Consider the following 55,857-nt stretch of genomic DNA (forward strand, 5'->3'; position numbering starts at 1 on the left):
CGCTTCCAGGTCAAGCGTATTGTAGTTAAGCCGGGACAGCAGTTGTCCTTGCAGATGCACCACCACCGCGCCGAGCATTGGATCGTAGTGCGGGGTACCGCCAAGGTAACTCGTGGTGAAGAAGAGCTGTTGATCACAGAAAATCAGTCCACTTATATCCCCTTGGGGGTGGTGCACAGATTGGAAAACCCTGGAACCATTCCCCTGGAATTAATTGAAGTCCAATCCGGCAGTTATCTTGGAGAAGACGATATAGTCCGCTTTGATGATGACTATGGTCGCGGTTAGAAAAGCCCGAAAGTTGTACGCCTTCCACTACAGCCTGGCGGCTGCTCGCTGTACAATGCGCGCCCAATTTAACGCTGTTCCGGGAACTGCATGAATTCCACTGAGCGCCGGGCCCTGGGCGGGCTGGCTTCCCTTTATGTCTTTCGCATGCTCGGCCTGTTTATGGTATTGCCGGTTCTCACAATTTACGGTGAGGGTTATCGCGATAGCACACCGATGCTATTGGGATTGGCGATGGGTGCCTATGGGCTGAGCCAGGCACTGTTACAGATTCCTTTGGGCCTTCTGTCCGACCGCTGGGGACGTAAGCCGGTTATTTATACTGGCCTCGCAGTTTTTGCCTTAGGCAGTGTTATTGCCGCGCAGACAGACTCTGTTTATGGCCTGATTGTGGGTAGGATTCTACAGGGATGTGGAGCGATTGCCGCAGCAGTGATGGCGCTGGTTGCTGATCTCACCCGGGATGAGAAGCGAGGCATTGCCATGGCTATCATAGGGGCCTCTATAGGGGTGGCATTTATGCTGGCGGTAATATTGGGCCCTGCTCTCGCGGGAGCAGGGGGACTCCCGGTTATCTTCTGGGTGACAGCAGGGCTGGCAATTCTGGGGATGTTGCTGGTCTGGCGAGTGGTGCCCACTCCCCAGGTGGCAAGGCGCCCAGCGGTTTTCAGCGGTGGTTTTCGTAAGGTTTTGGTTAGTGGCCTTACCTGGAGATTGGTTTCAGGAGCGTTTTTTTCTCATCTCTTATTAACAGCTATGTTTGTCGCCCTTCCATTGGTGTTGGTCGACAGGCTTGGCTGGCCGGCGGGAGAGCATTGGAAACTATATGGCCCGCTGATGCTGGGTACTTTTATCCTGATGCTGCCTCTGATGCGGGCGGCAGAGCGCAGCGATAGAGTGGGGCTCGCTTTGAATTTTGCCTGTGTTGCCCTGGTGGGGGGGAGCGCGGCATTGCTGCCTATAAATGGCCCCGTAGCTGTTGTGCTACTGCTAGGTATTTTCTTTACTGGTTTTAACCTGCTTGAAGCTCTGTTGCCAGCCCAGCTGACTCGCAAAGCACCTGAGAATGCCCGTGGCGCAGCTTCAGGGCTCTATGCCACACTGCAGTTTTTCGGCACTTTTGTAGGCGGTAGTCTGGGGGGATACCTTTTTGGCCTTGGGGGTGCCAGTGCCGTAGCATGGCTCGGTTTTTCCGTTCTGTCTGTTTGGATTCTGCTTTGGTGGTTGTTGCGGGAGCGGGAGGCAAAAGCTCGAGAGGGTAGTGCTTACTAACTGGTAGTGTCTGTTGTATGCTGCTGGATAAAAATACACTGGTCGCCAATCTGGGCGGTCGCGCATTGTTGGTGTGAGTCACCTCACATCTTAAATATTGAATGATTATTGCCTGGGTAGGACCTGGGTCGAAGAGAGGAGAGGGCCATGGCCAGGGGGATCAACAAAGTAATTCTGATTGGTAATTTGGGTAATGATCCAGAGACCAAATATATGCCGAGTGGCGGTGCGGTCACTAATGTGAGCTTGGCAACCAGTGAGAGCTGGAAGGACAAGCAGACCGGTCAGCAGCAGGAGCGCACTGAGTGGCACCGGGTGGTATTCTTTAACCGCCTGGCCGAGATTGCCGGTGAGTACCTGCGCAAAGGCTCTAAGGTGTACATTGAGGGCTCTCTGCGCACCCGCAAATGGCAAGATAAGAATACTGGTCAGGACCGTTACACTACCGAGATTGTTGCCAGTGAAATGCAGATGCTCGACGGCCGTGGGGAGCAAGGAGGTTTCGGACAGGGTATGGGTGGTGCCGGAATGGGTGCTGCTGGCATGAGCGGCCAATCTATGGGCGGTAGCCAGGGTGGCTACGAGCAACAACAGAGTGGTTTCCAGGGCGGTTATCAGCAGGGAGGTCAGGATTCCTTTGCTCAGGGGCGCACGGCGCCATCACCAATGGCACCGTCCAGCAAACCGCAGCCGCAGCCTAACCAGGGGCCAGCGGGTGGTTTCGATAACAGCTTTGACGACGATATTCCCTTCTAAGCCCATCCAGTGTCTGATCTACATACCGGTTATAAGCCGGACACGGTAGCGGTCATTACTGCTGGTAACGATATCGACAGCGCTCTGCAGAAACGCCTGCAGCGCGCTGGCTTTCGTGTTCAACAGCTTTTACCCGCAGAGCTCGACCAGCTGCGACCAAGCTCGATTGTTATCAATGCCTCGGCCTGCGCAGACAGCCAGGGCATGCCAGAGTCTCTGCAGGTGGCTAAGCAGCTCGCGAGAGGACTCTGTCAACATGTTATTCACCTTTCCTCTTATCAGGTATTCGCTGGAGGTGAACAGCGGAGATATGATGAGGATGAAGTGGCGGATCCACAGGCTCGAAGTGGTCGCCAGTGGTTGGCTTGTGAGCGTGCCCTGAGTGGATTAGAAAACCTGACTATCCTGCGATTTGGCTGGATGGTGGATAGCAACCTGGAAGCCCTGCTTGCGCGGGTATTACGGGGCTTTATAACTGGTGAACCGCTCGAACTGGATGGTATCAATAACGGTAATCCGGTTACTGTTCTCGATTTGTCTCGTGTGACGGTAGCGATAGCACAACAGCTAGCCAGTGGTGCCTTTGCTCCAGGGGTTTATCATTACGGAAGTTCAGACAGCTGCACCGCTATAGAGTTTGCGTTAGAGGTTGTGGAGCGGGCACAGTCATTTCACGATGAAGAGCGGTTTGTGCAACTCAGTGCATTAGAGGATTCTGGTCAAAAGGATCGCAGTGTTGTGCTGGCCTGTGGAAAATTGAGGGATGTGTTTGGCATTCAGCAGCACAGCTGGCGCCAGGGGCTCACCCGACAGGTAGAGCTTTGGTTAGAACGTTTGGGTGCAGAAAAGTCTGGTTAGGTTTCTATCAGCAAAGATAAAAAAGGCGCCTATATGGCGCCTTTTTTTGTTTAGATCTTGTCGAATACTAGGCAGGCGTTAGTACCACCAAATCCAAAACTATTAGACATGGCCCGCTTGATCTCACTGTCGCGAACTTCGGTCACCAGATCCATACCCACAGCTGCAGGGTCCAGATTCTCTACATTGGCAGATGCAGCGATAAAGTTGTTTTGCATCATCAGTAGACTGTAAATCGCCTCTTGTACGCCAGCGGCGCCGAGGGAGTGGCCTGTAAGGGACTTGGTAGAGGCAAATGCTGGAACTGTGTCACCAAAGACTTCACGCATAGCCTTCAATTCAGCCACGTCTCCAACTGGGGTTGAGGTGCCGTGGGTATTAATGTAATCCACGTTACCTCTCAGTCCTTTGCCGTCCATTCCCGCTAACGCTTGTTGCATACAGCGGGTTGCACCCTCACCACTGGGGGCGACCATATCGTAACCATCAGAGGTTGCGCCGTAGCCGGTCAGCTCGGCATAGATGGTGGCTCCACGGGCTACAGCGTGCTCCATTTCTTCCAATATCAGGCAGCCGCCGCCACCGGCGATAACGAAGCCATCCCGGTCGGCATCGTAGGGACGTGAGGCCTTCGTTGGGGTATCGTTATATTTGCTCGATAGGGCGCCCATTGCATCAAAAAGGTGAGTCAAACTCCAGGCTAGCTCCTCACCACCACCTGCAAAGACAATGTCCTGCTTACCCATCTGGATCAGCTCGGCTCCATTCCCTATACAGTGCGCACTGGTGGCACAAGCGGAAGAAATGCTGTAGTTCACTCCCTTGATCTTGAATGGGGTGGCTAAACAAGCGGAAACGGTACTGTTCATTACCTGAGGCACCCGGTAGGCGCCCACGCGCCTTACGCCCTTTTCCTTGAGGGTATGGGCCGCATCAATAATTTGCTGGGTGGATGTGCCGCCTGAGCCCATCACAATACCTGTGCGCGGGTTGGATATCTGATCCTCCTGCAGGCCTGACATATCAATGGCCTCTTGCATGGCTATATATGCGTAGGCGGCTGCATCACCCATAAAGCGGAGCTGCTTTCTATCGATATGTTCCTTGAAGTCGATATCGACCTGGCCCGCTACCTGGCTGCGCAGGCCGAGCTCCCGGTACTCCTCCTGAAAGCGGATTCCGCTGCGTCCTTCTCTCAACGAGGCGGTGACTTCTTTTGTATTGGTGCCGATACAGGATGTAATACCCATTCCGGTAATGACTACCCGACGCATAGTGGTCTCCAGCATAGCTTGTCGGTAGAGGACTACATGATTTCTACCGACAATGGTTTACGGTGTGTTTAAAAATTATCGGTACGGGTAAATAAGCCTACGCGAAGATCCTTAGCTGTGTAAATTTCACGGCCGTCTACAGCAACGGTACCATCGCCAATTCCCATAACAAGCCTGCGCTCAACAATACGGCTCATCTGGATGTGATAGGTGACTTTCTTGCTGGTGGGCAAAATCTGACCGGTAAATTTGACCTCGCCACAGCCGAGTGCGCGACCGCGCCCGGGGTTACCTTTCCAGGCCAAAAAGTAGCCGAGTAGCTGCCACATTGCATCTAACCCGAGACAACCGGGCATTACCGGATCGCCTGGAAAGTGACAATCGAAAAACCAAAGGTCGGGGTGAATGTCCAGTTCCGCAATCAGTTCTCCCTTACCGAAGGCTCCGCCTTCCTTTGAGATATGTGTGATGCGATCCAGCATCAGCATATTGGGAGCGGGCAGTTGTGCATTGCCAGGGCCAAACATCTCGCCCCGGGAGCAGGTCAGTAGCTCCTCTCTGCTATAGGTGCTTTTTTGAACAAAATTACTCATTTTTTCCCCGTTGGTGGGTGGTTACGCAATCCATACTGGGCGTTTTTGTAAGAGCGGGCATTCTAAGGGCTCTGTGTCGCTTGTCTAGTCGGTCAGGGCTGTTTTTGTGACTGGCGCTGGAATTGCTTTCACAATCTTAGAGCATTCAGTAGTAGATTTTATGGTCCAATAAGGGATTTTAGCGTCATTATCTGTAAGTGAATGACCCTAACAACTATGATAAGTTGCCGGCCAAGCACTGGGTGCGCTCGTTTCAAAATTATGGGGGAGCATAATGCTCAAGAAATGTTTATTCCCGGTTGCCGGTTACGGCACCCGCTTCTTACCTGCTACGAAAGCCATGCCCAAAGAGATGCTGCCTCTGGTGAATAAGCCACTGGTGCAGTATGGCGTAGAGGAAGCGATAGAAGCCGGGCTGACGGAAATCGGCTTTGTCACTGGTCGGGGCAAGCGCGCCATCGAAGATCATTTCGACACCAATTTTGAGTTGGAACACCAGATAGCGGGTACTGGTAAGGAACGATACCTTGATTCCGTTCGCAAAGTCATTGATAGCGCCAGTTTTTCCTATACGCGCCAGGGAGAAATGCGCGGTTTGGGGGACGCAATTCTTCAGGGGCGCCGCTTGGTAGGGGACGAACCATTCGCTGTAGTGCTGGCAGATGACCTGTGCCTGAATGAGGAGTTAGGCGTACTTGCGCAGATGGTGCAGTTATACAAGCAGTTTCGCTGCAGTATTGTTGCTGTCGAAGAGGTGCCTACTGAACATATCCACAAATTTGGTGTGATTGCGGGCAATGAGATCAAGCCCGGTTTGTACCAGGTTACCGATATGGTGGAAAAGCCGACGGCCGAAGAGGCGCCAAGCAATAATGCGATTATTGGTCGCTATATTCTGACTCCAGATATCTTTGACCTGATACGCGATACTCCTCCCGGCAAGAATGGAGAGGTACAGATTACCGATGCGCTGCTAGCCCAGGCCCGTCAGGGCTGCGTTTTGGCCTACGCATTTAAGGGGCGCCGATTTGATTGTGGTTCGGTTGAAGGCTTTATCGAAGCTACGAACCATGTCTATGAGAATGTTTACCTGCCCAAGCAGGCTGCCCAGGAGAAGAAGTAAGTGGCTGAGCTTACCTGTTTTAAGGCCTATGATTTACGCGGTCGTGTGCCGGAAGAGTTAAATCCAGATGTTGCGTATCGTGTGGGGCGTGCTTTTGCCCAATTCCTCGGAGCGCGACGGGTTGTAGTTGGGCATGATATTCGTTTGACCAGCCCTGAACTGACCGATGCTCTGGCGAATGGTTTACGCGATACCGGTGCTGACGTATTTCATATTGGCGAGTGTGGCACTGAAGAAGTTTATTTTGCCACTTCCCATGGGGATTTTGATGGCGGCATCTGTGTAACCGCGAGTCATAACCCTATGGATTACAATGGTATGAAATTTGTCCGTGCAGGAAGTAGTCCAATTAGTGGCGATACTGGTCTGTTGGATATCAAGCGATTGGCAGAGCAAAATAACTTTGCCTCAGCACCAAGGCGAGGTGATCTATATCGCTTTGAACACCGTGTCGATTTTGTAAAACATTTGCTGTCTTATATCGATAGCACGGCTTTGAAGCCACTCAAGCTAGTGGTAAATGCTGGTAATGGCGGCGCTGGTGCAGTGGTTGATGCCTTGGCACCGCATCTGCCATTTGAATTTGTACGAGTACACCATCAGCCGGATGGTAACTTCCCCAATGGTATTCCCAATCCAATTTTGCCGGAAAACCGTGCAGCGACTGCGGAAGCTGTGAGAGAGTGTGGTGCCGATTTCGGGATTGCCTGGGATGGCGATTTCGACCGCTGTTTCTTCTTCGATGAAAAAGGTGAATTTATCGAAGGTTATTATGTGGTAGGCCTGCTTGCAGAGGCATTTTTGCTCAAAAATGATGGTGCGAAAATTGTTCATGATCCACGCCTGCTGTGGAATACCGAGGACATTGTCCATGCAGCTGGCGGGGAGCCCGTGCAGAGCAAGACCGGTCATGCATTTATCAAAGAGCGCATGCGTAAAGAAGACGCTATCTATGGCGGTGAAATGAGTGCGCACCACTATTTCCGTGACTTTGCTTACTGTGACAGCGGTATGATCCCCTGGCTTTTAGTGGCAGAGCTGGTAAGTCGCAGTGGTAAATCTTTGTCTCAGTTGGTGAGTGAGCGTATGGCTGCTTTCCCCTGTTCTGGGGAAATTAATTCTAAGGTGAAGGATGCCGCTGAATTACTAAAAATGGCCGAAGCAAAGTATGCTCCGGGAGCTGAGAGCGTTGAGCATGTAGATGGCTTGAGTGTGGCTTATCCCGATTGGCGCTTTAACTTGCGTATGTCCAATACCGAGCCCGTAGTACGCTTAAATGTTGAGTCCCGTGGGAATGAGGCGCTAATGCGTGAAAAAACTCAAGAGCTTCTTGATTTAATTCGCGCTTGAAAAAGATAGAGTAAATACAGTAGTTAAAATTTAAGAGACCTGTTTAAGGTCAGTCAAAAATTTGGCTGGCCTTCCCTGCCTAAATTAATAATATAATTACTAGTAAATAAAATTTCATATTTTAATCTGTTGTCCCGTAAGTCTAAAGCGGGCGGATATTTCTGGTAATAGAGTTTTGCATGGTATTTAAATATTGTGCATAAATTTTCCACCGTTCATGGACGCATGCAACAATTGCTGTCGCATAGACCAAATATTCATACTGATGCCTGTTCAATTTGAACCGTCCAAATGACCTTCTGACTTTACCAAAAAACCAAAGCTTCCTTTGTTGATTACAACTGTATCCAGTATTTTTTTGCAGCTATAGGGTCCTTAGTATACATAGAGGAATATTGTGTATTTGCAAAATTAAAAATTCCAGCTTATTGCTGCAAGGATTGTTGTCATGCAGGAATTTGTAATCCACTACGTATGATGAAGTTAATTCACCTCTAGTGATCACAAGGTTATTTTGTGGGAATATTTCAGGTGCTAATCTAAATTGATATAGGGCAGTGGATGGCCTCATAATTTTTCTTCTGGGTATTTTCCATTGGAGGAAACTTTGAAGCTGTTTTCCTTCAAACTGATGGTGCTAAAGTTTCGTTTGGTATTTATGGGCCAAAAATAATAAATGCCTAAATCTTTGATATGGCTAAGTTTTTGGTCCTGCTTATTTAATTTTTCGGATAAGTAGTGCAATAGCTTGGCTACAAATGGCGGTGTTGCATTTATAGGGAAGTAACCTGGCTCGATTTTTGTAAAACTGTGATTAAGAGTTATAGAGGCTGCAATTTGGAGGATGACTCTTTAATTCGCAACGTATTGTTACAAATATTGCCCACCTTGTAAGTGAGGGGAGTGCACTCAGGTATGGGGAGTACTTATGTTCCTGGAGGCGTATTTGAGTGATAGGGCCACTAACTAATATAGTTGGTGGCCCGGCTGCTGTGGCTAAAAGTGCTATACGCTTCTCTCTACGGCAAAGCTGGCCAGTTGTTGCAGAGCCAGCTTTTGTTCGCAGTTGGGTAGGAACTCCAGCTGCTCTTTAGCGTTGTTAACAGCGGCACGTGCACGCTCCATGGTGTAGTCCAGGGCGCCGCAGGCTTCAATCGCGTCGACTATCTCGGATAGTTTTTCCGCGCTGCGTTGCTCTATCGCTTCTTTTACCAATTGGGCCTGATCTTTGCTGCCATTGGCCATGGTATAGATTAGTGGCAGGGTTGGTTTGCCCTCCGCCAGGTCGTCACCTACATTTTTCCCAAGTTCTTCTGGGTTGCCACGATAGTCGAGAGCATCATCCACAAGTTGGAAGGCAAGGCCCAAGTGGCGGCCATAGAGTTTCAGGGCCGTTTGTTCCCCGTTGGTGCAGTTAGCCATTACGGCGGCAGTTTCACAGGCGGCTTCAAACAGGGCGCCGGTCTTTTTGTGGATAACCGTAAAGTAATTGTCCTCGCCCACCGCGGGATCACCAGCATTTACCAGCTGCTGAACCTCACCCTCAGCAATAGTATTGGTGGTGTCGGAGAGGATTGCCATGATATCCATATCCCTGAGGGCTACCATCATCTGGAAGGCGCGGGAATAGAGGAAGTCCCCCACTAGCACGCTAGGAGCATTGCCCCATTTTGCGTTAGCTGTGAGGCGGCCACGACGCATGTCGGATGTGTCCACCACATCATCGTGCAGTAATGTGGCGGTATGGATGAACTCGATGATAGTCGCGAGGTCAATGTGGCTCTCCCCCTTATAACCACAGGCACGTGCACAGAGAAGCACCAGAAGAGGGCGCAAGCGCTTGCCGCCGGCTTCGACCAGATAGTGCCCTATGTTTTCCACCAGAGGAACGTCCGAGTGCAGTTGATCGAGAATGCGCTGGTTGACCGCGGCAAAGTCTTCGGCGGCGACCCGGTGAAAAGGCAGCATGTGAGAGTTCCTTATACGACTAGACTGGCGCCCCCCGGGGCCCGGGCAGCAAAGGGGCGCTATTGTATCAACCCGACGAATTGATTAGAATCTGCGCCCCGTCAATTGCGGGCTTCATGTGGCTATTCAGCTGCTTTGGGGTCGTTTGGCGAATATAGATGTTAAACAACACGGCGCAAGCTCCCGAAATGCGGAGCAGTGACTCAATAGTCCTCCCGCTGCTTCGTGTCGTCCATATCGGAGCATAGAAATATGTACGCTGTTTTTGAGAGCGGTGGTAAGCAACACCGTGTAGAAGAGGGCGAAGTTCTTCGCCTGGAAAAGCTGGAAGTAGCTACCGGCGAAACCATTGATTTCGACAAAGTGCTGATGGTCGTTAATGGCGACAAGATTAACATCGGCGCTCCCGTTGTAGATGGCGCTAAAGTATCGGCTGAAGTAGTGAGCCACGGCCGCGGCGAGAAGGTGAAAATCATCAAATTCCGTCGTCGCAAGCACTCCATGAAGCGCCAAGGCCACCGTCAGTGGTATACCGAAGTCAAAATCACTGGCATTAAGGCATAACAGAGGAGTAACGACTCATGGCACATAAGAAAGCTGGCGGTAGTACGCGAAATGGTCGCGATTCCGAGAGTAAACGCCTGGGCGTGAAGCGCTTTGGCGGCCAGTCTGTAGCAGCAGGCAATATCATCGTTCGTCAGCGTGGCACCAAATTCCACGCAGGTATTAACGTTGGTATGGGCAAAGACCACACCCTGTTCGCCACTGCGGACGGCGTTGTGAAGTTTGAAGTTAAGGGTCCCAACAACCGCAAGTTTGTTTCTATCGAAACTGCTTAAGCGGTCATTAGCCCAAGCTTCATAAAAAGCCCCGCTATTGCGGGGCTTTTTTGTTGGAAAAGTCGCAGAAAAGCGGCGACGGGAAGTTAGGGTGGCAGGTGCCCACAGGGGGCGGCTTGTCGGCTGGTATGATGATAGGGGTGCGCGGATGCGCGTACCGGATAAGGCAACCGCTATAGCGGTGGAGAGATTATGAAGTTTGTCGATGAGGCGCCCATCGTTGTCCAGGCAGGTAAAGGCGGTAACGGTTGCTTGAGCTTCCGTCGGGAGAAGTTTGTAGAAAAAGGAGGCCCGGATGGCGGTGATGGCGGCGATGGCGGTTCCGTTTACCTGGAAGCCGATGATTCCCTCAATACCCTGGTAGATTACCGCTATCAACCTCGCTATGCAGCTGAAAGTGGACAGCCGGGCCGCGGGCGCAACTGTACGGGGGCCAAGGGAGAAGACCTGGTGCTGAAAGTCCCCGTGGGAACCACTGTGATTGATGTGGATAGTGGCGAAGCGGTCGGCGACATGACTGAGGCCGGCGAGCGCCTTCTGGTTGCCCAGGGCGGCTTTCACGGTCTGGGTAATACTCGCTTTAAGTCCAGTACCAACCGCGCTCCCAGGCAGACAACAAATGGTACTGAGGGGGAGGTGCGCAGTCTCAAGCTGGAGCTGAAGGTTCTCGCCGATGTAGGCATGCTTGGACTCCCCAATGCGGGTAAATCCACCTTTATTCGTGCAGTTTCCGCAGCCAAGCCCAAAGTGGCCAACTATCCCTTTACTACCCTGGTACCTAACCTCGGTGTGGTACAGGTGCAGAAGCACCGAAGCTTCGTGATTGCCGATATTCCCGGCCTGATTGAGGGGGCAGCAGAGGGGGCGGGTCTTGGGATTCGCTTCCTCAAGCACTTGACCCGCTGTCGTGTGCTGTTGCACTTGGTGGATTTGGCACCATTTGATGGTTCTGATCCGGTGGAAAATGCCCGAGCTATTGAGCATGAGCTCTCCAGCTTCAGTAAGACACTGGCTGGACGTGAACGCTGGTTAGTACTGAACAAAACTGACTTGGTACCGGCGATAGAACTGGAGGAGCGTTGCCAGGCAATTGTAGATGCGCTGGGTTGGACCGGTCCTGTTTTCCGTGTGGCAGCAATCCGCAAAGAGGGCACTGATATCCTCAGTGGTCGTCTAATGGATTACCTCGAGGAACGCCAGGAAGATGAGGACCGTGACCCTGAGTTGGCGCAGGCAGAACTGGAGTCTCAGCGCCAGATGCAGCGTGAGGCCCGTGAGCGTATTGAGGAGTTGCGTGAGAGCCATAGGGCTAAGCGCAAGGCAGCCAGGGAGCATGTGGATGATGATGAGGATTGGGATGACGATGAACACGATGTCGATATTGAGTATCGCCCTTGAGTTATCTCATTTGGCAAAGTCCCTCCTGAGCTGCCCCAGGTTCTAATTATTGTGGGCTTCTGAATAATAAAAATGGTTTAAATGACCCTTAGGGGCGATATTCAGGAGGGAGCATGGGCTCTAATTCAGATTCCCGTCGTGAGCTGGCGAATAGCCAGCGCTGGGTTGTCAAGATTGGTAGTGCCCTTTTGACCGATAACGGTCGAGGTGTCAATAGCGTGGCTATCTCTGCCTGGGTTGAGCAGATAGCCGAACTGCGACAGCGTGGTATTGAGGTGGTACTTGTATCTTCTGGCGCCGTCGCTGCAGGTATGGATCGTTTAGGTTGGGGGCGAAGACCGGAGTCTATTCATCAGTTGCAGGCCGCTGCGGCGGTGGGGCAAAGCCATTTGGTGCAGGTTTATGAGCAGGCTTTTGGGCGCTTTGATTTACGCAGTGCACAGATTCTGCTGGACCATGATGACCTTTCCAACCGTACCCGCTACCTCAATGCACGTAGCACCCTGAAAACCCTGCTTTCTTTGGGTGCCGTGCCCATTGTCAACGAAAACGATACGGTCGTCACCGATGAGATTCGTTTTGGTGATAACGATACGCTTGCTGCACTAGTCGCCAATCTAGTGGAGGCTGATACGCTGCTGATTCTGACGGATGCGGATGGGCTGTTTACTGAGGACCCCCGTGATAATCCCCAGGCGGAATTAATCGAGAAGGCCTCTGCCCTGGATCCTAGCTTGCTGGCTATGGCGGGGGATTCGCGCAGTGGGCTTGGGCGCGGTGGCATGACTACCAAGGTGCGCGCTGCGCAATTGGCGGCTCGCTCCGGTGCCTGTACCGTGATAGCTGGTGGGGCACAGGAAAAAGTAATCATGCGCACATGGGCAGGGGAGTCTCTGGGTACCTTATTGTTGCCAGACGCTGATCCTTTAACAGCTCGCAAACGCTGGCTCGCCGGCCAGCTGCAGGTGCGCGGTACCCTGGTGCTTGACAGCGGGGCGGAAAAAGCTCTTTGTGAGAGTGGCGGCAGCTTACTGGCGGTGGGGGTGACTGAAGTGGAAGGGCGTTTCCAGCGGGGGGATCTGGTTTCCTGTCGCAGTGGTGAAGGGCGGGAAGTTGCCCGCGGGCTGGTCAATTACGATAGCAGTGAGAGTGCCAGGATTCTTGGCCGGGCATCGGAGAAGTTTGTTGAGTTGCTCGGTTACCGCGATGATGATGAGTTAATTCACCGGGATAATCTGATCTTGCTTTAGAGTTAAATGACAGACACAAAAAAGCCCCGCAACGCGGGGCTTTTTTGTGTCTGTTGCCTAAAGAATTAGGCTGCCAGAGCTTTAACCTGTGCGTTCAGGCGGCTCTTATGGCGAGCGGCTTTATTCTTGTGAATAATGCCTTTGTCTGCCATGCGGTCGATAACAGGTACCGCTTCTGCATATGCAGTTTTTGCTTTTTCAGCGTCGCCTGCATCGATGGCCGCAACTACCTTCTTGATGTAGGTGCGCACCATGGAGCGCAGACTGGCGTTATGCATGCGGCGCTTGTCGTTTTGGCGCGCGCGTTTCTTCGCTTGAGGTGAGTTGGCCACCGGTTGCTCCTGTCTGGAATCTGTAAATCTGTAACTAACAGGCCCTGGGGCCCGATCGGGACGCGACATTATCCCCACAGTTGGTTGTTTGTCAACCATAGCCGGTTGCGTCTTGTGGATATGGCTAGAAACTCTGGCATGTGTCAGCGGTTTGGTAGCTTAAGGCTGAACTCTACGCCGCTGTTATCGGTGCGGTTGCGAGCCTGCAAGCGACCGCAATGATAGTCAGCGATTAGCTTGGCGATATGTAATCCGAGACCAAGGTGGCCTGCATTATCACCATCCTTGCGCACAGACACGAGGGAATCGAATAGTTTGTGCGCATAGCCGCTGGGTAGCAGTGGGCCATCATTGCTCACCGTGATCAGATAACTGTCATCATATGTGTGAGCGGACAAGTGGATATCACTGCCTTCCGGGGCGAAGCTACAGGCATTGTCTACCAGTTTGTCCAGTAGTTGCGCAAGTAACTCCGGGGCGCCGTGACAGTGTAACTCTCCCGGGGGCTTATCCAGCGTGAAGTGGTGTTTAGGGTGAGCATCGCCATAACACTGGACCATAACTTCAAGGAGGTCGGCGAGATCAAACGTTTCGCGCTCAGCTTGATGGATACTGGCCTCGAGGTTGCTCGCGGCAGAGAGGCTGTTGAGGATGCTGGAAAGGCGTTCACTGCCGTCTAATGCGCGCTCAGCGTAGCGGCGGCTGTGGGAATCCAGTTCGCCAGCAGAAAGGTTATCCAGGGAAGAGCGAACTACAGCCAGGGGTGTGCGCAGCTCATGTGAGAGCTTGCTGGCTAATGTGCGCAGGTACTGATGATATTGGTCCAGTTCACCGAGCAGGCTGGCAAAGGCGCGATTTAGGGCGCCCAGCTCATCGCTGGCCTTTGAATGAGGGAAGTTACCGCGCAACTTGCCGCTTGCGTCTACGGCGTGGCGTGCGGCGCGGTTCAGTTTGCGTATACGCCAGGATAGCCAGCTGGCATAGCCAAGTAGAAACATCAATGCAGTGGCTGCGGCAGCACAGCTAATCAGCCAAAGCCGGTGGGCAGCGCCCTCTGTCATGGACTGTATGGCTTCGCCGGATTGAAGCACCAATACCCGACCTAGCATTGGTCGCTCGATTACTTCGTCGGCTCGAGTGACAACCGGGACGCTGACAACACCAATGCGTGACTGTAGGGGACCGCCAAACCACTGCTCTTCGGTATCGCGGTTAGGTGCATGACTCAATGGCAACCTATCCACAGGTAGTGGCGGTAAAGTTTCCCGCGCCAATAACTTGCGGTAAATCCAGCTGCGCAACCAGGGAGTGGTGGTTACCTTCTCGGAGGGCTCTGGCTGCAGCTGCCCGCTGCTTGCGAGAAGGAATCCTTCGTTATCCACTACGGCTAGGCGCAGACTCGGGCGGGCAAAATGATCCAGCTCGGCCTGTAGTTGAGGCAGGGGGGCTGTCAGGCGACCGGGCTGTCCATCGGAGGGCAATGTGCTGGAACTGCGAACAGGCGCTACACCGTCACTGCGGTTGCGATCCAGGATGCGAATTGAAAGGCCTCCCTGAGTTAGATCGTAGGGAAGGGTTAATTCGAGCTGGTAGCCATCAGGAGAGGAGGTCCAGCGTCCGCGCAGGCGCAGTTCACGTTCGTATCGCCCCTCTCTTGGATTATGCCACATGGCGCTTGTGGTGCCCCGGCTTGCCACTGGCAATATGTAATGCCGGCCACCAGTGAATAGTTCGACAGTATCACCACCGGCCAGCAGGCCGGTTCGGGGGTCGCGGTAAGCCGGCGTGGAGTCACTGACAGTCAGAAGCATGAAAACCTGTTCGCTATATTGCCCGAAGGTTACCTGTGCCAGCGGGTTAAGCTTTTCGTCGAGTAGCTCTCTGGGTTTCAGGCCCAAGGGGCGCCAGTCATCGCCATAGCCATCGACCATAGGGGGCTGTGAAAGCGGGTTTAGGTAGAGTTGAGCGCCAGGAGGGCGAGCGTGGCGCAGGGGATCAGGGGCAATCAACTGCGGTGCACTGGCTAAACGGGCGGCAATTGCCGCGGCGGTCGCTTCTAGTGCCTGTAACTGTCCCTGCGCCAGGGCCGCATCCACTTGGCGCAGATACTGGCAGCCGGCCCATGGAAGGGCCAGGGCGACAAGGCTGACAAGCAGGAGTTGGCGGCGAAGCTTCATGGGCGGTGCTCTTTAAATCTTATGCGCCGAGGCCAAAATTATTAAAGTTGCCAGCGATAACCCATACCGTAGGCAGTGCCAATGGAGTTGAACTCTCCGTCCAGGGTCTGGAACTTGCGGCGAATACGCTTCACATGAGACGTGATGGTGTTGTCATCCAGAACCACTCGCGCAGCTTCCATAAGTTGGTTGCGCGACTTGACGTGCCCGGGTCTCTTAGCCAGTGCATGGACTATCCAGAATTCAGTAACGGTCAGGTCTACTGGCTGTCCATCCCAGTGGCAGTGAAGCCTGGATATATCCAGATCCAATTTACCTTGGGTCAGGCTCTCCCCTTGATCACCTTGGTCTCGCAGAACACTCACCCGGCGTAGCAGCGCGTTGATGCGTGCCTGCATGTGCGGCAGAGAAATATCCTTGGTCAGGTAATCGTCGGCACCGAGGCGCAGCCCGGAGATAATATCCAGCTCCGAATCTCTGGCTGTAAGAAACAGGATTGGCAGGCTAGGTGCCATGGCTCGTAACTCGCGGCACAGTTCGAACCCACCCTCCACTTCGCTGCCTAGGCCGACATCGATCACAGCGAGGTCCGGCAAACGCTGGCGAAAGGCATCCATAGCCTCAGCTCTCGCACTATAGAGATCGACCCGATAACCGCTGCGGCGCAGAGCGTCGCGATAATTTTCGGCGATAACGCGTTCGTCTTCGACAATGGCGATAGTTGCACTCATGGCTGATTCCGGCTGCTTCCTTTTTATGGTTGAGAATCATGCACGAAATTGCGGGTTATTGGCAAAAAGGCGGGCGCAGATCGCCCGCAAACACAACAGGGTTTCTTTGGAGGGGGGGGCAGGTGAGCGTATTTGTAATCCGCCCACCTGATACCAGTGCATTTTATATCTTGACTTACGATAGCGGATTTACAGTCCGCTAGGGCCCGCCGATGCAGGTTCAGAAACTGCCGGCAACAGATTCCGGCATAGAGAAACGGATGTCTACCCGGCGTTCCATCGCATAGGCATCTACATCGCCGCGAGTCGCCTGGGAATAAGTGGAACCCATAGCGCGGCGATTTATACGGGAGGCGTCGATACCCAGAGATACCAGAGCCTGTTCCACACTCAGGGCGCGCTGGTCTGACAGCACGTTGTTGTAGCCATCACTACCCCGAGGGTCGGCATGGCCCTCCAGTTGAATTTGCAGGTGCGGGTGGCGCTTGAGGAAATCGGCCATGGCACCCAATTGTTGGAGTTGGCCCTCCTGAAGCTCGTCTTCTCCGGTGGTAAACAGCATTTGGAATTGGAGGGAATCCAGTGCCAGTTGGCTGGCATCGTTCGCGGACAGTCGAGCCGCATCCAATTGCTGTGCCAGGTTGCTGAGCCCTGCACGGCTCTCTGTCAGTTGTGTTGCCAGCATATCTGCCTCGTCTGCTTGCTTGATCTGCTCGCCGAGCCAAGCCCCGCCGAGTGCTCCAGCGATAAATCCAACCGGTCCACCAACGGCTGCGCCGGCAACCGCTGCTGAAGTAAAGACCGTGGCCTGTTTGGCCGGGGTCAGATTTGATTCATTGTGTTCCTTTGCCTGGGCACCGGAAGCGATCAGGGAAGTCAGGGCTGCTACCAATAACGCTTTTTTCATTGCTTTTCTCCTTGGGGGCTTTTTTTCTTACTCGTTGGGGTCGGGGTGTTCCCGGCCCGTTTGAGTGTTATTAAAAAGCCTCATGGAGGCGCTGGCGTGGCGCTGCAGTGGCAAACTGCAGAGCAAATATGGCGAAATGTGGCAGGTGGCCAAATGGCCAGTTACAGCAGGCGACGGTAGCGCCGGTCGCGAGGTGAATCCACTCGAACTCGGACTCGCCGGGGACGGGGACCGCGCATCACTGCTATATAGAGCACAATCGCCAGTGCCAGAGCAATAATTAAAGCGTTAATGGTCATCCTTTATCTCCCCGCGCCACCTGATCCGTGGGACGCGTGACTAGCTCATTGCTAGTATAGGCTCGCAGGCACTATGTCGTAGGGCCGCGGACTCCTCCTGATCTTCCAAAGTTACTGTTGAATTGCGGTAGACTTGCCGTCCAAATGATCCTACCTATTGCCAGGAGTTGAAGTTTTGTCCCAGCAGCCCCCTGTTCAGCAGCAACCCGTTGAAAAATCTGGCGCCTCGCGGCTGCTGCGTGGTAGCTCAGTGGTTGGCGCTGCGACAATGCTGTCACGGATTGCCGGTCTGGCGCGGGATATGGCTCTGGCCCGCTTTGCTGGGGCGGGAGATGCCGCCGATGCCTTCTTTGTCGCTTTCAAAATTCCCAACTTCTTTCGTCGCCTGTTTGCTGAGGGGGCATTTGCCCAGGCGTTTGTGCCAGTACTAGCTGAATACCGCCAAAAAGGGGGAGTAGCGGCGGCAAGGGAGCTGAACGACAGGGTTGCCGGTGCTCTGGGTGGAGTGCTGCTGCTAGTGACCCTGTTTGGGGTGCTGTTCGCGCCAATAGTGACGGGTATTTTTGCTTTTGGTTGGTGGTGGGACGGCAGTGAGCGGGAGAAGTTCGATCTAGCTGCAGATATGTTACAGATTACTTTTCCCTACCTGATGCTGATTTCCCTCGCCGGATTTACCGGCGCAATCCTGAATACCTTTGACCGTTTTGCGATTCCAGCACTGACTCCGGTAATGTTGAATTTGGTATTGATCGGGGCTGCGACGGTGGCCACTTCCTGGTTTGATCCGCAAATCTTGGCGCTTGCCTGGGGGGTGTTTGTGGCTGGAGTTGTGCAACTACTGTTCCAGTTGCCTTTCCTGGCCCGAGAGGGTTTGCTGCCAAGACCCAAATGGGATTGGAGTCATCCCGGGGTGCGCAAGGTCCTGCGCCTAATGGCTCCGGCCATATTTGGGGTTTCGGTTACCCAGATCAGTTTGGTTTTGGATACACTGCTCGCGTCATTCCTTCCCAGCGGCAGTGTATCCTGGTTGTACTTTTCTGACCGCCTTACAGAATTGCCTCTGGGAGTATTTGGGGTTGCCGTGGCCACGGTGATACTGCCGAATCTCTCGCGCCAGCACAGTGATGGGGACCCTCGCCGTTTTCGACACACCCTCGACTGGGCATTACGCAGCGTCACTCTGATCTCCCTGCCTGCGGCAGTGGCCCTGATTGTACTGGCTGAGCCCTTGCTGACCACGCTGTTCCAATACGGAGAGATGCAACCGCGAGATATGCAGATGGCGGCTTGGTCCCTGCGCGCCTATGCCATGGGGCTCTTGGCCTTTATGTTGATCAAAGTTTTGGCACCCGGCTACTTTGCACGCCAGGATACTTATACTCCAGTTCGTTTTGGGTTAATTGCGATTTCGGCCAAGATGGTTTTGAGCCTCTTATTTGTCATTCCGCTGAATCACTATTTCAAGCTGGGTCATATGGGGCTGGCCCTTGCCACTGCCTGCCAGGCGGCTATTAATGCTTGGCTATTGTACAAGGGGCTGCGCAGGGATGACGTCTATACCCCTGAAGCCGGTTGGGTGGGTTATTTGTTGCGCCTTGTAGTAGCGAATCTGCTCATGGTGGCAGTATTGCTCGGGGTGCTGCATTTCTGGAGCGGTTGGAGTGAGTGGGGTTGGTTTACTAGGGCTTGGCGTATGGGCCTGTTGGTTGCGGCTGGAGGCCTGACTTACCTCCTGGTGCTGCTTGCATCGGGCTTGCGCCCGCGCCATTTCCGCGCGACGAGTTAAGGTCTTCAGGCGTAGATGTCTTTGTCCGGCGGTAAATATGAGCGACCACTGGCCGCCCAGTGGGAATCCGCTATACTGTGCGGCTCGATTTTGTGAGGATGGGAAGATCGTTTTGGCCCAGGAGCGCGAACTAATCCGCGGGTTGCACAACCTGCGCCCCCGCCACCGGGGAAGCGTGGCGACGATCGGCTCGTTCGACGGTGTGCATCTCGGTCACCAGGCAATAATTTCGCAGTTAGGGCAGCGTGCGCTGGAACAAGGTCTGCCCTCAGTGGCGATTATTTTCGAGCCTCAACCCCACGAATTTTTTTCTAGCGATAAAGCCCCCGCGCGACTGATGCGTTTTAAGGAAAAAGTGCTGGCGCTATTCGAGGCTGGTGTCGACCGAGTTCTGTGTCTTCAGTTTAATGAAACCCTGCGCAACCTCAGCGCCGAGGCATTTGTCCGGCGTATACTGCTCGACGGACTGGACATTCGCCACCTGGTAGTTGGCGATGATTTCCGTTTTGGCTGCGATCGCAGTGGCGATTATGTTCTGTTACAAAAAATGGGGGAGCAGCACGGGTTTACCGTTGAAGATACGGCAACCTTGGAAATACGTGGGGCCCGGGTTAGCAGCACCCGCATCCGTGAGGCCCTGCAGCGGGGGGATTTTGAGCTGGCACAGGCACTACTGGGCAAACCCTACCGGATTACCGGCCGGGTTGCCCCAGGTCGCGCCCTGGGACGTCAGTTGGGCGCGCCTACAGCCAATGTCCGCTTGCGCCGCTACCGCTCCCCATTGGTGGGAGTTTATACGGTTCGTACCACTGCCACTGACGGTAGAGATATGGCTTGTGGATATGCGGAACTGGATGGCGTAGCGAACGTAGGCTTCCGCCCGACAGTCGAAGGTGAAGGTGCCAGGCCGCTACTGGAGGTTAACCTGTTCGACTTTAGTGGCGATCTATATGGTCGTGAATTGGCGGTAGAGTTCTGCCATAAATTGCGCGATGAGGAAAAATTTGCCTCTCTGGATATCCTCAAGGCCCGCATTGCCGAGGATATTGATAATGCCAAGTGTTGGTTCGAGCAAAACCCCCGAAAAACTGACAAGAAATAATTTATTTTCTACTAGAGCTGAAGTAGACACCCAATGACTGATTATAAAGCGACCCTGAATTTGCCTGAGACCGACTTTCCCATGCGTGGCAACCTGCCGCAGCGTGAGCCGGCAATTCTGAAAAAATGGCAGGACAATAAGCTCTATGAAAAAATTCGCGAGGCACGTGCCGGGCGTGAACAGTTTATTCTGCACGATGGCCCTCCCTATGCGAATGGTGACATCCATATTGGTCACTCAGTCAACAAAATTCTCAAAGACATTATTATCAAGTCGAAAACCTTGAGTGGTTTTGATGCTCCCTATGTTCCGGGGTGGGATTGTCACGGCCTGCCGATCGAGCACAGGGTAGAGAAAAAAATTGGTAAGGCCGGCACCAAGGTAGACTTTAAGACTTTCCGCCAAAAGTGCCGCGAGTACGCTGCCAAACAGGTGGAAGGGCAGAGGAAAGATTTCATTCGCCTGGGGGTGTTCGGCGAGTGGGATAACCCCTACCGCACTATGGATTTTCAATTTGAGGGCGATATTATCCGCGCCCTCGGACGTGTGGTGAAGAACGGCCATCTGGCACGCGGCTTCAAACCTGTCTACTGGAGTGTTGTGGGTGGCTCAGCCCTGGCAGAAGCGGAAGTGGAATACCAGGATAAAACTTCCTACTCCATTGATGTTTGCTACCCAGTGAGTGAAGAGGCCGCCCTGGCTATTGCGGACGCCGCCGGTGGCCATGCCGGTGACGGTCCATTATCTGTGGTTATCTGGACAACGACACCTTGGACCCTGCCTTCGAGCCAGGCTGTTTCTGTGAATGGTGAGCTGGAATACGTGGTTGTTCAGACTGGCGATCGCCGTCTGCTGGTTGCTGAAGCCCTTCAGGAAACTGTACTGAGCCGTGCCGGTTTGAAGGGTGAGGTGGTTGGTCGTATCCGCGGTGCGGCTCTGGAGCACTTGAAAGTACATCACCCCTTTTACGATAAGTTACTGCCGATCGTCCTTGGTGATCATGTTACAACGGATGCCGGTACCGGCTGTGTACACACGGCACCGGATCACGGGCCGGACGACTTCCAGGTGGGTAAGCGCTATGGTATCGAGACTCTCAATTACATCGATAATAACGGTGTATATCGCGATAGTGTGCCGTTGTTTGCCGGTGAGCATGTCTACAAGGTTGACGATAAAATTGTCGCCCTTCTAAAGGAGCGTGGTGTACTACTACACCAGGATAAATTGGAGCACAGCTATCCGCACTGTTGGCGTACCAAGACCCCACTGATCTACCGCGCGACGCCCCAGTGGTTTATCAGTATGCAGCAAAACGATCTACTGGAGCAGGCACAAAAAGCGGCTGATGACGTGCAGTGGATACCCGGTTGGGGTAAAGCCCGTATAGACGCCATGCTGGACGGTAGCCCGGATTGGTGTATTTCCCGCCAGCGCACCTGGGGTGTGCCGATCGCGTTGTTTGTGAATAAAGAAACCCATGAGCTGCACCCAGATACCCCAGCACTAATGGACAAAGTCGCTGAGAAGGTAGATGTGGCAGGTATGGATGTCTGGTTTGACCTGGATCCCAGTGAACTGCTGGGTGATGACGCCGATCAATATGAGAAAGTGACAGACACTCTCGATGTGTGGTTCGATTCAGGTGTAACTCACTACGCTGTTTTGGAGCGCCGTGAAGGACTGCGTTTCCCTGCTGATCTGTATCTGGAGGGCTCTGACCAGCATCGCGGATGGTTCCAGTCCTCCCTCAAGACCTCTATCGCGATCAACGATTGCGCCCCCTACAAGCAGGTGTTGACTCATGGTTTCACCGTGGATGCCCAGGGACGCAAAATGTCAAAATCTATTGGCAATACCGTTGCGCCCCTGGATGTGATTAACAAGCTGGGTGCTGATGTTCTACGACTGTGGGTGTCGGCCACGGATTTTAGTGGTGAAATGGCTGTCTCCGATGAGATTTTAAAACGCACAGCTGATTCCTATCGCCGTTTGCGCAATACGGCGCGCTTTTTCCTATCCAATCTGGCAGGTTTTGATCCGGCAAAAGATTTACTCCCTGAGGATGAGCTATTGGCTCTGGACCGCTGGGCTCTCGACAAGGCAGCGCGCCTGCAGGATGAGATCCTGGTTGCCTATGACAACTACCAGTTCCACCAGATTTATCAGAAGTTGCATAACTTCTGCGTAGTGGATATGGGCGGTTTCTATCTGGATATCATCAAGGATCGCCAGTACACCACCAAGGAAGACAGTGCCGCGCGCCGCTCTGCTCAAACAGCCCTTTATCATATTGTGCAGGCTTTTGTACGTTGGATAGCCCCTATCCTTAGCTTTACTGCAGAAGAGCTTTGGCAATTCATTCCTGGTGCCAATGCCGATAGCGTATTTATCGAAGAGTGGTACCCATTGCCTAAACTGCCGGCTGAGGCAGGTAAGGGGGCGGATTATTGGGCTGCTATTGCCGAGGTAAAAACAGCGGTTAACAAGGTGCTGGAGGAACAGCGTGGGGCTGGCGCCATAGGTGGGTCCCTGCAGGCAGCGGTGACCCTCTATGCAAGTGATGACCTGCGCGAGAAATTACTGGAGTTGGAGAATGAGCTGCGTTTTGTGCTGATTTGTTCCTCTACTTCGGTTCAGCCTCTCAGTGATGCGGCCGGTGCTGAAGCCACCGAAATGGAGGGTTTAAAGGTTAGCGTAAGTAAGGTTGATCACCCCAAGTGTGCGCGCTGCTGGCATTACCGTGCTGATGTGGGCGGAAACAGTGATTACCCGGATATTTGTGGGCGCTGCGTGGAAAACGTAGCTGGCGAAGGTGAGGTGAGGCACTATGCCTAAGTCCAATCTTCTTCTAGGGCACCCCTGGCGTTGGTATTGGCTGGCGCTGGTGGTGGTGGCTCTGGATGTGGTTACTAAAGTATGGGCTGTGGATATGTTTATGCACGGCCCGGCGATGCAGATAATCCCGGGCTTACTGCAATTTACCTATGCAGAAAACTACGGTGCAGCTTTCAGTTTATTGGCTGACGCTGGAGGTTGGCAACGCTGGTTCTTTGGCATTATCGCTTTGGGCTTTAGTGTTGTGGTTACTATCTGGTTATGGCGACTGCCCTCTAGGAAACGTTGGGAACCCTGTGCCCTGGCGCTGATCCTTGGCGGTGCTCTGGGTAATTTGTGGGACCGTATTTTATTGGGCTATGTGCGAGACTTTATTTCCGTTTATTACGGCAACTGGCACTTCCCAGTATTTAATGTAGCGGATATGGGTATCAGTATCGGCGCGGCCATGCTGGTTATCGAGCTGCTTTTTTTTGCGGAAAAAGACAGCGATAAAGCAAAAAATAATGCGGAAATTTAATAAACTATGAGCAATAGCGTTATCGGCGAACATAGCCGGGTAACCCTACATTTCAGCCTGAAGCTGGATGATGGCACCGAAGTGGACTCTACGTTTAAAGGCGATCCTGCTTCCTTTAGCGTTGGGGATGGCAGTCTTCTACCGGGTTTTGAGAAAGCCCTATTTGGCCTCAAGGAAGGCGATGAAGCTGAAATTGAGATTCCACCCGAGTTAGGGTTTGGCCAGCGTAACCCCGCGAATATGCAAAAGGTGCGTCGTGATAGCTTTTCCCCAGATATTGAGCTTGAAGCGGGTTTGGTTGTGTCTTTTGACAATGGCAGTGGTGAACTCCCCGGCGTTATTCGTGAGATTGGTGAAGACGAAGTGACAGTTGATTTTAATCATCCACTGGCAGGACAGACCCTTAATTTCCACGTGAAAATTATTGCGGTGGACTCAATCCAATAAATATTGGGCCGGGTTTCACGCTGAGCTGATTATCTAGAGAGTATTGAAGTAAAGATGCAAATCCGACTGGCTAATCCCCGCGGTTTCTGTGCCGGAGTCGATCGTGCGATAGATATCGTCAATCGAGCCCTGGATGTTTTTGGTGCGCCCATTTATGTTCGCCATGAAGTCGTACATAACAAGTTTGTGGTTGAAAGCCTGCGCGAGCGCGGTGCCGTGTTTGTGGATGAGCTGTCGGAAGTACCGGACGATGTTATCGTTATCTTCAGTGCCCATGGAGTATCCAAAGCGGTGCAGGGGGAAGCGGAAAGCCGCGGACTTCGCGTCTTTGACGCCACCTGCCCACTGGTTACTAAGGTGCATATTGAAGTCAGCAAGTTCAGCAGTGACGGTGCTGAGTGCATATTGATTGGCCATGCCGGACACCCGGAAGTTGAGGGCACCATGGGCCAGTATGATAATACGACCGGGGGTGCAATTTATTTGGTCGAAGATGAAGAGGATGTGGCCAGATTGCAGGTTAAAGATGAAAACAATCTTACCTATGTTACCCAAACAACACTCTCGATGGACGATACCGCAAGAGTAATTAACGCCCTGAGACTACGCTTCCCCAACATTCGTGGCCCACGTAAAGACGATATTTGCTATGCAACACAGAACCGCCAGGATGCAGTCAAACAACTGGCTCTGGAAAGTGACTTGGTGCTGGTGGTAGGAAGTCCCAACAGTTCTAATTCTAATCGCTTGCGTGAATTGGCTGAGCGATGTGGTGCTAGTGCTAAGTTGATTGATGGAGCGGCAGATGTCGATGCCAATTGGCTTGTTGGTAAGCAATCCATTGGTATCACTGCCGGCGCCTCCGCTCCAGAGGTATTGGTACAAGAAGTGATCACGAGGCTGCAAGAACTTGGGGCTAATCTGCCCGAAGAGATGGATGGGTGCGAAGAGAACATCCGTTTTTCCCTTCCCAAAGAGCTGCGTTAATACGCAGCTCTTCCATTTCTCAGCCCTCTTGTTTTTAACTGCCCGCCCGTCGCTTTAGTGAAGCCGCCTGTCGGCAACTGACCAAACCCTCGACCCCATCGCTCAATGCATAATGATAAATTGATATACATACGTTATAGATAGCGTTTAGCGATATTGATATCTGGCCGTCTAGCTTCTAAGCACCCCGTAAGGTAATACATGCCTAGAGTGGTGTAGCCGTGTGTAGTCGATGCGGTTTGTCTTTATTAATTGAAGCGAGCTACTGGTATTGAAATTATCGATTCTACTGGGCCACAAGCCTGTTTTTAAAGGTAAAGCAGCATGAATAATCCTGAAGGAATGCAGGGTTTCACCCTGATTGAGCTGATGGTTGTAGTTACTGTGCTAGGCATAATTGTCGCCGTTGGAGTTCCGTCCTTTAGCACGCTTATAGATAACAATCGTATGTCAACAATGACAAATGACTTGAGCAGCACTTTGCAATATGCACGTTCTGAAGCTGTGCGGCATAGAGGTGCAGTTCAGGTATCGGCAATTGATGGTGATGTAAAAGGTGGCCTCAGAGTCTGGATTGATGTTGATGGGAATGGTGCTTTTGGCAGCGGTGACACGGAGTTGCGGGTTTTGGAAGTTGATCCAGCAATGATAACGCTTGCCGCAGAGTTAAATAGCGGTGCGTTGAAAAATGTAGCTTTTTCATTTAATGCCCGAGGTGAGAGTAGCTTGGTAAGCCCATTAATGCTTAATCTTTGTGATGATCGAAAAGGAGATTATGGTCGCCGATTGGAGCTATTAGCTTCTGGGGCATTACGACTAATAAAGTCTGCTGACTGCAGCGGAGGGTCTGCCAATGCATAAACAAAGCGGCGCAACATTAATTGAAGTTCTGGTATCTGTTTTAGTTCTCGCAATTGGTTTGTTGGGATTAGCCTCGACCCAAATGATGAGTCTAAAAAATGGTAATGGTTCGCATCATCGTTATATGGCAGCTCTGGCAGCACAGGAAATTATTGAGCGGATGAGAGCTAATCCCACCGGCTTTAAGTCGGGGGATTATGATAGTTCCGATATAGGTTCGAGTGTTGGTAGTTCCCCAGATTGCAGTAGTGGCTGTCAACCCTCACAGCTGGCAGGCTTGGATTTATATGAGTGGGGACTATTACTTTCCAATAACCTACCCAGCGCGACAGGGGAAATTGTAAGTAACGGGGGGCAAGTTACGGTAACTATCAATTGGAAGGAACAGCATACAGGGGAAGATTATGCTGGTAGTAAAGCTGATTTAGATGATGCGATTTTTGAAATGAGCGTGGAGCTGTAAATTATGAATTTATTTATATCGCAGCGAGGTCTTTCATTGATTGAGCTGATGATTGGTATTTTATTAGGCTCTTTATTACTACTTGGTGTCCTGCAGATCTTCCAGAGCAACAGCGATACATTGCGTATGCAGAATGGCTTTTCAAGAGTGCAGGAAAGTGGGCGTTTTGCAGTTGATATGCTCAGCAAAGAAATTCGCCAAGCCGACTTTTGGGGATGTGCTGAAAATAAAAATATAGAAAATTTGTCTGCTTCTGCAGATAAATTTTATTCAAGTATTGGTGGGGATGATATTGGCGTGGCTGGTCAGGACAATGTTGCCACTAATACTAAGGTTGAAAATATCGCAGTTATCGAGGGAACAGACATTTTGACCCTTAGTGGCGCTGAAGATGCATGTGCTGGAGAAGGGCGAATGCTAAATGGTACAGATAAAGGGGATATTGTTGTTAGTGATAGTTGCCCAATTAAAAATAACGATATCGTCATAGTGTCAAACTGTAAATCTGGAAGTGTATTTACTGTTTTGAGTACTACTGAAACAGCTGGCCATAAAAAACTGAATTATCCAGCTGGAATAGTTTTCAAAGAGGAGTATGGGGTTGATTCAAAAATTCTTACCCCTTATGAAAAAGTGTTTTTTATCGCCTCAGGTGCTCAGGATACTAATTCTTTATTTATGAAGGATGAGGCTCGAAATGTTCAGGAGCTCGTCCCCGGAATAGATGATATGCAGGTATCATATGGTGTAGATACGAATGGTAACGGTATCGTTAATCAGTGGCAGACTGCTAATGATGTTATAAGCATGGCTGAAGTAACTGCAATAAAAATAGAGTTATTGGTATCCAGTGATAGTGTCGCTGGGGTCGATAAGCAGACTATTACACGCCTGGATGGTAGTAAAAAAGAATACGATGATGGTCTGCTGCGCAAATTGTATGTTGCTACGGTCAAGGTGCGTAATAGAGGAAGCATGTAATGGGGATAATAAAGAATCAGCAAGGTGCAGTGCTGATGGTCAGCCTGATTATTCTTTTGGTTTTAACGTTAATTGGCATTTCTGGGGCTCGTGGGGTTTTGATGGGGGAGCGAATGACCTCGGCTTCACGAGATGCGAAAGTCGCTCTGGAAGTTGCCGAATCCATGGCTCGTTTTGGCGAGCAAGAAATAAACGCGCTTGGTAAAAGTAGCGATTTTGGGGCAGCCGCCTGGCAGCATAATGAGGGTGAGGGCCCTGAAGATATATTTGCAGAGGAAACCTGGGAAAACAGTAATTCCATTGCCAGAGAAGTTTACATGCTTGATTCCAATGGAAAAAAAATGAAAGGGCGGATGTATATCGAAAGGTTCGGGTTGGCCTCAAGTGATAACGTTGGTGATATTAATATTGGTGTGGGGCAAACCGGTGGTGAGGAAACCATTGTCGAAGTATTTAAGATCGTCAGTCGCGGGGTAGGTAACAGCGGTACCGAGAGGATTATTGTTACTTTATATGGAAAAGAGTTTTGAGGACTTTGCTGTGAAAATAAAAAATCAAAAAAAACAATATTTCCCATTGCGTTCATTAAGTGCCGCCTTTTTTATGATATTGGCAACACATTCATCTGCTGCGCCAGGGGAGCTATCTGATGTGCCTTTATACTCGCGGGGGTCGGCTGAGCCCAATATTATGTTTGTGCTGGATTCCTCGGGATCTATGGAAGAAATGGTTCTTCCTGCAGATGGTTACAGCACCAGTAACCCTTCAAGTTTTAATTGTAATAATCCTGTCTCAACAGAATATACATATCGGCATAGTAATGGAAGTTATTCCACTCGACATTATGATGAGGTTGAATATCGTGTAAATGTAAGCAGTGGTAATGTTCAGTTTCGATTAGTAGAGCGATATAACGGTTCTGTAATCGCAACGGGTGATTGGCGTACGTGGGATACTAATGGCGATTGCTTTGATGAAGATGAGCAGTATACCGCATGGCTATATGCAGCTGGAGGAGGAAATAATAGTACTTATTTCAGTGTTGGTGTAGATGCTGCTGACTATAAGATTCCAAATGGGTTTAATAAAGATTATGCGAGTGGCCATTTTTTAAACTGGTTTTTTTCTGAAGACAGAGAAACTGGCGGTTTTACAGCTGCAAAATTTATCACTGATGATGGTGAGGCTAGACGGTCTAAATTAGATATACGCCGTACTGACATAATGAAGACTGCTGCTCAGAATCTAATTTCTGGGTTGGAAGGCGTGCGTATAGGTTTAATGCAGTTTAATGGAAACCATGGTGGAAAATTATTAATGGGGCTGACAAGCCTCACCGACGATAATAGCCAAGATATTCTTGATGTTGTGGCAGATGTTGGGGCGAGTGGGAATACACCTCTTGCCGAGACTTTTACGGGTGTGGGGCGATATTTTATATCTGGTTACGAAGGATCTGAATTATCTTATGAAGCTTCACCTGGTAATGCGAAGACAGCGTCGGCCTCAGATATTTTTTCTGGATCAACAAGTAATAATGGGAACACGAGTACGATTATAAACTGGAATGGAGTGGATAAACCTACTAATCAAGTAGAGAGTTCTGCTATCCAATACTATTGTCAAAAAAGTTTTATGGTCGCCCTTACTGATGGGGCACCGACTTCAGACAATAGTATTAGCTCTCATTTAAAAGATTATGATACAACTTGTACAGCTGAGACTTGTACAACATCGCAGCAAATGGATGACGTGGTCAAAGCCCTCTATGATATTGATCTGCGTCCGGATTTGATAAAGCCTGATGGCAAACCAGAGATAAATAATATCACAAGTTACTTGATAGGGTTTGCTAACCAAGGCTTGGATGACTCCAAAGAAATGATTAATTCAGGAAAATTAGGGAAAGGAGGGAAAGGAAAAGTCTACTCTGCAGATAATGCCGCCGAATTGCAACTTACATTTAACCAAATATTTAAAGATGTCCGCTCTATAGTTGGTAGCTCAAGTGCAGTAGCTTTGAATTCCACAGTTATTGAAAGTGGGTCCGCAGTATTTGGGGCTAAATATAATAGTGGAAAATGGAATGGAGAACTATCAGCCTGGGATATAGATACTTCTGGTAACTTATCAGATGATCCTATTTGGGAAGCCAGTTCCATTCTCGATTCGATTTCAGATATTAATACTAGAGTAATACTGACATACCGAGACAACAAGGGTGTGCCTTTTACTGCTGCGGGAGTTGGCACCTCTGGTACAGATCACGCACTGGATCTAACCCTCAATAGTTACATTAGTGATGCTGTGGATGATGGCAGAGTCTCAGATAGAATTGATTACCTGCGTGGAGACCGTTCTAAGGAAGGTGTTGGGGAAGGAGACTTTAGAGAGCGTGATAGCCGCCTGGGGGATATTGTGAATTCCACCCCGGTTTATGTAGGGGCTCCTGATGGAAAGTGGTCCTATGCATCCTTCCCCGGAAAATCGGCTTATTCAGCATTTATTGCGGCCCATAAAAATCGTACACCAGTGGTATATGTAGGCGCTAATGATGGCTTTCTTCATGGCTTCAATGCTAGTGTGGATACTGTGAATATACCGGATGCAGGCAAGGAACTTATTGCATATTCTCCGTCAATTTTATTGAGTACAGATGATAATGAGGGCCTTCATCCGCTGACCTCTCAATATTATAACCACCGGTTTTATGTAGATGGCACTCCGACTGTTTCGGATGTATATATCAGTGACGGCGCTAGTGAGAGTTGGCAGACGGTCCTAGTAGGGGGCCTAGGCGCCGGTGGCAAAGGTTATTATGCGCTAAATGTAACTGACCCAAGTGCTTTCACAGAGCAAAATGCTGAGAAAATAGTGATGTGGGAGTTCTCAGATGAGGATGATAGTAATCTTGGCTATACCTATAGCCGTGCTCAAATAGGCAGGATGCCTAACGGTGAGTGGGCAGCTATATTTGGTAATGGTTACAATAGTGCGACAGGAGATGCGGGAATCTTTATTGTTTACCTTGATGGCCTAGATGGCCCTGGTAGCACAACCAGTAAATATGCTTACCTTTCTACGGGCTCAGGCTCAGTATCCGATATAAATGGTATGTCTACTCCAGCAATAATAGACACAAATTTGGACGGTACTGTAGACCGAATTTATGCCGGTGATCTACATGGGAATCTGTGGGCTTTTGACGTTTCAAGTTCAAATGAAAATTCGTGGTCAGTAGAAAAGGAGGGGGGAACACCAAAGCCACTATTTAGTGTAGCCCCTAGTACTAATGATCAACGAGAGGCGATAACCACTACACCGGTTGTGGCTAGAAACATCAAAGATGAGACAGGACCGGGATTACTGGTGGCATTCGGCACAGGACAATATTTGGTGGATACCGATACTGCTGACATTAATCCGGGTGGTTTTTATGCGGTGTCGGACAATGGTAAATATGGTCTTACCAAGTCAAATTTAATTGATCGTACTCTAAAAGAAGAGACTTTTGGTGGTATTCGTCAGCGTAAGATAGTTGGCGATGAAATTGACTGGGATAAAACATCAGGCTGGTACATTTCACTTGAGACTGGAAATAGTTTAGAAGGCGGGGAGCGAGTAATTGCCCAGCCCGCATTGCTGGGGCATGTAATCTTTTTCAATACGATGATTCCCAGCGGCCAAGTTTGTGCGGCGGGTGGTAGTGGCTGGTTGATGTCGGTTGACCTCTGGGGAGGCTTGGTCCCCCCTGAGGCGGTTTACGATGCTAATAATGATGGCGTTATTGACAAGAATGATTATGGGTACGCTGGTGAGTTCAGATCTAATGCGGCTCCTAATACATCTAGCTACATCCCAACTGGCGATGGGGTCCTTGAAATTACTCCGGATAGTAATGGTGACAATTATGTCCGACCAGTTGTGGCCTTGGGTGGTGGCCGCATTGGACGCTTGTCCTGGGAAGAAGTTACTCCCTTTTAAGGCTAATGACCAATTATGAGTGCGCCCCAGTACTGCCGGGAAAATTTAAATTATTATGGTAACTTGAAACTATGAAGAGACAGTCAGGGTTTACTCTTATTGAGTTGATGATTGTAGTGGCGATAATCGCGATATTAGCTGGAATTGCCTGGCCTTCTTATGTCGACCATGTTCGCACGGCCAGCAGGGCAGATGCGCAGGGTGCATTGATGGGGTTGGCACAGGCGATGGAGAAACACTATACCCAGAATGGAAGTTATGCCGGAGCTGCAAATGGTGGAGGAGACGATGGTACTCCAGGGATATTTCCCGCACAGGTACCTTTGGATGGGGGGAGCCCAAAGTATAACCTGACAATTACAGTTGGGACTGATCCGAGTACTTATATCCTTACGGCCACTCCCATATCTGGTCAAGCCGATGATGGAGTTCTATTGCTTAGCTCAAGTGGTCAAAGGACTTGGGATCGAGATAATGATGGGATTGACTCGAAAGATTCATGCTGGAGCAAAACCTGCTGATCAGTTTTGAGGGCAGGTCAGATTTTTCCTACTGCCATTTTCCACTATGCCATCGCCGTCCCTATCTTTTGCAAAATAGGGGCGGCCGATAGTATTGAGGATAATGATCCATCCATATTCTGCTCCACCGATGGCGGGGCAATAGGAGAAGTTTCCACTTTGAGAGGGTGTTTCGCCATTTGGTTTAAAGATTAGGTAGCCTTTATTGTTAAAGGCATTCCAGTTGAGCGAAGCTCCATTTTCTATAGGCTCATATCTCCTTTCAATGCTTTCCCCCTGATCTATGGAGCCATTGCCATTATGATCAGGAAACAATAACGCACCATTAGACCAATTATCGCCACATTCTTTACTTTGCCCAAGTGGGCAGAGCGTGTAGCTGATTTTCTCATAGTAGGCTTTAGAGCGCATTAATATCAATAGTTCAAATAATTCAAATTGTTTGGTTTTACTTTTATAGCGTTTTATAAAATCAGTAAATGAGGGGAGCGCCATTGTGGTAACAATAGCTAATATAGTCAGGGTAATGAGTAACTCTGAGAGGGTAAATCCCGCGGCCTTTTTCATGGTGCAAGCTTCTCGCTCTTGAGCTTGCATTAGAATACCGCGGAATAGATAAAAACCAATTACATTTGATTACAGCACGGCCATTTAACTATTGAGAATTTAACTTTCAAGTCCGAGCTTTTTTAAACGATAGCGTAGGGATCTAAAGCTAATACCGAGTTTTTTTGCAGCAGCAGTCCGGTTCCAGCGAGTTTTCATCAAAGCTGTTTCAATAGCCTCTTTTTCAATGTTTTGAAGAAACTCATCTAGAGATGAGTAAAGACTAGGATTAAAGTATCCTGCGTTTTGAGGGGGGGCTGAGTTTTTAGGCGTCTCTAAATTGGCAGTGAAACCTTCATCTTTAGAGGCTTTTTTATCGTGTTCTAGGAATAAGTCACGGCTACAGATTTCCTGTTCATCACATAGTGCAAAAGCCCGCTCCAAGATATTTTCCAGTTGACGAACATTCCCAGGGAAGGTGTAACTCTGTAATAAAGCTATTGCTTCAGGGGCTACTTTTGGTTGGCGGATTCCAGAATCACTAGCAATGCGCTGCATTGTTACGTCTACTAGTAGCGGGATATCTTCTAAATGTTCTCTCAGGGGTGGTGTTGAGATTTCAATTACATTGATGCGATAGTATAAGTCGTTACGAAATCTTCCTTCATTGACTTCTTTGCCAAGGTCTTTATGAGTTGCACTGAGAATACGTACATCAATGGGAACTTCCTGGTTTGCACCAATAGGTCGAATGCGCTTTTCTTGTATCGCGCGCAATAGTTTGACCTGCATTTCAAGTGGTAAGTCTGCAACCTCATCTAAAAACAAAGTACCACCTTGAGCACTTTGTAGTAGACCTAATTTATCTTTATGGGCTCCGGTGAAGCTGCCCTTCTTATGACCGAAAAACTCGCTCTCCATCAATTCTTTAGGTACAGCGCCACAGTTGATGGGTACAAACGGCTTATCTGCTCGAGCTCCTTGGGCATGAATTGCACGAGCAACCAGCTCTTTACCAGAACCAGATTCGCCACTGATGTAGACCGGTGCATCGCTACGAGCTACTTTAGCGATTTGCTCTCGTAGTCTACGCATATTCTCAGCTTCACCCAAAAGCAAGTGCTCGCTGACGTTATTTTGATTGGTGTTTCGTACCTGGTCCTGATTCAGTCGTAGGGCCAGTTGGGCGAGGTTACGCAGTCGTTCAAGGTCTACGGGCTTACTGACAAAGTCGAATGCCCCGAGTTTTAGTGCCTTGATTGCAGTATCCATGTTGCCATGTGCGGTGATAACGGCTACGGGCAATTCGCAGTGTATCCCAGTTTGAATATGCTCAACCAACTGTAGACCGTCACCGTCAGGTAGGCGAAGGTCTGTAAGGCAAAAATCGTAACGATTTTCTGTAAGTAATTTCTTTGCTTGCACGAGATTGGCTGCGGTATGGCAGTCCACGTTCATGCGCTGCAAAGTGAGGGTGAGCAGCTTGCAAATATCCGGTTCGTCATCGACAACCAGGGCCAGAGGTAGCATCAATTCCCTGTCTTTTCTTGTTTTGTTGATATTAGAGGCAAGGGCGCCGGTTCTGATTATGGCAGAAATTCTTTGCGAATAATCGTCGAAACTTTGGGAAAAAATTCTGAGTAAGATCAAGTCACACTTATTTAGTGAGCAAATTCAACTCTAAAGCAGCTCTTGTCGTCATCGCTGCGGCAATGATACAAGCTCGCCTTATTTGTCTCACACAGTTCTTTCGCAATATATAGTCCCAGTCCACTACCACCACTACCGTTGGTGAAGAATGGCTCGTAAATCTTTGATTTATGTTCTTCGGGCACACCTGGGCCACTGTCCTTAACATCTATTTGGGTACAGGCACGTTCTTGGTTGTATTGAGCACTGACTACTGCGAATCGCTTGCCGGTGGCTATTTGGGAGTGGTGAAGGGCATTATCTGTGAGGTTGGTCATCACCTGAGTAAGTTGAGCCGCGTCAAACCGCGCTGAAAGTGCTTGCTCAGGAAGCTCCAGCTGTACTTGGTCTCCACTTTTGGTACCGGCACTAAAGTCCTGGATAAACTGTTGCAACCAGGTAGCCAAGTTATGTTCTTGCGGTGCCCCTGCTTGCCTGCGTGATAGCTGCATTACATTTTCGATGATTTGGTTTACTCGCTGACTTTGCCGGCAAATGATGTCGGTCAGATAATGGTCCTCTTCGCGCAATTGTGGGGACTCTGATAGCAACTGTGCTGCATGGCTGATGGCGGAGAGGGGGTTGCGCACCTCGTGAGCGATAGAAGCTGTAAGGTGTCCTAGAGAAGCGAGTTTGAGTTTTTGGGCAGCCTCGGCCAATTTGCGGTTGTCTTCAACGAATACCAGCGTACTGCAACCGCTGTCATGCTGAAGGTTGGTAAAATTGAGTTGTACTTCATTACCAGTTTCTGACTGCAGTAAAGTGCTACTGGTACTGCCATTGTTACGCCAGTCTCGGATCGCTTGGCGTAATGCATCAGATTTTTCCTTCTCTGAATGTAGGTGGCAGCCCAAAAGTTGACGTGCAGCCCTGTTAATAAGTTCGGGTTGGCTGGTGGGGCCCATCACCAGCACCCCTGTCCCCATGCGTTCGATAATCTGTTGTGCCAGCCGTTGCAGGTGTGCTGCTTGTCGGCTTTGCTGATCAGCGCGCAGATTGGCACTGCGTATGCGCGCGGAGAGATATTGGAGTGCGCTAACAGTCGCAAAAAGCAGTATGCCGAGGCCTCCCGCGGCGACAATATCTTTGGTTGTGCCTTGCCCGGACATTAGGTTGTAGAGTTGTAAACCCAATACCCCTAGGCTGGCGATTGCGGCGAAGAAGGCGCTCATTCGGCGGTCGAGAAGAATAGAGCCGATGGAGCAATTAACGAGTAGTAGATAACCGAGACCGGAGCTGAGACCGCCACTGGCCTCGATGAGCAACAAAAATACCAGGATATCGCAGCCAAGGATCATCTCAATCTGACCGACCCCTACTTGATAGGCTTTCTGACGTAAGAAGACCAGCCAGCTGAAGTTGAGAAGGGTGTAGATCGCTATTGTGTAAAGAAATAGGCCTGGCAGATGAGCACCCAGCGCTCCGGCGCCAATATCAGAGTAGAAAACCCCCAGCAGCACAAGTGCAATTGCCAGGCGATAAATAGCGCAGATACGCAATAGCTCATGGTGCTGGAGGGTGAGAGTATTGCTGACGGAGGAGGGACTACTCAAAGTGATTTCCCGGTATTGTTGTTGTGTTGAGCCGCTGCTGTTGCTCCGCTACAGAGGTTACAATGGCGGCCTGTATTGTCCGAGGTTTAATAATGTCTACTTTGCAGCTAGTGCTGGCACAAATCAATTCTCTCGTAGGGGATATTCCCGGCAACACCGCAAATGTGATTGAGGTGGCACGTAAGGCTCATCGAGAGCTTGGGGCCGATCTGGTCCTATTTCCGGAGCTGACCTTATGCGGCTATTCACCAGAGGATTTACTTCTGCGCCCCAGCATGCAGATACGCATTGAGGCTGCGCTGGAACAACTGAAAACGGCCCAGCTGCCCTGTGCCATCTTGGTAGGTTATCCGCGATACCGGGATGGAAAGATATTTAATATGGCGGGCCTGGTTAGTCAGGGCGAAATTGTTGCGGAATATGCCAAGCAAAAGTTACCCAACTACCAAGTATTTGATGAGAAACGCTATTTCACCAAGGGCGATAAGCCATGTGTCGTTGAAATTGAGGGTATACCTGTTGGGGTCAGTATCTGTGAGGATATTTGGCACCCTGAACCGATTCAGCAGGCTGTTGAGGCAGGTGCAAAAGTGATGCTGAATATCAATGCGTCTCCTTTTCATCGTGGCAAAGCCCAGCAACGCTTGGAGTTGCTTTCCAAACAGGCGCGTGTGGCGCAGGTCCCAATCGTATACGTGAACTGGTGCGGTGGCCAGGATGAACTGGTGTTTGATGGTGGCTCAATAGCTATAGATTGTCGGGGAGAAGTCTGCGCCAGGGCTGAGGAGTTTGCGGAGCAGCTATTGCCGGTGTCGGTCTCCGAACAAAGTGGAAGGGTTACATTACTACCAGGAGATAATGCCCCCCCCCTGGATGATCTGGCAGCAGTCTATCAGGCCTTGGTACTTGGAGTGCGGGATTACGTCAATAAAAATGGCTTTAATGGCGTGGTACTGGGGCTCTCGGGGGGGATTGATTCAGCGCTGACTCTGGCGGTGGCAGTGGATGCCTTAGGTAAAGAGCGAGTGGAAGCGGTTATGATGCCTTTCCATTACACTTCTGATCTCAGTAAGAATGATGCTGCCGATCAGGCCCAGCGCCTTGGGGTGCATTACCGAGAGATCGGTATTGAGCCTATTTTCGACGCGTTTATGGGGGCTTTATCGGAAGAGTTTGCCGGTAGTGAGAGAGATACCACGGAGGAAAACCTGCAGGCTCGCTCCCGCGGTGTGCTGCTGATGGCCATTTCCAATAAGAAGGGAGCCATGGTGCTGACTACCGGCAATAAGAGTGAGATGGCCGTTGGGTATGCGACGCTGTATGGCGATATGGTTGGGGGCTTTAATGCTCTGAAAGACGTGCCCAAGGTGCTGGTATTTGAGCTTTCTCGCTATCGAAATACGGTATCAGAGGTGATACCAGAGACAGTGATCACGCGCCCACCCAGTGCAGAGCTGGCACCAGATCAGATAGACTCAGACAGCCTACCTCCTTATGAAGTCCTGGATCAGATTCTCAATCTGTATGTCGATCAGGATTTCAGTGCTGAGGAAATCATCCGTCGTGGTTTCCAACGGAGTGAAGTTGAGCGGGTTGTGCGCCTTGTAGCACGCAATGAGTACAAGCGCCGTCAGGCTGCTGTGGGGGTACGGATCTCGGAGCGAGGCTTTGGGCGGGATCGTCGCTATCCAATCACGAATGGCTGGAAGGCCGGCGAATAACTTGTTTTAGAAAGTAAAACGGCGCCGATTGGCGCCGTTCTTAGTTGTGGAGCATACCTACAGCAGCTCTGGAGGTAGGGGGGCCTCTCCACGATTGTATTCGGGGTTGTACATTTCGCGGCTATCAAAGCCCTCTGGGTCTGATTTCTCGAAAAGGCCCAGGGTTACCCGATGCACCAAGCTACGGCCACTAGCACCCTTGTAGAAGTTGTAGTTAAAGGAGCCATCTTCATTAAAGGCTGGGTGATCTGGGTAGTTGTTGCGCATAACGCTCAAGGCGTTGGCCTCTAACTCCGGCATCTCCATGAGGTTATACCCCTGTACCATCACCGCAAGGGCGTCCGGTACCGCAGGGGTCTGCTGGAAGTTTTCCACTACATAGCGGCCGCGGTTGGCGGCTGCGAGGTAGGCTCCACGCTTGAAATAATAGTTGGCTACATGGATTTCATAGCGAGCCAGCAGATTGCGCAGATGAATCATGCGTTTTTGCGCATCTGCGGCGTAGCGGCTCTCCGGATAACGGGCCATCAGCTGTGAGAAATAGGCGAAGGACTCACGTGCAGAGCCGGGGTCGCGGTTGGTCAGGTCTGTCGGCATAAAGCGCTCGAACAGTCCGGTGCCCTCGGTAAAGGAAGATAGCCCCTTCATATAGTAGGCGTAATCGACATTGCGATGCTGGGGATGAAGGCGGATAAAGCGATCTGCGGCGGCGATAGCCGCATCGTTCTCATAATTGCGGTAGTAGGCGTAGATTAGCTCCAACTGGGCCTGTTCCGCATAGTTGCCGAAAGGGAAGTTATCTTCCAGGGCGCGCAGGTTCTTGATCGCCAGGTCCCACTGGCTGGTGCGCAGCTGCCGTTGCGCTGCCTCGTAGAAGGCCTGCTCTGTACGGTTGCCGCTAGGCAAGCCCTCTTCTGAGTCGTCAGTGCTGGCGCAGGCAACCAATATTGCGGACACCAAGGCCAGCCACAGCATTTTCCAGGTCTGCATAGCCCTTCGCTCTATCATTCTTACACTCTACCTTATTAAACTACCCGCCAAGATTAATCTGGCGCGTCGGACATTTAACCACAGTCGCGGTGCTGCCCAAAGTATTTGCAATTGTTTAATGAATGACCACCTAAACCTCGATATTGAAGTTCCGGCCAATTTGGCTGGTCGAAGATTAGACCAGATAGCAGCCGAATTAATTCCCGATTACTCCCGTGCGCGTTTGCAATCTTGGATTAAGGGCGGTCAACTCACCGTAAATGGTGCCCCTGCCAAGCCCAAGGATAAGCTATTTGGCGGTGAGCGGCTTAGTCTTCACGCTGAACTTGAGGTTCAAGGCGCCTGGAGCGCCGAACCCATGGATCTGAGCATTGTTTATGAAGATGACAGCCTTATGGTCATCAATAAGCCTGCAGGGATGGTAGTACATCCGGCTGCCGGAAATCCCGATGGCACCCTGTTAAACGGTCTTTTGCATCACTGTCCCTCTCAGGAGAGGATTCCCCGGGCGGGGATCGTGCATCGTCTCGACAAGGACACTAGTGGCTTGATGGTCGTGGCCAAGACCCTGTTGGCGCAAGCTAGCCTTGTAGACCAGCTAAAACAAAGAACGGTCAGTCGTCAATATGATGCTTTGGTGCAAGGAATAATTACCGGTGCGGGGCGTGTCGATGCTGCAATAGGACGCCACCGGCAAAACCGCCTGAAAATGGCTGTGCTGGACTTTGGTGGCAAGGAGGCCATTACCCATTACCAAATTCAGCAACGTTTCCGGGTGCATACACTATTGCGTTGCAAGCTGGAAACTGGACGCACCCATCAAATCCGGGTGCATATGGCTCATATTCGTCACCCACTGGTGGGTGACCCGCTATATGGGGGTAGGCCAAAGTTGCCACCAGAGGCGCCCACTGAGCTGATTGGCGCCTTACAGGGCTTTCCCCGACAGGCCCTGCACGCGGCGGAGCTCGCACTCATCCATCCCCAGTCGGGTGAGGAAATGCACTGGCGCGCCTCTATGCCTGAGGATATGCTGGCCCTACTCGACCTACTTGAACAGAATACTTACTAGGTCAGTAGCAGCACAAACTTCCACTAGAACAGGAGTCGGGGCCTTAGAGTTCGGCTCCTATTGCCCAGGCAGAGCAGATATACCATGTCCAGTGATCATTACCTGAGTCCAGTATGGCCGGCCCCTGCCAGGGTGAGAGCATTCTCTACCTTGCGATCAGGTGGGTATAGTTCGGGGCCCCATACCTCTTTTAATCTTGCAGCGCATGTTGGTGACAGTGAGTCAGCAGTTTTGGCTAACCGCGGGCTACTGTGTGATCAGCTGGAGTTGCCGGGTGAACCACAATGGCTTGAACAAATCCACAGCGACAGGGTGGTAGATGCTCAGGGGGATGGGCTTGTGCGGACTGCCGATGCCAGCTTTAGCCTGAAAAGTGAAATTGTTTGTGCGGTGCTCACCGCCGACTGCCTTCCCGTACTTATCTGTGACAAAGCAGGCACCCGAGTGGCAGCGGCCCATGCAGGTTGGCGCGGGCTGGCTGGAGGCATTTTACGCAATACGATAACTGCCTTGGATTGCGACCCCGCAGAGCTATTGGTGTGGCTGGGGCCTGCGATTGGTCCTGAGGCCTTTGAGACTGGGGTGGATGTCCTGGAGGCCTTTTTTGAAAATGCCCAGGGTGGTGAGCATACCGAGGCTATTGCCCGCTGCTTTCAACCTCATGTAAAAAAGCCATTACATTTTCTTGCGGATATTTATGGTTTGGCTCGGGCTGAGCTAAAGGGGCTTGGTGTCGGGCATATCTACGGTGGTGAGCGCTGCACGGTGAAAGAACCTGAATACTTCTATTCCTATCGTAGGGAGAAGACTACCGGGCGTATGGCCTCACTAATCTGGCTGGCGGATAATTAATGCTGCTCATAACCTAAGGTGCAGCTAATTATTGGGCTGGCTAATATGAGGGTGCGCTAGGTTCTTTTCAAGGGGTACCGACTGACAAATGCCGAGTTTACAAAGAAATAATTACTCCCCCTTAGGAAGTTAATCGAAACTTCTTGCTGTTTGATTTAAATCATTGAAAACCTTTCCCTCGCCCCTATTTTAATAGCCAACACTACACTGAATGCGTAACGCCAACCGGGTGTTATTGACGCAAAGCTATATAAGATCCCTAAGTAGGAGAGGTTGTATTCATGCGAATTGATCGGATGACAAACCCACTGCAAGCAGCTTTTGCTGATGCACAATCCATGGCTGTGGGACGGGACCACAACCAGATTTATCCGGAACATTTAATTCTTGCACTACTCAACCAGAATAATGGCAGTGTCCCGGCATTTTTATCCCAGGCCGGTTTTAACTTAAATGGCCTGCGCAATGACTTGGCCAAGAGACTGGATAATCTGCCAACTATCAGCTCCCCAACTGGGGATGTGGGCATGTCTCAGGAACTGATGCGCCTGATGAACCTAACCGATAAAAAGGCGCAACAAAATGGCGATACATTTATATCCAGTGAAACGGTCTTACTTGCAGCTTTCGACTCCGCTGCAGGGGAAATTTCTAAAATTCTCAATGCTAATGGCGACAAGAAACAGTTAGAGGCGGCGATTCAGAAAGTGCGTGGCGATGAAAAAGTGGATGATCCCAATGCGGAGGAGGCGCGCCAAGCGCTGGATAAATATACTCTCGACCTGACGGAGCGTGCACTGGCTGGCAAGCTTGACCCAGTAATTGGGCGCGATGATGAAATTCGTCGAACTATCCAGGTGTTACAGCGCCGCACCAAGAACAACCCGGTATTGATTGGTGAGCCTGGAGTAGGGAAAACGGCCATTGTGGAGGGGCTTGCACAGCGTATTGTAAATGGCGAAGTACCTGAGGGCCTGAAGGACAAGCGCCTGCTTTCCCTGGACTTGGGTGCACTGCTTGCGGGAGCCAAATTTCGCGGGGAGTTTGAGGAACGCCTCAAGGCCGTCCTGAATGAGCTATCCAAGCAGGAAGGGCGTATTATTTTATTTATTGATGAGTTGCACACCATGGTTGGCGCTGGAAAGGCAGAGGGCGCCATGGATGCCGGTAATATGCTCAAGCCGGCACTGGCTCGTGGTGAGCTGCATTGTGTCGGCGCCACCACCCTGGATGAATACCGTCAATACATTGAAAAAGATGCGGCGCTTGAGCGCCGTTTCCAGAAAGTATTGGTGGATGAGCCTACAGAGGAAGATACCATTGCAATTCTTCGTGGCCTGAAAGAACGCTATGAGGTGCATCATGGTGTCGATATTACTGACTCTGCAATTATTGCCGCGACCAAATTATCCCAGCGCTATATCACCGATCGCCAGTTACCAGACAAGGCGATCGATTTAATAGATGAAGCGGCAAGTCGTATACGTATGGAAATTGATTCCAAGCCGGAGGCGATGGATAAGCTTGAGCGCCGTCTGATCCAGCTTAAGATCGAGCGTGAGGCGGTCAAAAAAGACAAGGGCGATGAGGCCACTAAAAAGCGCCTGGCAAAGCTGGAGGAAGAAATTCTTCAACTGGAGAAAGAATACTCCGACTTGGAGGAGGTGTGGAAAGCGGAAAAAGCCCAGCTCGCAGGTAGTCACGACCTTAAGGAAAAGCTAGAGCAGGCCAAGCTGGATATGGAGTCTGCACGACGTGCCGGTGATTTAACGCGTATGTCGGAATTGCAGTACGGCGTGATTCCACAACTTGAACAACAGCTAAAGTCTGCTGCTACCCATGAGGCAGCAGAAGAGCCGCGCCTGCTACGCAACCGGGTTACCGATGAAGAAGTGGCTGAAGTGGTTTCACGCTGGACAGGTATTCCAGTTTCGAAAATGCTGGAGGGCGAACGGGAAAAACTGTTGCGCATGGAGGATGCGCTGCATAAACGGGTTATTGGACAAGCTGAAGCGGTAGATGCTGTCGCCAATGCGGTTCGCCGATCCCGCGCGGGCTTGGCGGATCCCAATCGCCCGAATGGTTCCTTCTTGTTCTTAGGGCCTACCGGGGTGGGTAAAACCGAACTCTGTAAAGCGCTGGCGCAATTTCTATTCGATACAGAGGATGCGATGGTGCGGATTGATATGTCGGAGTTTATGGAGAAACACTCCGTCGCACGCTTGATTGGTGCGCCTCCAGGTTATGTTGGTTATGAAGAGGGCGGATATTTAACCGAGGCGGTGCGTCGCAAGCCTTATTCGGTGGTTCTGCTAGACGAGGTGGAGAAGGCTCATCCGGATGTATTTAATATTCTTCTTCAGGTCCTTGATGATGGTCGCCTGACCGATGGTCAGGGCCGCACTGTGGATTTTCGCAACACTGTGGTGGTGATGACCTCCAACCTGGGTTCTGACCTAATACAGAAGTATGCAACGGCTGAAAATGGCGACGACCTGGATGCGGAGATTCGCTATCGCCAGATGAAAAATGCAGTGATGGAGGTGGTTAGCAATCATTTCCGTCCAGAGTTCATCAACCGTATCGATGAGGTTGTGGTTTTCCACCCTCTCGACAAAGGGGAAGTACGTTCTATTGCGGAGATTCAGCTGAGGCAACTATGTCGCCGCCTCAGCGAGCGTGACTTGAAGCTGGAGGTATCCGAGGCGCTACTGGATAAACTGGCGGAAGTTGGTTTTGACCCGGTTTACGGTGCGCGTCCACTCAAGCGAGCTATCCAGATGTGGCTGGAAAATCCCCTGGCACAGGATGTATTGGCTGGAAAATTTGCGCCCGGTGCTACCATTCACGCTGATGTTGAGGGTGATAAGGCCGTCTTTCATTAGTTATTTGATCGCGATGGCGCCAGCGATAGCTGGCGCCACATACTTACCGTGCAGCCTGACGTCTTTTCTCCTCTTTAAATTCTCTTAGGCTGTTTTCGCGTGCCATGAGGCGAGGGCCTAGGGGCACTTATCGTATTTTCTTTATAAACTAAACTTTGTGGTCCGATAAAGATCGGGGTTGTTCTCGCCTGAATTCTCCTGACTCATCGATCTATGGCATTTTCTGTTGAGTGATCGGGGGTACATTATCAGTAAACGCATGGTATTAATGCTGCTGGGATGCTTACTATTGTTTGGCGGTATTTTTGCTTATAAGTTTTTTGGCCGCTACATGATGAATCAGTTTCTCGACACCATGTCTCTACCGGTGGCTACCGTCACCTCCGCCACTGCACAAATCCAGAACTGGCGTGAGGATCTGAGTGGAGTTGGAACAGTTCGCGCGGTAAATGGCGTCGAAGTCACTACTGAGGCTGAGGGTGTCGTCAGCGCCATTCATTTTAAATCAGGACAATTTGTGCATGGTGGAGATCTTCTGGTAGAAATTTTTGCTGAACCGGAAAAAGCTCAGTTACAGGTGCTGGATGCAGAGTTACGTCTTGCACGGCGCAATTATGTCCGTATTAAAACCTTAACCAAGCGTGGAGTTACTACTGAAGCAGATCTGGATAGTGCTCAGAGTACTTTGGATCAGGTAATTGCCAATATTCAAGTACAGCGAGCTAGGGTTGATCAGCGCCGTGTGGTGGCACCTTTCAGTGGTGTGCTCGGTATTCGCCGTATTGACTTGGGTGAAAATGTCAGCCCCGGTGAGGCGGTAGTTTCCCTGCAACAGCTGAATCCTATCTTTGTGGACTTTTCTCTGCCTGAGCAAAAATATTCAATGGTTAAGGCAGGGTTGCCGATTTACCTGACTACAGATGCATTCCCCGGTAATACCTATCGTGGGAAAATCACCGCTGTTGACCCTCGCGTAGATAATGCCAGCCGTAATTTCCTTATTCAGGCAACCCTAGACAATCCAAGAAAACACTTGCGCCCGGGTATGTTTGCCCAAGTCTCAGTAGAAATTGATGCGAGTCGACGGGTTTTGGCCGTACCGCGAACATCTTTGGTTTTTGCACCTTATGGGGTGTCAGTTTTTGTTTTGGAAAAAGATGATGCAAGCGGAGAGTTAATCGCGAATAAGCGCTTTGTGAAGACGGGTGAGGAGCGCGGAGATATGGTGGAAATTGTGCAGGGACTTCAAGAGGGAGATATTATCGCTAGTAGTGGTTTGCTAAAACTTCGCAATGGTAAACGGGCCAATATTAACAACGAAAATAAACCGCCGGAAAATTTACATCCAAAACCTGGCAACAGTTGATTCCCTCCGAGAGCAGCGGTGAATTTTACTGAGATTTTTATTCGTAAACCGGTACTGGCTTGTGTGGTCAGTCTTTTTATTTTTCTGTTGGGGTTGCGTTCAATTGCCGAGTTGAATGTGCGCCAATACCCCAAACTGGAAAATGCGGTCATCACAGTGACTACCGTATATGTGGGTGCTGATTCCGACCTAGTCCAGGGGTTTATCACCACGCCCTTGGAACAGGAAATTGCCACTGCAGATGGCATTGACTATATGGTGTCTACCAGTGTGCAGGGACTTTCTACCATCAATGCCTATGTGCGCTTTGATTTTGACCCTAATGAGGTTTTGACCCAGATAGTTGCCAAGGTGAACAAACTGCGTAGCGATCTCCCTGATGAGTCGGAAGACTCCAGTGTGGAGATGCAGCAGGGGGAAACTACGGCGGCAATGTATCTGTCATTTTCCTCAAATATTCTTGCCAATAACCAGATCACCGATTATTTGACTCGGGTAGTGCAGCCAAAGCTGGCCACTATTGCCGGGGTGCAGCGTGCTAGATTACTCGGTGATAGCACTTTTGCCATGCGCGCCTGGCTAAAACCCAGGGAAATGGCAGCACTTGAGGTAACCCCGGCAGATATTGCCAATGCCTTGCGGGATAACAATGTTCTCTCTGCAGTGGGTGCGACTAAGGGTTCGCGGGTTGCCATGGAAATTCGAGCGGATACGGATATAGCCAAACAAATAGACTTTCGTCAGTTGGTGGTACGTGCATCCGGTGACCAGCTGGTGCGCCTTGGGGACGTGGCAGAAATAGAATTAGGTGCAGAATCCTATGACAGTTCGGTGACCTTTAACGGGCAGTCGGCCACCTTTATTGCAGTGGAGGTTGCGCCCAATGCAAACACTCTTGATGTTATTAAGCGAGTTAGAAAGAAGCTTGAAGGTGAGATTTTTCCGCAACTGCCGGAGGGGATGCTAGGAGAAATTCCCTATGACAGCACGGAGTATATTCAGGATTCGATTACTGAAGTGGTGGAGACCATCATTGAGGCTGTCATCATTGTTATCGTGGTGATCTATTTGTTTCTTGGTTCCTTACGCAGTGTTTTGATTCCAGCAGTGGCTCTGCCCCTATCTTTGGTAGGAGCAATGTTTCTCATGTTGTTGATGGGTTTTTCCATCAACTTATTGACGCTTCTCAGTATGGTTCTGGCTATAGGAATAGTGGTGGATGATGCCATTATCGTTCTAGAAAATGTCCACCGGCATATAGAGGAGGGATTATCGCCAAGGGAGGCGGCTATCGTTGGCGCACGTGAACTGGCCTGGCCAGTAGTTGCTATGACCACCACACTGATTGCTGTTTATATCCCTATAGGTTTTCTTGGAGGGCTGACTGGCACTCTATTTATTGAATTTGCTTTTTCCCTTGCCGGTGCCGTGCTTTTGTCTGGAGTTGTGGCACTCACACTATCACCAATGATGGCTTCGAGAATATTAAAGCCCAGGGATGGAGGTGGGACTCGCTTGGAAGCTTGGTTAGAGCGACAATTTGGGCATTTACAAAAAGGATTTGAAAAGCGTTTGCATAACTCTCTGGAAGAACGCGGAGTGATTTTGGTATTTGGCTTAATTGTTTTGGCAAGCTGTTACTTTCTATTCGTCACTTCACCGCGAGAATTGGAGCCAACAGAGGATCGTGGTCTTGTGCTCACTATTTCCACTGCCGATGCCTATGCAACTCTGGATTATGTAGAGCAATTCAGTGGGGAATTGGTGGATATTGCCGAGAGTTACAGTGAGGTCGAGAATATTTTTCTGCTTAATGGGGCCGGCACTTTTAGTAGCGGAGTCAATAATGCCACTGCAGGTTTTGTACTTGGTTCATGGGAAAAACGCGATAAAGATACTGAGCAAATGCAGGAACTGATCAGTAAGGATGTAGCGCAAATTGCGGGCTTGAAAGTTGCTGTTGTAGTGCCGCCGAGCTTGCCCACTGCGGGGGGACAATTACCGGTGGAATTCGTGATTGGTGCCACTGAGCCAATGGAAAACCTTGCGTCTGTTGCCAGTGAGATAATGACGCAAGCTCTCGAAAGCAGAAAATTTATTTTTCTCGATTCAGACCTGAAGATAGATAAGCCAAAGATTGTGGTTGAAATAGACAGGGATAAGGCTGCCACTATGGGTGTAGAAATGGTGGACCTTGGGCGCGATCTGGGGGCCATGTTATCAGGTGCCTATATCAATCGCTTTTCCTTGGATAATCGCAGTTATAAAGTAATTCCTCAGGTGGAGCGGATTGATCGTCTCACTGCAGAACAGCTGGGGCAGTATTATATCCGGGCGGTTAATGGTGACCTGGTTCCGGTTAGTACACTGGTCCGCCTTAAGGAAACAGTAGAGCCACAGCAGCTAAAACGTTTTCAGCAGCTCAATGCTGTGACTATTTCCGGAGTGCCACGCCCGGGGGTCACCCTGGGGGAGGCTTTATCGGTTTTGGATAACGCTGCTCAGGAAATATTACCAGAGGAGTATTCGGTGGATTACTCGGGCCAGTCCCGTCAATTTAAGACAGAGGGCTCGGACTTAGTAGTGACTTTTTTCTTTGCACTCGTTGTTATTTATCTGGTATTGGCAGCACAATTTGAGTCCTGGCGTGACCCACTGATTATGTTGGTTACTGTGCCTATGAGTGTTTGTGGGGCAATGATCTTTGTCAGCCTGGGACTTACTACTTTGAATATTTATACCCAGGTGGGCTTGGTCACTTTGATCGGGGTTATTTCCAAGCACGGTATATTAATTGTGGAATTTGCCAATAAATTACAGATGGAGGGGATGGACAAGCGTACGGCTATTGAAGAGGCTACCTCCATTCGACTGCGGCCGGTATTGATGACTACGGCATCATTGGTTCTAGCTATGGTTCCCCTATTAATTGCTTCAGGCCCAGGTGGAGGGGCCCGCTTTGCAATGGGGTTAGTAGTCGCGACCGGAATGACTATCGGTACTCTATTTACCCTATTTGTGGTACCAGCCATGTACCTTTATCTGGGGCGGGATTATCGAGCAAAGGCGGGGGCTGTTGGAGTTATTAAAGGGTAGCTCGATAAATGGTTTCACGCATTAAGCGTGTCCCCTGAAGTATTACTGCGCCTGAATTCGCTGGGAGTAACACCTTCGTGCTTTTTAAAAAACCGGGTAAATACTGCACGTTCGGCAAAGTGCAGTTTAACCGCAATGCTCTCTACTGATTCGCTGCTGGATAACAACAGGCGCTTGGTGAGAGCTAGGGTGACACTATCTTTTAGCTGTTGAAAAGTTACCCCCTGTTCACGCAATCTCCGCTGCAGGGTACGACCGCTGGTACGGAAATGGGCGGCGGCTTGCTTGATCGTGATCTCTTCGCTCAGCAGGTGCTTTTCCAGCCAGGAACGCAGGCTCGCAGCTAGGTTGTAGCTCGACAAAGTACTGTGTAATACGGTTTTCAAAATATTGCGGCTCTGGCTGCGTAGTAGCTTGTGGTAGCTGGGAATAGGAAAGTCCAGGGTTTGAGGTCCCAGGATAATGGAGTTTTCACTGCTGCCGAATTCGACCGGGCATTGGAAAATACGGGTATAGATAGTGTCGTCTTCTGGTTTTGTCCTGCGCAGTTTTACACCGCGAACTTCAGCGAACTGGGGGTTCAAGGTGCGTAATAACTCCACAGCGCGGGTCATCAACATTTCTGCGATAAATGCATTTACAGAATCACTGAATAACTCTTGGCGCCAGTTCAGGGTAAGAATTTCTGAATCTGTTTCTGTTCGTGTTTCAAAACGCAGTAGGGGGGCCAGGGTTTGTGACAGCACAATTTCGGCGGGACGCAGAATTTCCCGCGGGCGCCGTAGAGATGGCTGTGCCTCAATGATGGTTTCCTCAAGCCACAGAATGATTGGAAATCGGCTAAAGCTGAGTCCCGGTGAGGAGACTGGAGAAAGCGCTACCAGGTTATTCACTAGGGCATTGAATTCGCTATAGCTGAGCCGCTCGCTTTCGCGAGGATTCCAACTGAATGCAAATGGCAGGCGCTTGATCAGGGTCTCGGTTGGAATTCCGAGCCTGGCGGCAGCGACTACAAAGTAGGGGGCAAATATTTTGGGCACGCCGGCATGGCCGGACTTATTTTTATTTTGGTCTCTCATGACTCTTTGCCGTCCGGGTGGCGTTGGCAGGATCATAGCAAAGGCGTCCTAAACAACGAAAATAAAAATGCGGAATATGACGAGTCGGTCGCGTCAGGTGGCGTGCTTGGTCATCTTCTGGCGCCATTAATCCTATTACCAGCCCAGCGTCTGCGGCTAACGTGCAGGGGTCTGCAGCGAAAAGTAGAGAAAAATTCACGAAACCCTGCAGTCATAAATTTCTACTTATAAAATTATAAAGGCTAATAACAATGACACTGTCTAAACGACTGGGCGCAGGCCTGTCTGTTTTTTTCGCTGCGATGATGGGCGCTTCTTCAGCGGTAGCTGAGAACTGCTATATCCTGGTCCACGGACATGGAGTTGAAGGGCACACAACCAGCGTCAAAGCTGATGGGAGTTTAGTGCAGCCAGCACTGGACTATTGGAGTGAAACCTACTTTGACGAGTATAAAAACAGCAGTTTTATAGACCAGCTGGTAGCGAATGGCGGTAATTACGGTGTGGTAGGCTACAACTCCACCGATGAAGGTGAATTGCCTTATTGGCACGATCAGACTTCCGGGGAAATTGCCCGGCAAATTATTCAGATACGTAATGGGGAAGGTGATCGCTTCGAGCACGGTAACCAATGTGCTGCCAATGATACTTTCTGGATTGTTTCCCATAGCCAGGGCGCTGCACAAATGATGTATATAGCCGGGAATGCTGTGGTGGGCTCTCCTTACTACAACCGTGCTTATAAGCAGTACGATACCAACACTGAGATGCAAGAGGTTAAAAAATGCTCGACCACCTGGTATGGCAGCACCAGCTGTAAAAAGGTGACTGAAGAAGTACGAGTGGCCGGACTCAGTGATAGTAATGCGATTGAAGTTGATTTCGACACTGCGATTAGTGGTGTAGCGGCGATTTTCACCACCGGAGGTGCGATCACCGGCACTGAGGGTGTGGATCGTATTTGTAATGGCTCCTGGTATGACGATGTTATCAATGATCTTTTCCTAGGCAGGGAGTGTTCTGCAGTACGCTATATGCAGACCAATGACATCTATACAGTGCGTAACTACGTGGGCACTAATCTGGGAGCACCTGTTTATACGATTGGTGGCTACGCCACTTTCCCAGGCGTAGAGAGTGCTTCCTCAGCCCTGCTGAATGGTGAAGATGATGGTTATATTAACCTTGCTTCGCAGATGAACTGCGCTGGCTCTGGTAAACGTAATCTCTGGTCCAACCTGAAGCAATATGACACCTTTATGGGTATTGCCTATGGTAGTGCGACTTTCTCATGCAATAACGACAACAAAGGTACTGCGCGCTCCTATAACCTCGCCAGCATTCATGTTGACCATGACGCCCAGCGCAATGGCGGTATCATGTCTCCAGGCTACGATGGTATCCCCGATGGCCTGGATTGTGGTGCGGGTAAAAATAGTGCCGGTCGTATCGCAGCTTGTACTCAATAAATATTTGTCAGGAGCGAGTAGATGTCCGTCAGCAGTAAACAACGTAACAAGAGGCGTACAGCCTTAGTTGTCAGTGTCCTATTTATTGCCGCTGCCATTTTTTTCTGGCGAGTGGGGAATAGTGGGGACCTGCCCACCGCGGTTGCTGCTGAAGCTAAAACAGTTTTTCCGTCCCTTCCTAAACAGGTGGAGATAAAAGAGTCTCAGGTGGAAAAGGAAGAGCTGGTTGATGATGAGTCCATCAAAGTTTGGCAAGAAATTCAGGCGCGTCCAGTAAAAACTGAATTACATCAGTCCCTGCTATCTGATCTAGCAAAGTTCCACCGTTACCCACCGGAGAACCGCGCTATCAAGAACCCCTCTCAGGATCCAATCACCCAGACCCATGCGCCAGATCAGCGCACCACTCATAGTGACAATGGTGATGCATTAACACTGTGGACTGAAAGAAAATTCTATTCCTATGGTGAAGTGCTGAGAGCTTATGCCTTTCAGACTGACAGCGACGGGGCTAAGGTGCCCGCAGATCTGACCGCGCTAATGGTTCTGGACGATCAGCAGGTAGTGGGAATTCTGACATTTAGCGATACAAATGGTGATTTAATTTACGAGGTGGAAATGGAGGCTGGCTCCTATCAGGGGCAGCCTCTGCCAGCTGGCATCTACAAAATCATTGTGGATACGGATATTGATGGTCTGCGTGATGCAGCCGCTTTTACCCTGTCGGAGGATACCGGGAGCTATACCGGGAACCTAAGGGATTCATTGACCTCCGAGGGCAATCTGCTTATCGAGGCTGAGGTGGAAATCCTTGAGCAGGGCCGCTTTTATTTCCGCGCCTCCCTTTATAATGATGAGCAGTCATCTATTGGCACAACCCAGAACGCCCTGCAGCTTCCTCCAGGACGCCACTGGATACCCTTCGACTTTTATGGCCTCATGATCCGCGATGCCGATCAGGATGGCCCCTACCTCGTGAAGCAGTTAAGTATTTCCAGAGTCACAGTGCCTCGAACGGAAAGGCTTTTCGAGCCAGGATACTACACCGAACGCTACAGCCTGGAGCAGTTCAACGATACTCCCTATAAAGAGCTGTAGCGGCAATTATTCGCGGGAATTAGCAGTTCTCGCGAATGCTCTTTTGTTCTTGGTTAATACGTTGCTGCCTCTCATCCTCACCGAGCACGCGGTGATTGCCGTTCTCGTCGACTTCCCTAACGCGTGCATGGCTGGTCAGCGCCTTTAAGTTATCCTGCGAATTTTGACAGCGTTGCGCGCGTGCGGCTGCTTGGGCACGGGCAACCTGCTCGTCTACTTCTGAAGGTTGTTGAGGAGTGGGCTGGCCTTGAGGCTGAGTTTCAATTGCAGGTTTGGTGGTTTTTGCTTCTTTCGCAGCTCGGGTCGCTTGTTGCTCCGCTTCCCACTGCTTGTAACGCTCTGATTTAGGTTTCTTGATTACCTCTACTTCGGTACTGCTAGGTGGCTGCTCGCCGAAATGCACGACCCCATTTTCGTCCACCCATTTGTAGATGCCGCTGGCCTGTGCTGTTAGCGCCAGGCTGGAAATTAGCATTGCGAGAGCGATGCGCATTGGAGTACCCCTCTTGGTCTTATCTTTCCTTACTGGCCACATTGTAACTGCGTCAGGGGTTTTTCCTGCAACCCTCTTAACACTTTCAGTCACGCCTATTGACAGCAAGGGAGCAGTTGGCACAATCGAAAGTTTCCTCGGCGAGTAGTAGTCACCGCAGACTCGCGGTCCAGACGCTGATTTTCAGGTGGATTACCCTTCCATCACATTTCCGTCGAGAGGCTCTCCCTACCCCTGGAGGCCTGCTAGCCTGCAACTTGGACACGGTTGTGTCTGGTTTCGGCTGGGTGTTTTGCTGTGCGCGATGATTTCATCCTAAAAATCGGCATGCAAACACGCAACAGGCTGATATTTGTCACCATTTTCTTTTATAATCGCCATTTAGCATTCTCGTTATATGGTGGATTCATGGCTTCTTGGTGATGTCTGTCCTACCAAGCAAGAAAACTGAGGAGACTCAAGTGGAATTACTTTCCGGCGGCGATATGTTGGTTCGCGCGCTGCAGGATGAAGGGGTAGATCTGATTTTCGGCTACCCAGGCGGCTCGGCACTGCATATATATGATGCTATTTTCAGGCAGAAGTCGATAAAGCACATTCTGGTGCGCCACGAGCAGGGTGCGACTCATGCCGCGGATGGCTACGCCCGCTCGACAGGCAAGGTGGGTGTGGTACTTGTGACTTCTGGTCCGGGTGCAACCAATGCGATCACCGGGATTGCGACCGCCTATATGGATTCAATTCCCATGGTGGTGATTTCAGGTCAGGTTACATCTGACAAGATCGGCGAAGATGCGTTTCAGGAAACTGATATGGTCGGCTGTTCGCGTCCGATTGTGAAACATAGTTTCCTGGTTAAGAACGCTGAAAACATTCCCGAAATTATCAAGAAGGCCTTTTATATTGCCAATACAGGTCGCCCTGGCCCCGTCGTGGTTGATGTGCCCAAGGATGTGACTAATCCGGCAGAACGATACCCTTATCAGTATCCTGAAAAGTTGCGCATGCGCTCCTATACCCCGGCAGGCAAAGGACATGGTGGGCAGATACGCAAAGCGGTGGCGCTGCTGTTGTCGGCGCGTCGACCGGTGATCTATGCTGGTGGTGGCGTAGTTCAGGGCGGAGGTTCGGAGCTGCTTACTGAATTGGCCCGTCGATTGAATTTTCCCGTGACCAACACATTGATGGGGCTGGGAGCTTACCCAGGTAGTGATAAGCGCTTCCTGGGCATGCTGGGAATGCACGGCACTTTTGAAGCCAATACCGCTATGCACCATGCAGATGTGATCCTGGCGGTGGGAGCGCGCTTCGATGATCGCGTCACCAATACCCCGAGTAAATTCTGCCCCGGTGCCAAGATTATTCATATCGATGTTGATCCGGCCTCCATTTCAAAGACCATCGTTGCCGATATTCCTATTGTTGGCACTGTGCAATCGGTGCTGTCCGAGATGCTGGACACCCTTAAATCTGGCGATGAGCAACCGGACCAGTCGGCAATAGTGGACTGGTGGCGCCAGATCGACGATTGGCGTGAGCGTCACGGTCTCTACACGGCGCCGCGTTACCAAACCGACGGTGCACTGATTATGCCGCAAGACGTAATTCGCGCGGTATACGATATTACCGAGGGCGATGCTTACGTTACCTCGGATGTAGGCCAGCACCAGATGTTTGCTGCCCAGTATTATCACTTCGATAAGCCGCGCCGATGGATTAATTCCGGTGGTCTCGGCACCATGGGTTTTGGTTTGCCCGCAGCTCTGGGGGTGAAAATTGCCCACCCGGATAAAGAGGTAGTGTGCGTAACAGGGGAGGGCAGTATCCAGATGTGTATCCAGGAGCTGTCCACCGCTACTCAATACCATTTACCGGTCAAAATCCTCTGCCTTAACAACCAGGCCCTCGGCATGGTGAAGCAGTGGCAGGAAATGCAGTACGAGGGACGCCTCTCCAACAGCGTCTACGAGGAATCTCTTCCGGACTTTGTAAGGCTTGCCGAAGCTTACGGTCACCTCGGGGTCAAGATTGAGCACCGAGATGAACTGCATGGAAAACTGCAGGAAGCTTTTGCAGAAAAAAATCGCACGGTATTTATCGATGTCTATGTCGACCCATCTGAGCACGTGTACCCGATGCAGGTCATGCCAAACGGCTCTATGCGTGACATGTGGCTGAGCAAAACCGAGCGGACCTAGGGGGCAGGGCAATGCGAAGAATTATTTCGGTACTGATGGAAAATGAACCGGGCGCCTTGTCTCGTGTAGTAGGGCTGTTTTCCCAACGTGGCTACAACATTGAAAGCCTAACGGTGGCACCGACAGAAGATGCCACCCTATCGCGCCTTACCATGGTGACCATTGGTGATGATCACAAGATTGAGCAGATAACCAAAAACCTGAACAAGTTGATTGATGTGGTGAAACTGGTGGACCTGACCGAGGGGTCTCACATTGAGCGTGAATTACTGATGGTGAAGGTGCGTGCGAATGGCGCCCAGCGCGATGAAGTAAAGCGCAGTGTGGATATCTTCCGCGGCCAGATTGTGGACGTCACCAGCAATATGTACACCGTACAGGTGGCCGGTACCAGTGAAAAGCTCGATGCATTTCTTCAGGCACTTGGCGAGCACACGATTATGGAAGTTGTCCGCTCAGGAGTATCCGGAATCGCCCGGGGTGAAAAAGTTTTAAGTGTATAGATGGCAGGAAACAGGAATTTAGCAATGCATGTTTATTACGATAAAGATTGTGATCTCTCTTTAATTCGCGAAAAAAATGTAGCGATTATCGGTTATGGTTCCCAGGGCCACGCTCACGCCAATAATCTTCAGGATTCCGGCGTGACCAATGTAGTTGTAGGTCTGCGTGCGGGTTCCAGTTCTTGGGCTAAGGCAGAAAGTGCCGGGCTGCGTGTAGCTGAAGTGGCAGATGCGGTTAGAGATGCAGACGTGGTTATGATTCTGGCACCGGATGAGTACCAGGCCAACATCTATAAAGAGCAAGTGGCTCCAAACCTTAAGTCGGGTGCCGCTCTCGCTTTCGCGCACGGTTTTAATGTGCATTTTGAACTCATTGAACCGCCGGCGGATGTCGATGTAATTATGATTGCCCCCAAGGGCCCGGGCCACACCGTGCGTTCTACCTATCTTGAAGGCGGCGGCGTTCCGACCTTGATTGCTGTATATCAGGATGCATCGGGTAAAGCCAAAGAGCTCGCCCTTTCCTATGCGTCTGCAAATGGTGGTGGCCGCTCAGGGATTATTGAAACCAACTTCCGCGAGGAGACCGAAACGGATCTGTTTGGTGAACAGGCTGTGCTCTGTGGAGGTGTTTCTGCTTTGGTAACTGCAGGTTTTGAAACTCTGGTTGAAGCGGGTTATGCGCCTGAAATGGCCTATTTTGAATGCCTGCATGAACTCAAGTTGATCGTTGACCTGATGTATCAGGGCGGAATAGCGGACATGCGCTATTCTATTTCGAATACCGCTGAGTATGGTGATTATGTAACTGGTCCACGCATCGTAACTGACGAAACCAAGGCTGAAATGAAGCGTGTGCTGAAAGATATTCAGACCGGCAAGTTTGCTAAAGACTTTATGCTTGAATCTCTAGCTGGGCAGCCACGACTGAAAGCTGAGCGCCGAATTGGTTCTGAACATGAAATTGAACAGGTAGGTGCCAAATTGCGTGCAATGATGCCCTGGATTAAGGCAAACAAGATTATCGATCGGACTGAAGGCAATAACTGATCGATACATCACAGAAAAAACGGCGGGGATACCCGCCGTTTTTTTTTGCCCTGTGCGCGCACTTGGCAATGGCGTACACTCGCTGGCTGCAAAATGCATTAACGGAGAATCTATGAGCCTTCAAGGGGATGAAAAGAAACCCGCGGACTCAATGAATGCAGCGGGCGAAGAAATTCGTCTACCTGTCGATGAGCATATTGAGGAAGAGGTTGCGGCAAACGGTAAAAAAGTTCGTGCCCGTGGCGTTTATCTGCTACCTAACCTGATTACCACCGGTGCACTTTTTAGTGGC

Annotated in this window: 48 protein-coding genes (2 of these 48 only partly in view); 34 read left to right on the forward strand and 14 right to left on the reverse strand. The window is 50.6% G+C overall.

The window, feature by feature from the left end; all coding sequences use genetic code 11:
- The 4 genes from ACJJI7_RS09400 to ACJJI7_RS09415 all read left to right on the forward strand — a co-directional run.
- A protein-coding gene (locus tag ACJJI7_RS09400; protein WP_353056942.1) for a mannose-1-phosphate guanylyltransferase/mannose-6-phosphate isomerase crosses the window boundary here: on the forward strand, positions 1-288 show its end. It extends 1,119 nt beyond the left edge of the window; 288 of the gene's 1,407 nt are visible here — the last part of the coding sequence; its start codon lies beyond the left edge, outside the window; its stop codon occupies positions 286-288.
- A gap of 90 nt (positions 289-378) precedes the next feature.
- A complete protein-coding gene (locus tag ACJJI7_RS09405) occupies positions 379-1,560 on the forward strand; it encodes an MFS transporter (RefSeq protein WP_444902275.1) in 1,182 nt (393 codons plus the stop codon).
- A 147-nt stretch (positions 1,561-1,707) separates the two neighbouring features.
- Positions 1,708-2,316, forward strand: coding sequence for a single-stranded DNA-binding protein (ssb, locus tag ACJJI7_RS09410; RefSeq protein WP_020411420.1), 609 nt, complete (start codon positions 1,708-1,710; stop codon positions 2,314-2,316).
- A gap of 9 nt (positions 2,317-2,325) precedes the next feature.
- On the forward strand, positions 2,326-3,174 hold the full coding sequence (locus ACJJI7_RS09415; RefSeq protein WP_282951732.1) for a sugar nucleotide-binding protein: 849 nt from the start codon (positions 2,326-2,328) through the stop codon (positions 3,172-3,174).
- A 50-nt stretch (positions 3,175-3,224) separates the two neighbouring features.
- On the opposite strand, the gene fabB is transcribed toward ACJJI7_RS09415, so the two are convergent.
- Both fabB and fabA read right to left on the reverse strand, forming a co-directional pair.
- Entirely contained in the window at positions 3,225-4,448 is a 1,224-nt protein-coding gene (gene fabB / locus ACJJI7_RS09420) for a beta-ketoacyl-ACP synthase I (RefSeq protein ID WP_020411422.1), read from the reverse strand.
- A gap of 68 nt (positions 4,449-4,516) precedes the next feature.
- Positions 4,517-5,041 carry a 3-hydroxyacyl-[acyl-carrier-protein] dehydratase FabA gene (gene fabA / locus ACJJI7_RS09425; RefSeq protein ID WP_020411423.1) on the reverse strand — a complete coding sequence of 175 codons (525 nt, stop codon included), beginning with the start codon at positions 5,039-5,041 and terminating at the stop codon, positions 4,517-4,519.
- 274 nt (positions 5,042-5,315) lie between these two features.
- Here fabA and galU point away from each other — a divergent pair, with 274 nt between their 5' ends.
- Complete coding sequence (gene galU, locus ACJJI7_RS09430; protein WP_020411424.1) at positions 5,316-6,164, forward strand: UTP--glucose-1-phosphate uridylyltransferase GalU; 849 nt, start codon at positions 5,316-5,318, stop codon at positions 6,162-6,164.
- Positions 6,165-7,514, forward strand: coding sequence for a phosphohexomutase domain-containing protein (locus tag ACJJI7_RS09435; protein WP_444902274.1), 1,350 nt, complete (start codon positions 6,165-6,167; stop codon positions 7,512-7,514).
- Between the two features lie 1,005 nt (positions 7,515-8,519).
- Here ACJJI7_RS09435 and ACJJI7_RS09440 read toward each other — a convergent pair.
- Positions 8,520-9,482 (reverse strand): polyprenyl synthetase family protein, encoded by a 963-nt coding sequence (locus ACJJI7_RS09440; RefSeq protein WP_020411426.1) that lies wholly within the window; start codon positions 9,480-9,482, stop codon positions 8,520-8,522.
- A gap of 252 nt (positions 9,483-9,734) precedes the next feature.
- On the opposite strand from ACJJI7_RS09440, the gene rplU reads away from it, so the two are divergent.
- The 4 genes from rplU (at position 9,735) to proB (ending at position 12,969) form a co-directional block, all read left to right on the forward strand.
- The gene (gene rplU, locus ACJJI7_RS09445) at positions 9,735-10,046 is read left to right on the forward strand and encodes a 50S ribosomal protein L21 (RefSeq protein ID WP_444902273.1); all 312 of its coding nucleotides are present in this window, start codon (positions 9,735-9,737) and stop codon (positions 10,044-10,046) included.
- Between the two features lie 17 nt (positions 10,047-10,063).
- Positions 10,064-10,321, forward strand: coding sequence for a 50S ribosomal protein L27 (rpmA, locus tag ACJJI7_RS09450; protein WP_020411428.1), 258 nt, complete (start codon positions 10,064-10,066; stop codon positions 10,319-10,321).
- Positions 10,322-10,513: 192 nt separating this feature from the next.
- Positions 10,514-11,719, forward strand: coding sequence for an Obg family GTPase CgtA (cgtA, locus tag ACJJI7_RS09455; RefSeq protein WP_444902272.1), 1,206 nt, complete (start codon positions 10,514-10,516; stop codon positions 11,717-11,719).
- A gap of 113 nt (positions 11,720-11,832) precedes the next feature.
- A complete protein-coding gene (gene proB, locus ACJJI7_RS09460) occupies positions 11,833-12,969 on the forward strand; it encodes a glutamate 5-kinase (protein ID WP_020411430.1) in 1,137 nt (378 codons plus the stop codon).
- A gap of 65 nt (positions 12,970-13,034) precedes the next feature.
- On the opposite strand, the gene rpsT is transcribed toward proB, so the two are convergent.
- The 5 genes from rpsT to ACJJI7_RS09485 all read right to left on the reverse strand — a co-directional run bounded on the left by rpsT (position 13,035) and on the right by ACJJI7_RS09485 (position 17,415).
- The gene (rpsT, locus tag ACJJI7_RS09465) at positions 13,035-13,301 is read right to left on the reverse strand and encodes a 30S ribosomal protein S20 (protein ID WP_020411431.1); all 267 of its coding nucleotides are present in this window, start codon (positions 13,299-13,301) and stop codon (positions 13,035-13,037) included.
- 143 nt (positions 13,302-13,444) lie between these two features.
- Positions 13,445-15,478 (reverse strand): ATP-binding protein, encoded by a 2,034-nt coding sequence (locus ACJJI7_RS09470; protein ID WP_444902271.1) that lies wholly within the window; start codon positions 15,476-15,478, stop codon positions 13,445-13,447.
- 41 nt (positions 15,479-15,519) lie between these two features.
- A complete protein-coding gene (pdsR, locus tag ACJJI7_RS09475; RefSeq protein ID WP_020411433.1) occupies positions 15,520-16,209 on the reverse strand; it encodes a proteobacterial dedicated sortase system response regulator in 690 nt (229 codons plus the stop codon).
- 220 nt (positions 16,210-16,429) lie between these two features.
- A complete protein-coding gene (locus tag ACJJI7_RS09480) occupies positions 16,430-17,116 on the reverse strand; it encodes an OmpA family protein (protein ID WP_020411435.1) in 687 nt (228 codons plus the stop codon).
- Positions 17,117-17,277: 161 nt separating this feature from the next.
- On the reverse strand, positions 17,278-17,415 hold the full coding sequence (locus ACJJI7_RS09485; protein ID WP_157533299.1) for a hypothetical protein: 138 nt from the start codon (positions 17,413-17,415) through the stop codon (positions 17,278-17,280).
- Between the two features lie 268 nt (positions 17,416-17,683).
- Here ACJJI7_RS09485 and murJ point away from each other — a divergent pair, with 268 nt between their 5' ends.
- The 12 genes from murJ (at position 17,684) to ACJJI7_RS09545 (ending at position 31,905) form a co-directional block, all read left to right on the forward strand.
- Complete coding sequence (gene murJ, locus ACJJI7_RS09490; RefSeq protein ID WP_211214876.1) at positions 17,684-19,201, forward strand: murein biosynthesis integral membrane protein MurJ; 1,518 nt, start codon at positions 17,684-17,686, stop codon at positions 19,199-19,201.
- Positions 19,202-19,238: 37 nt separating this feature from the next.
- Complete coding sequence (gene ribF, locus ACJJI7_RS09495; protein ID WP_282951725.1) at positions 19,239-20,303, forward strand: bifunctional riboflavin kinase/FAD synthetase; 1,065 nt, start codon at positions 19,239-19,241, stop codon at positions 20,301-20,303.
- 33 nt (positions 20,304-20,336) lie between these two features.
- Positions 20,337-23,141 (forward strand): isoleucine--tRNA ligase, encoded by a 2,805-nt coding sequence (gene ileS / locus ACJJI7_RS09500; protein WP_282951724.1) that lies wholly within the window; start codon positions 20,337-20,339, stop codon positions 23,139-23,141.
- A complete protein-coding gene (gene lspA / locus ACJJI7_RS09505) occupies positions 23,134-23,661 on the forward strand; it encodes a signal peptidase II (RefSeq protein WP_020411440.1) in 528 nt (175 codons plus the stop codon). Before ileS ends, lspA begins: the two co-directional genes overlap by 8 nt.
- A 6-nt stretch (positions 23,662-23,667) precedes the next feature.
- Complete coding sequence (fkpB, locus tag ACJJI7_RS09510; RefSeq protein ID WP_020411441.1) at positions 23,668-24,108, forward strand: FKBP-type peptidyl-prolyl cis-trans isomerase; 441 nt, start codon at positions 23,668-23,670, stop codon at positions 24,106-24,108.
- A gap of 54 nt (positions 24,109-24,162) precedes the next feature.
- Positions 24,163-25,095: a 4-hydroxy-3-methylbut-2-enyl diphosphate reductase gene (gene ispH, locus ACJJI7_RS09515; protein WP_444902270.1), complete on the forward strand. Its 933-nt coding sequence runs from the start codon at positions 24,163-24,165 to the stop codon at positions 25,093-25,095.
- Between the two features lie 324 nt (positions 25,096-25,419).
- On the forward strand, positions 25,420-25,956 hold the full coding sequence (locus ACJJI7_RS09520; RefSeq protein WP_282951721.1) for a GspH/FimT family pseudopilin: 537 nt from the start codon (positions 25,420-25,422) through the stop codon (positions 25,954-25,956).
- The gene (gene pilV / locus ACJJI7_RS09525) at positions 25,949-26,419 is read left to right on the forward strand and encodes a type IV pilus modification protein PilV (RefSeq protein ID WP_282951720.1); all 471 of its coding nucleotides are present in this window, start codon (positions 25,949-25,951) and stop codon (positions 26,417-26,419) included. Before ACJJI7_RS09520 ends, pilV begins: the two co-directional genes overlap by 8 nt.
- Positions 26,420-26,422: 3 nt before the next feature.
- Positions 26,423-27,400, forward strand: a complete 978-nt coding sequence (locus tag ACJJI7_RS09530) for a PilW family protein (RefSeq protein ID WP_282951719.1) — start codon at positions 26,423-26,425, stop codon at positions 27,398-27,400.
- The gene (locus tag ACJJI7_RS09535) at positions 27,400-27,930 is read left to right on the forward strand and encodes a pilus assembly PilX family protein (protein ID WP_353377136.1); all 531 of its coding nucleotides are present in this window, start codon (positions 27,400-27,402) and stop codon (positions 27,928-27,930) included. The genes ACJJI7_RS09530 and ACJJI7_RS09535 overlap by 1 nt, the downstream gene beginning before the upstream one ends.
- Complete coding sequence (locus ACJJI7_RS09540) at positions 27,914-31,384, forward strand: pilus assembly protein (RefSeq protein ID WP_444902269.1); 3,471 nt, start codon at positions 27,914-27,916, stop codon at positions 31,382-31,384. Before ACJJI7_RS09535 ends, ACJJI7_RS09540 begins: the two co-directional genes overlap by 17 nt.
- Before the next feature lie 71 nt (positions 31,385-31,455).
- Positions 31,456-31,905 (forward strand): type IV pilin protein, encoded by a 450-nt coding sequence (locus ACJJI7_RS09545; protein ID WP_020411448.1) that lies wholly within the window; start codon positions 31,456-31,458, stop codon positions 31,903-31,905.
- Here the strand turns inward: ACJJI7_RS09545 and ACJJI7_RS09550 are convergent, their stop codons facing one another.
- The 3 genes from ACJJI7_RS09550 to ACJJI7_RS09560 all read right to left on the reverse strand — a co-directional run bounded on the left by ACJJI7_RS09550 (position 31,906) and on the right by ACJJI7_RS09560 (position 35,693).
- Entirely contained in the window at positions 31,906-32,502 is a 597-nt protein-coding gene (locus tag ACJJI7_RS09550; protein WP_020411449.1) for a GspH/FimT family pseudopilin, read from the reverse strand.
- A 69-nt stretch (positions 32,503-32,571) separates the two neighbouring features.
- Positions 32,572-33,981: a sigma-54-dependent transcriptional regulator gene (locus ACJJI7_RS09555; protein WP_020411450.1), complete on the reverse strand. Its 1,410-nt coding sequence runs from the start codon at positions 33,979-33,981 to the stop codon at positions 32,572-32,574.
- 131 nt (positions 33,982-34,112) lie between these two features.
- Entirely contained in the window at positions 34,113-35,693 is a 1,581-nt protein-coding gene (locus ACJJI7_RS09560) for a two-component system sensor histidine kinase NtrB (RefSeq protein ID WP_020411451.1), read from the reverse strand.
- A gap of 92 nt (positions 35,694-35,785) precedes the next feature.
- On the opposite strand from ACJJI7_RS09560, the gene ACJJI7_RS09565 reads away from it, so the two are divergent.
- Positions 35,786-37,414, forward strand: coding sequence for an NAD+ synthase (locus ACJJI7_RS09565; RefSeq protein ID WP_026304890.1), 1,629 nt, complete (start codon positions 35,786-35,788; stop codon positions 37,412-37,414).
- Positions 37,415-37,471: 57 nt separating this feature from the next.
- Here the strand turns inward: ACJJI7_RS09565 and ACJJI7_RS09570 are convergent, their stop codons facing one another.
- Positions 37,472-38,422: an outer membrane protein assembly factor BamD gene (locus ACJJI7_RS09570; protein WP_051089458.1), complete on the reverse strand. Its 951-nt coding sequence runs from the start codon at positions 38,420-38,422 to the stop codon at positions 37,472-37,474.
- A gap of 100 nt (positions 38,423-38,522) precedes the next feature.
- Between ACJJI7_RS09570 and rluD the strand changes: the two genes are divergently transcribed.
- The 5 genes from rluD (at position 38,523) to ACJJI7_RS09595 (ending at position 47,675) form a co-directional block, all read left to right on the forward strand.
- Positions 38,523-39,476 carry a 23S rRNA pseudouridine(1911/1915/1917) synthase RluD gene (gene rluD / locus ACJJI7_RS09575; protein ID WP_020411454.1) on the forward strand — a complete coding sequence of 318 codons (954 nt, stop codon included), beginning with the start codon at positions 38,523-38,525 and terminating at the stop codon, positions 39,474-39,476.
- A gap of 84 nt (positions 39,477-39,560) precedes the next feature.
- Entirely contained in the window at positions 39,561-40,328 is a 768-nt protein-coding gene (gene pgeF / locus ACJJI7_RS09580; RefSeq protein ID WP_020411455.1) for a peptidoglycan editing factor PgeF, read from the forward strand.
- 281 nt (positions 40,329-40,609) lie between these two features.
- Positions 40,610-43,213 (forward strand): ATP-dependent chaperone ClpB, encoded by a 2,604-nt coding sequence (gene clpB / locus ACJJI7_RS09585; protein WP_020411456.1) that lies wholly within the window; start codon positions 40,610-40,612, stop codon positions 43,211-43,213.
- Positions 43,214-43,439: 226 nt separating this feature from the next.
- Positions 43,440-44,579: an efflux RND transporter periplasmic adaptor subunit gene (locus ACJJI7_RS09590; RefSeq protein ID WP_282951713.1), complete on the forward strand. Its 1,140-nt coding sequence runs from the start codon at positions 43,440-43,442 to the stop codon at positions 44,577-44,579.
- Between the two features lie 18 nt (positions 44,580-44,597).
- Complete coding sequence (locus ACJJI7_RS09595; protein WP_444902268.1) at positions 44,598-47,675, forward strand: efflux RND transporter permease subunit; 3,078 nt, start codon at positions 44,598-44,600, stop codon at positions 47,673-47,675.
- 14 nt (positions 47,676-47,689) lie between these two features.
- On the opposite strand, the gene ACJJI7_RS09600 is transcribed toward ACJJI7_RS09595, so the two are convergent.
- Positions 47,690-48,754 (reverse strand): AraC family transcriptional regulator, encoded by a 1,065-nt coding sequence (locus ACJJI7_RS09600; RefSeq protein WP_444902267.1) that lies wholly within the window; start codon positions 48,752-48,754, stop codon positions 47,690-47,692.
- Positions 48,755-49,005: 251 nt separating this feature from the next.
- Here ACJJI7_RS09600 and ACJJI7_RS09605 point away from each other — a divergent pair, with 251 nt between their 5' ends.
- Positions 49,006-50,223 carry a hypothetical protein gene (locus ACJJI7_RS09605; RefSeq protein WP_444902266.1) on the forward strand — a complete coding sequence of 406 codons (1,218 nt, stop codon included), beginning with the start codon at positions 49,006-49,008 and terminating at the stop codon, positions 50,221-50,223.
- A 21-nt stretch (positions 50,224-50,244) separates the two neighbouring features.
- Positions 50,245-51,321 (forward strand): hypothetical protein, encoded by a 1,077-nt coding sequence (locus ACJJI7_RS09610; RefSeq protein ID WP_444902265.1) that lies wholly within the window; start codon positions 50,245-50,247, stop codon positions 51,319-51,321.
- Positions 51,322-51,340: 19 nt separating this feature from the next.
- Here ACJJI7_RS09610 and ACJJI7_RS09615 read toward each other — a convergent pair whose 3' ends face one another.
- Positions 51,341-51,937, reverse strand: coding sequence for a DUF4124 domain-containing protein (locus ACJJI7_RS09615; RefSeq protein ID WP_282951708.1), 597 nt, complete (start codon positions 51,935-51,937; stop codon positions 51,341-51,343).
- A 338-nt stretch (positions 51,938-52,275) separates the two neighbouring features.
- Between ACJJI7_RS09615 and ACJJI7_RS09620 the strand changes: the two genes are divergently transcribed.
- The 4 genes from ACJJI7_RS09620 to pssA all read left to right on the forward strand — a co-directional run.
- Positions 52,276-54,012, forward strand: a complete 1,737-nt coding sequence (locus ACJJI7_RS09620) for an acetolactate synthase 3 large subunit (protein WP_444902263.1) — start codon at positions 52,276-52,278, stop codon at positions 54,010-54,012.
- 11 nt (positions 54,013-54,023) lie between these two features.
- Positions 54,024-54,515 (forward strand): acetolactate synthase small subunit, encoded by a 492-nt coding sequence (gene ilvN, locus ACJJI7_RS09625; protein ID WP_020411464.1) that lies wholly within the window; start codon positions 54,024-54,026, stop codon positions 54,513-54,515.
- Between the two features lie 24 nt (positions 54,516-54,539).
- Entirely contained in the window at positions 54,540-55,565 is a 1,026-nt protein-coding gene (ilvC, locus tag ACJJI7_RS09630) for a ketol-acid reductoisomerase (protein WP_444902262.1), read from the forward strand.
- A 112-nt stretch (positions 55,566-55,677) separates the two neighbouring features.
- Positions 55,678-55,857, forward strand: partial view of a CDP-diacylglycerol--serine O-phosphatidyltransferase gene (gene pssA / locus ACJJI7_RS09635; RefSeq protein ID WP_020411466.1) — the 5' end (the start) only. Its footprint extends 696 nt past the window's final position; 180 of the gene's 876 nt are visible here — the first part of the coding sequence; it begins with the start codon at positions 55,678-55,680; the stop codon falls past the right edge of the window.

The sequence above is a fragment of the Microbulbifer variabilis genome (assembly GCF_056232115.1).

Bases quoted from the DNA above. Each gene is read 5' to 3' on its own strand.
- ACJJI7_RS09600 (WP_444902267.1), bottom strand. From the start codon at position 48,754: ATGAGAGACCAAAATAAAAATAAGTCCGGCCATGCCGGCGTGCCCAAA.
- ACJJI7_RS09545 (WP_020411448.1), top strand. From the start codon at position 31,456: ATGAAGAGACAGTCAGGGTTTACTCTTATTGAGTTGATGATTGTAGTG.
- ilvN (WP_020411464.1), top strand. From the start codon at position 54,024: ATGCGAAGAATTATTTCGGTACTGATGGAAAATGAACCGGGCGCCTTG.
- fabB (WP_020411422.1), bottom strand. From the start codon at position 4,448: ATGCGTCGGGTAGTCATTACCGGAATGGGTATTACATCCTGTATCGGC.
- lspA (WP_020411440.1), top strand. From the start codon at position 23,134: ATGCCTAAGTCCAATCTTCTTCTAGGGCACCCCTGGCGTTGGTATTGG.
- ACJJI7_RS09570 (WP_051089458.1), bottom strand. From the start codon at position 38,422: ATGATAGAGCGAAGGGCTATGCAGACCTGGAAAATGCTGTGGCTGGCC.
- ACJJI7_RS09540 (WP_444902269.1), top strand. From the start codon at position 27,914: ATGGAAAAGAGTTTTGAGGACTTTGCTGTGAAAATAAAAAATCAAAAA.
- ACJJI7_RS09485 (WP_157533299.1), bottom strand. From the start codon at position 17,415: ATGACCATTAACGCTTTAATTATTGCTCTGGCACTGGCGATTGTGCTC.
- ispH (WP_444902270.1), top strand. From the start codon at position 24,163: ATGCAAATCCGACTGGCTAATCCCCGCGGTTTCTGTGCCGGAGTCGAT.
- galU (WP_020411424.1), top strand. From the start codon at position 5,316: ATGCTCAAGAAATGTTTATTCCCGGTTGCCGGTTACGGCACCCGCTTC.
- ribF (WP_282951725.1), top strand. From the start codon at position 19,239: ATGAGCGACCACTGGCCGCCCAGTGGGAATCCGCTATACTGTGCGGCT.
- proB (WP_020411430.1), top strand. From the start codon at position 11,833: ATGGGCTCTAATTCAGATTCCCGTCGTGAGCTGGCGAATAGCCAGCGC.
- ACJJI7_RS09535 (WP_353377136.1), top strand. From the start codon at position 27,400: ATGGGGATAATAAAGAATCAGCAAGGTGCAGTGCTGATGGTCAGCCTG.
- ACJJI7_RS09470 (WP_444902271.1), bottom strand. From the start codon at position 15,478: ATGAAGCTTCGCCGCCAACTCCTGCTTGTCAGCCTTGTCGCCCTGGCC.
- rpmA (WP_020411428.1), top strand. From the start codon at position 10,064: ATGGCACATAAGAAAGCTGGCGGTAGTACGCGAAATGGTCGCGATTCC.
- pgeF (WP_020411455.1), top strand. From the start codon at position 39,561: ATGTCCAGTGATCATTACCTGAGTCCAGTATGGCCGGCCCCTGCCAGG.
- ACJJI7_RS09530 (WP_282951719.1), top strand. From the start codon at position 26,423: ATGAATTTATTTATATCGCAGCGAGGTCTTTCATTGATTGAGCTGATG.
- clpB (WP_020411456.1), top strand. From the start codon at position 40,610: ATGCGAATTGATCGGATGACAAACCCACTGCAAGCAGCTTTTGCTGAT.
- fabA (WP_020411423.1), bottom strand. From the start codon at position 5,041: ATGAGTAATTTTGTTCAAAAAAGCACCTATAGCAGAGAGGAGCTACTG.
- ACJJI7_RS09565 (WP_026304890.1), top strand. From the start codon at position 35,786: ATGTCTACTTTGCAGCTAGTGCTGGCACAAATCAATTCTCTCGTAGGG.
- cgtA (WP_444902272.1), top strand. From the start codon at position 10,514: ATGAAGTTTGTCGATGAGGCGCCCATCGTTGTCCAGGCAGGTAAAGGC.
- ACJJI7_RS09440 (WP_020411426.1), bottom strand. From the start codon at position 9,482: ATGCTGCCTTTTCACCGGGTCGCCGCCGAAGACTTTGCCGCGGTCAAC.
- murJ (WP_211214876.1), top strand. From the start codon at position 17,684: ATGCTGTCACGGATTGCCGGTCTGGCGCGGGATATGGCTCTGGCCCGC.
- ileS (WP_282951724.1), top strand. From the start codon at position 20,337: ATGACTGATTATAAAGCGACCCTGAATTTGCCTGAGACCGACTTTCCC.
- pilV (WP_282951720.1), top strand. From the start codon at position 25,949: ATGCATAAACAAAGCGGCGCAACATTAATTGAAGTTCTGGTATCTGTT.
- fkpB (WP_020411441.1), top strand. From the start codon at position 23,668: ATGAGCAATAGCGTTATCGGCGAACATAGCCGGGTAACCCTACATTTC.
- ssb (WP_020411420.1), top strand. From the start codon at position 1,708: ATGGCCAGGGGGATCAACAAAGTAATTCTGATTGGTAATTTGGGTAAT.
- ACJJI7_RS09555 (WP_020411450.1), bottom strand. From the start codon at position 33,981: ATGCTACCTCTGGCCCTGGTTGTCGATGACGAACCGGATATTTGCAAG.
- ilvC (WP_444902262.1), top strand. From the start codon at position 54,540: ATGCATGTTTATTACGATAAAGATTGTGATCTCTCTTTAATTCGCGAA.
- ACJJI7_RS09405 (WP_444902275.1), top strand. From the start codon at position 379: ATGAATTCCACTGAGCGCCGGGCCCTGGGCGGGCTGGCTTCCCTTTAT.
- rplU (WP_444902273.1), top strand. From the start codon at position 9,735: ATGTACGCTGTTTTTGAGAGCGGTGGTAAGCAACACCGTGTAGAAGAG.
- ACJJI7_RS09610 (WP_444902265.1), top strand. From the start codon at position 50,245: ATGTCCGTCAGCAGTAAACAACGTAACAAGAGGCGTACAGCCTTAGTT.
- ACJJI7_RS09550 (WP_020411449.1), bottom strand. From the start codon at position 32,502: ATGCAAGCTCAAGAGCGAGAAGCTTGCACCATGAAAAAGGCCGCGGGA.
- ACJJI7_RS09520 (WP_282951721.1), top strand. From the start codon at position 25,420: ATGAATAATCCTGAAGGAATGCAGGGTTTCACCCTGATTGAGCTGATG.
- ACJJI7_RS09480 (WP_020411435.1), bottom strand. From the start codon at position 17,116: ATGAAAAAAGCGTTATTGGTAGCAGCCCTGACTTCCCTGATCGCTTCC.
- pdsR (WP_020411433.1), bottom strand. From the start codon at position 16,209: ATGAGTGCAACTATCGCCATTGTCGAAGACGAACGCGTTATCGCCGAA.
- rluD (WP_020411454.1), top strand. From the start codon at position 38,523: ATGAATGACCACCTAAACCTCGATATTGAAGTTCCGGCCAATTTGGCT.
- ACJJI7_RS09605 (WP_444902266.1), top strand. From the start codon at position 49,006: ATGACACTGTCTAAACGACTGGGCGCAGGCCTGTCTGTTTTTTTCGCT.